Below are 54,730 nucleotides of genomic sequence, written 5' to 3' on the forward strand. Positions count from 1 at the left end.
CTGGCCGCCGCCGGAGAAGCCCTCACGGTTGCTGTTGGAGTAGACCAGCGTGGAGCCGAGCGGCGCCAGGGCGCGGTAGGGCGCGAGGCCGCCCGGGCCGAGGACGACCGGGTTGCCGGCGGTCTGGACGAAGCCCTGCGAGCCGTTGCTGCTGGCGTCGAAGGCGTAGCCGGCGTTGATACCGAAGTAGGCGCCGGTCCAGGTGAACACCGGGACGGGCGTGAACACCGGCGGCGGCGCGCGGCGCGGAAGGTCCGCGGCGAAGGCCGAGCCGGCCAGGGCGACGCCGGCGAGGGCGGTGGTGGCGCGCAGAAGAGCTTTCATGGTCTGGTCCTCACTGGTCGTCCGGCCCGCCTCTGTCGGGCGGTGACGGCACGGTGGATCTGGTTACGTTCCAGCGGTTCCAGGGCTGCTTTGCGCTCCGCGGTCTCGCCCGCCGCTCTCGCGGCCCCTTGGGCGATCCGCCGTTCTTCCCCGGCACCTTGACCCCACAACGCGCTCCAATGGTCAAGGTTCAGTTGCGGCCACGCTTTTTCTGCGCATCACCCTTTGACAAAGTGTCGCACCCCCTGGTCGGTACGGTTAAGGTCCGTGAACCGCCGCGCGCGCCATCCGCCGGGGCGGGTCAGGGCGCCAGCGCGATGGCCGAGATCAGCCGCCCGTAATCGGCTTCCCCGCGGTGGGTCGTGCGCCGGAAGCTGTAGAAGCGGTCCGGGTCCGCGTAGGTGCAGAGGTTGAGGGCGCTCGCCTCGCCGATCCCCGCCTCCGAGAGCCGGGCCAGGATGAAACCCGGCAGGTCGAACTGGGCGTGGTCCGGCCGCGTCCCGGGGCCCAGCAGATGATCCAGTCCCGGCGCCTCCGCCCGGAACCGCGCCACGAAATCGGGCCCGACCTCGTAGCTCGCCTGGGCGATGGTCGGGCCCAGCACCGCGACCGTGGTGGCCCGCGCCGCGCCGAGCCCCTCCATCGCCGCGACCGTCGCCTCGATCACGCCGGTCAGCGCCCCTTTCCAGCCGGCATGGGCGGCGCCGACCACCCCGTTCTCCGGGTCGGCGAACAGGATCGGGCCGCAATCGGCGGTGGCGATGCCGAGGGCGAGGCCGGGGACCCGCGTCACCATCGCGTCGGCCTGGGGGCGCGTGTCGAGGGGAAACGGCGCCTCCACCGTCACCACCGCCGCGGAGTGGACCTGATAGAGGCTCACGAGCCGATCCCGCGGCAGTCCGAGCACCGCGCACATCCGCGCCCTGTTCTCGGTCACCCGCTCCGGCCGGTCGCCGGAGCCGAGGCCGCCGTTGAGGGCCGCGTAGATCCCGTCGGACACGCCGCCGACCCGGGTGAAAAAGGCGTGGCGGATCCCCGCATGCGAGGAGAGTTCCGGCGCCTCGATGAACTGGCCTGCGGTCACGGCTCGAACTCCCCCGGCTGGCTTGTTGCCCCGCGATAGCCGATCGCCGGCGCCCTGACGACGGGCGGAACCGACCGTCTCACGTTGCATTGCAGCATCGACGCGTTACCTTGCGCGCGCCGGACCCGACTCGGGTTCCGGCCAAGATGGGACGATGCGCACCCGGTACGACCGGTGCGCGCCGCGCTCCCACGATCTCGACGCCAGCCCGATGGGAAGGACCGCGATGCTGCGACCGAACGAGACCGAACGCGCGCCCGAGGCCGATGCCGAGGCCGCCCTCCCGCCGGAGGAGACCGGCTACACCGGGGAGCGGCCCGCCGTGCCCGATCCCGCCGACAAGAACCCGCCCGCGCCGCCGCGGCCGCGCCCGGCGACGTCCTCCGACGAGGGATTCTCCTCCTTCGGCTGAACCGGACACGCGGCGACCCCGACCGATGGCCGGGCTCGCCGCCACAGGCCGAACCCGCGTGATCCCGGATCTCGCGTGTTCGCGTCGCGACGCGGATCCGGACGGCGCTCGAGCGCCGCGCGAGCCGACTGAGACGCCCGGCCCTCTCGATCGGCCGGAGGGTGTATCAGTGTCAGTTTCTATTTAGGTGGGCGGCTCCGCGTCCGACGACGACGCCTCCGGCAGGCCGGGCAGCGGCCCGAGGCCGGGGGCGGCCACCGCCATCACCTTGAACAGGCGGCCCATGCCGCGCTCGCCCGGATCGGTCAGCCGCGCGACGGCCGCGTCGATCGCCGCGGCCTGGGCGGCGTCCGCCCGGGCCCTCAGCCGCGCCGCCCGCTCCGCGAGGCCCAGCGCCAGCAGGAAGTCGCCCTGCGCGACGGGGCCGTGGACGGCGGCGCCCTCGGCCCGCGCGGCGCCGGCCAGCGCGGCGAAATCGACGTGGGCGGTGAGGTCCGCCGCCCCCGGCGCCGCCAGCGGGTCGGCGAAGCGGTGGCCGGCCAGCGCCTGCAGGGTGTCGCCGAAGCCCGGCCGGACGTGGCCGTAATCGATCGCCAGCAGGGCGCCGCCCTGCTCATGGAACCGGCGCGCGAGGCCGCGCACGAGGTCGAGCGCCGGCCCCGGCACGCTCATCACCGCCCCCTCCGGCGCGGTCGCGCCGAGGCCGGGCACCGGATCGGGCGAGAGGCCGAAGGCGAGCGCTTCCCCGTCCGGCCCGAGGCCGACGACGCGCTCGTGCCAGCCGCTCGCCGTCCGCGCGAACTGGCGTACCGGCAGGCAGTCGAGGAACTCGTTGGCGAGCACGATCGCGGGCCCGTCCGGCAGGGTGTCGAGGCCGGCGTGCCAGATCGCGCCGACGCCCGCGCCCGCGCCCGCCAGCGCCCGCTCCTGGGCGGCGCGCAGCACCGGGCTCGTCTCGACGAGGTGGACCGCGACGCGGACCCCCGGCGCCGCGGCGGCGAGCGCCCGCAGGGCGTCGGCCATCAGCGTGCCCCGGCCGGGGCCGAGTTCGACCAGCGTCAGGGGGCCGGGCGTGCCGCTCGCCCGGTGGACGTAGGCCGCCCAGGCGCCGAGCAGCTCGCCGAACATCTGGCTGATCTCGGGGGCGGTGGTGAAGTCGCCCCGCGGCCCCAGCGGGTCGCGGGTGCGGTAGTAGCCGTGGACCGGGTGGCCGAGGCAGAGCGCCATGTAGCGGTCGACGCCGATCGGCCCGCTCGCGCGGATCAGCGCGGCGATCTCGCGCCCGAGCGGCGTCACGCCTCCGGGGGGCACGCCTCCGAAGGTCACGCCTCCACCCGGGCGCCGGGCGCCCCCTCGTCCGGAAGGGCGGCCGTGCGGCGCGGCCGGGTCCAGCCGCGGGCGGCGAGCACGATGTAGGTCAGCCCGACCAGCGCCATCGGCAGGCAGAGCAGCATGCCCATCGTCACCCCGCCGCCCAGCGGCCCGAGATGGTCCCCGAACAGGTATCCGAGCTGCGCGTCGGGCTCGCGGAAGAACTCGCAGACCGTCCGGGCGAGCGCGTAGTCGAGGACGAAGATGCCGCCGAGCAGCCCCGGCTTGCGGAAGCCGAAGCGGCGCACCGCCACCGCCATGACGATGAACAGCAGCAGCCCCTCGGTCAGCGCCTCGTAGAGCTGGCTCGGGTGGCGCGGCAGCGGCCCGCCGGTGGGGAAGACGATGGCGTAGGGGAAGTCGGGCGCGATCCGGCCCCACAGCTCGCCGTTCACGAAATTGGCGAGGCGTCCGAAGAACAGGCCGATCGGCACCACCACCGCGCCGATGTCGAGCAGGGTGTAGCCGTTCAAGTTTTTCGCCCGCGCGAACAGCAGGAACGCCAGGATCGCCCCGAGGAAGCCGCCGTGGAACGACATCCCGCCGTTGCGGATCGCGAAGATCTCGATCGGATCGGCGATGTACATCGGCAGGTTGTAGAACAGCACGTAGCCGAGGCGGCCGCCGAGCACGACCCCGAGCGCCACCCAGACCACGAGGTCGTCGATGTCGACGACCTGCGGGCGCTTCACCACGCCCCAGAGGGAGTCCGCCATCACGAGGCGGCGGGCGTAGAACCAGCCGCCGAGCAGCCCGGCGATGTAGGCCAGCGCGTACCACTTGATCGTGATCGGTCCCACGGCGATCGCCACGGGGTCGATCGCCGGGAACGGCAGGGCGAGGAGCGGCATCGATCCACCTCCGACAGGCCGGCGGGCTTGGCGCCGCCGGCCCGGCGCGTCAAGCGGTGCGTCGCCCACGTCTCACGGCTGGCGCCGCGAGAACGAGACCGCGTAGGCCTGGACGCGGGCGTCGATCAGCGGGTCGTCCGAGACCTCGACGCCATCGGCGAGCGCGTTCGGCAGGAACAGCAGCGCCTTCTCGGCCTCGGCGCTGTCGGCCACCGGCTTCGTCAGGGTCAGCGTGCCCATCTCGACGGTTGGGCGGTCGTCGGGCCAGGGCTTGGTGGCGTCGTTCGTGGCGTCGCCGGCTTGCGCGAGCTGCGCCAGGACGCGGTAGGCCACGGGCGTGCGGGCGAGGCGGGCGCGGATCTCGTCCATCAGGAAGCCCGGCGCCTGCTTCTCCGCATCCTCCGGCGTCAGCAGGTCCTCGCCGGCCACCGGCACGAACCGCCAGCGGAAGGCCTGCCGCTTGCCGGCCGTATCGACGAGCACGAAGGCGTTGACGCCGTTGAAGGTCTGCCGGGCGAGACTCGATGGGGTCCCGGCGGTGGATCCGGCGGTGCCGGCGGCGGGGTGAGCCGCGATGAACCGCTCCACCGGCGTCGGCTTCGGGCTGTCCGGCTTGCTCCGCGAGGCGGCGGTGAGGAGGTCACGGAACTCCTCGCCGGTGGCGACGGGGAAATACTTCAGCGCGTTGACCACCACGTCCATCTCGCCGCCCTCGGCGAGCTTGAACTTCACCGCCAGCCCGTGCGGGTTGGCGCTCTTGGCGCCGTCGGCGATCAGCGGCAGGCCGGTGGCGTCCGAGAAGCGCACCGTCACCGGCACGGTCGGGCCGGCGAAGAGCGAAGCCTTGCTGTAGGTCGCCGCCTCGCGGCTCGGGGTGAAGCTGCCCTCGACCACGGTGCCCTTGGCGTGGTTCGCCCGGAAGCCCGGGTGCTTGCCCCAGAGCGTGTTCATCACGTCCACCGTCTGCTCGGCGGTCGAGGCGTCCTGCGCCGCCGCCGGCAGCCCGGCCGCGAGCGCCAGGGCGAGGCCGGCCACGGCCCCAAACGTTGTCCTGCGATGCATCCTGTTCCCCGATCGTGCCGGTCGTTGCCGGCGATTCCCGTGCCGCGTGCGCGGAGGCGCGCGGTGCGACCGCTTTACGCCCGGTCGCGGCGAGAGTTACCGTGCGCGACAACCTTTCTCGGGCGCGTGCCATGCGAGTCGACATCGAGACGGCCGAGGGACGTCTGCCGCAATCGATCGAAGCGGCGGTGCGCGGCGAGGACGTGGTGCTCGCGGCGGGAGAACTGTCCGTCGCCCGGATCGTCCCGATCCCGACAACCGCCTTCGAGATCGGTATCCTCGCGGGTCAGGGTCTCGGCCCGGGGCCGGACTTCTTCGAGCCCGTGCCCGACGCAGAGCTGGAGCTCTGGGAAGGCGGTCGTTGACCGCGATCCTCCTCGATACGCATGCCCGGGCTTGGAGCCTCACCGACGACCCGCGGCTCTCGCGCCGCGGCCGTGCCGCGATCGAGGCGGCGGACGCCGCCTTCGACGGCTTCGTCCGGCGGATCCGGTGAGGCCCTGACGCATCACTCCGGCCGCACGAACAGGAATCCGTGCCCGTCCGGCCCCGCCGCGTAGGCAGCCGCGCCGTCCGCCGAGACGCGTCCGGGGAAACCCGCCGCCGCGAGCGCCCGGGCGAGGCCGGCCGGATCGGCGGCGGCGAGGATGAAGCGCGTCGTGGCCCGGTCGCGCGGGCCGTAGGGTGCGGGCGTCGGCCGCGTCGTCGCCGGCGTGCGGTAGTGCAGCAGCTCGACGTGCGGCGCCGGCTCCGGGGGCTCCAGGGCGAGAACGTCGACCTGCGGATCGTCCACGCCGTCGAGGCGCGCCTGCTCGGCGCCGCGGTTGAGGCCGCTCTGCGCCAGCCGTAGGCCGAGGGGGCCGGTGAGGAAGGCGCGCGCCGCGTCGAGGTCGGTGACGGTGATCGCCGAGTGGTCGATGCCGAGGAACAGGCCCGGCGCGTCCCGCCAGCGCGCGGCCGGGGAGCCGTCGGGGAAGACGATCAGCTCCAGCGGGTGTCCGTCGGGATCGCGGAACTTGTAGGCGGTGACGCCGCCGGAGGTGGGCGGCAGCACCTGCGGGCCGCCCCGGCTGATCGGCGCCGGGTTCACGCCCGCGAGCCGCGCCATCGCCGCGTCCATGTCCCGCACGGGGATGGCGAGGTGCTGGAAGAACGGGTCGGTGGCGAGCGGGTCGGCGGGGTAGGGGGCGCCGGGCGGGTCGGCGGCGAGGAACGTCACCGCCTGGGCGCCGAGCCGCATCCGCAACTGCCGTGCGCCCGGCCCGAGCCCCATCGCCTCGGCGTGGGCCGCCGGCACCGGCTCGGGCGGGGCGATCCGGGTGAAGCCGAGGCCGTCGCGGTAGAAGGCTTCGGTGGCCGCGAGGTCGGCCACCGTCCGGCCGAAGCCGAGGATGCTTTGGACGGGGGCGGTCATCGGCTGCACCCGGACGAGACGCCGACAACCCCACCGCCTCTCCCTCCCCCCTCTGCGGGGGAGGGTGGCCCCCGCGTCAGCGGGGGTCGGGAGAGGGGAGCGCGGTGTCCGGAGAGGTCGCGACGCGCGGTGCATCCTGCACCGTCGCGCCGCCCCTCTCCCCCCCTGCTGCGCAGGGGACCCTCCCCCGCAGAGGGGGGAGGGGGAGTCTGGTGCAGGATGTCGAGACAGCCGCTCACAGCACCACCGCCCCGCGCACGTTCACGTAGATCGCGTAGACGCTGTGCGAGGCGCACAGGAACAGGCGGCTGTTGTTGCGCCCGCCGAACGTCAGGTTGGCCACCGTCGAGGGCACGCGGATCTTGCCGACCAGCTCGCCCCCCGGGTCGATGCAGTGGACGCCGTCGCCCGCGCTCGACCAGAGATTGCCGTGCTCGTCGCAGCGGATGCCGTCGGCGTTGCCGGGATGGATCGTGCAGAAGATTTGTCCGCCCGAGAGCCGGCCGTCCTCCGAGACGTCGAACGCGCGCACGTGCTGCACGGGATCGGTCGCGAACTGGAGCCCGGTCTCGACGATGTAGAGCCGCCGCTCGTCGGGCGAGAAGCACAGGCCGTTCGGGCCCTGGAAGTCGTCGGCCACCACGGTGAGGGTGCCGTCGCGCGGGTCGAAGCGGTAGACCGCCGCCGGCAGCTCCGAGTCCTGCTTGCCGCCCTCGTAGTCGGTCTGGATGCCGTAGGGCGGGTCCGAGAACCAGATCGTCCCGTCCGACTTGCAGACGATGTCGTTGGGGGAGTTGAGCCGCTTGCCCCGATAGCGCTCGACCAGCGCCGTGACCGTCCCGTCGAGCTCGGTCCGGTGGATGCGCCGGCCGCGGTGCGAGCAGGACAGCAGCCGCCCCTGTCGGTCGCGGGCGTGGCCGTTCTCGAAGTCGCCGTCCTGCCGGTAGATGCTGAGCCCGCCGGACTGGCTCCAGCGCATCACGCGGTTGTTCGGCAGGTCGGAGAACAGCAGCTCGTCCCGGTCCGCGAACCAGACCGGCCCCTCGACCCAGCGAAACCCCTCGGCGAGTTTTTCGAGGGGCGCGTTCGGCAGCACGTAGCTCTTGAAGACCGGCTGCGTGAGTTCGAATCCGTCCATGGCTGTCGTTTCGATGCCTCGAAGCGCGTCTGTGACAGAAGGCCGATCCCACGCGCACCCTCATCCTGAGGTGCTGCGTAGCAGCCTCGAAGGAGGGCTCCAGAAGTCGCTGCGATCCCTGGAGCCCTCCTTCGAGGCCCGCTGGCGCGGGCGCCTCAGGATGAGGGCGCGCGCGGGATCGGGCGCATCGGCGTAACCTCGAAAACCTACGTGAACCGGCCGGGCCGGTTCACCGTCGGCTCCACGTCGAGACCGGTGACGATCATCGTGCAGGGCTCATCGCCGACCGTGCCCGAGAGGTGGCCCTTCCGGCCGTCGCGCGCGCGCGTGTTCTGATCCTCGCCCATCATCAGCTCGCCCGGGCCCATCTCCACCCGGGTGCCGTCCATGGTCTCCACGAACCAGCGCCCGGACAGGACCGCGATCCATTGCGGGCGCGGGTTCTCGTGCCACTCGCCCACCCAGCCGACGGGCAGCACCGTGAAGGTGACGACGGCCGGGGTCTTCGCCTGCTTGTCGTTCCACTGCGGCGCGGTCTCGGGATTGATCCCCTCGAACTTGAACTGCGACAGCGCGCAGAGCTTCTGGCGGCTCACCCCGTCCGCGTCGGTGTAGACGTGCCAGTAGGGCATCGTCGGCGGGTCGGGCTCGGCCATCGTCGCTCCTTCCGTGAGGTCGAGGGGGCAACGTGGCGCCGGGCGGCGGGTTTCCTGAGCCCGCCTCACATCTGCTCGGGCAGGCGGTCGGTCTGGGCGAGATTCGAGAAACGCGTGATGTTGGCGTCGAACTGCAACTCCACCGTGCCGGTCGGGCCGTGTCGCTGCTTGCCGATGATCACCTCGGCCTTGCCGTGGACGCGCTGCATCTCCGCCTCCCAGGCGAAGAACTCCTCCGTGCCCTCGCGCGGCTTCTTGTTGCCGACGTAATACTCCTCGCGGAACACGAACATCACCACGTCGGCGTCCTGCTCGATCGAGCCGGATTCGCGCAGGTCGGCGAGCTGCGGGCGCTTGTCGTCGCGGTTCTCGACCTGGCGGGAGAGCTGCGAGAGGGCGATGATCGGCACCGCCAGCTCCTTGGCGAGCGCCTTCATGCCGGTGGTGATCTCGGTCATCTCCTGCACGCGGTTGTCGCTCTTCTTGCCCGAGCCGGACAGGAGCTGGAGATAGTCGACGATCAGCAGGTCGAGGCCCTTCTGGCGCTTGAGCCGCCGGGCCCGGGCCGAGAGCTGCGCGATGGAGATGCCGCCGGTCTGGTCGATGTAGAACGGGATCGTCTGCATGTCCCGGGCCGCGTCGGTGATCTTGTAGAAGTCCTGCGGTTGGATGTCGCCGCGGCGGATCTTGTAGGAGGCCACTCCGGACTGCTCGGCGATGATGCGGGTGGCCAATTGCTCGGCCGACATTTCCAGGGAGAAGAAGCCGACGATGCCGCCGTTGACCGTCTCGGTGGTGCCGTCGGGCCGCTTCTCGCCGCGATACGCCTTGGCGATGTTGAAGGCGATGTTGGTCACGAGCGAGGTCTTGCCCATGGCCGGGCGCCCCGCGAGGATGATCAGGTCGGAGGGCTGGAGACCGCCCATCCGGGCGTCGAGGTCGGTGAGCCCGGTGGCGATGCCGGACAGCTTGCCGTCCCGCTGGTAGGCCTTGGCCGCCATGTCGACCGCGGCGGTCAGCGCGTCGGAGAACTTCTGGAAGCCGCCGTCGTACTTGCCGGCCTCGGCCAGCTCGTAGAGCCGCCGCTCGGTCTCCTCGATCTGCTCGCGCGGGGCGACCTCGACGGGGGCCTCGTAGGCGCCGTTCACCAGATCCTCGCCGATGGTGATCAGCCGGCGGCGGATGGCGAGGTCGTAGATGGTGCGGCCGTACTCGCCGGCGTTGATGACCGTGGTCGCGTCGGCGGCGAGCCGGGCGAGGTACTGCATCACCGTCTGGCCGCCGAAATCGGCGTCGCCAAGATAGGTCTTCATGGTGATCGGGGTGGCGAGCTTGCCCGCCTTGATCAGCGACGCCGCCACGGAGAAGATCTGCTGGTGGGCGTCCTCCATGAAGTGCTCGGCCAGCAGGAAGTCCGAGACGCGGTAGTAGGCGTCGTTGTTCACGAGCAGGGCGCCGAGCAGCGCCTGCTCCGCGTCGATGTTGTGGGGGGCGACCCGGTACTCGGCCTGCACCGCCTCCAGCTTGGCCGTGATCGCGTTGGGCAGGGCCATCGGCGCACACACTCCGGGTTCGGGCGCCGCGCGGGCGCTTCGGCATCACACCGCCCGACCTTGGCCCCGGTACGGTTACCGGAAGCCTAGCCGACGGCCGCGCCCGGGGCATCCCCGGAGACGCGAACGCCCGCCGACTCCTCGGGAGCGGCGGGCGTCCATGCTGGAACAAACCTGGAACGTGTCAAGCCCGGGCGGGGATCGTCCCCGATCTCCACCGGGTCTGCGCGCGGCTCAGGCTCTCCTCCCCCTTGTGGGGAGGAGATGGAGGTGGGGGTGGTGCCGGACGAAGCTCGGCGATCCCTCCTGAACCACCCCTACCCCTCCCCACAGGGGGGAGGGGATGTGCAGCGTGTCCTGCGGCCCCGATCCCGACGAGCCGAACCTTGTCTCCGCGAGGCGAAGCGGCAGTCCGAAAAGAATCAGCCGCGGTCGTCGGCGCCCTCGCCGGCATCGGCCAGCGCCGCGCCGACTTCCAGGCCGAGGTCGTCGAGGTTGAACGCCTCGCGCTCGATGACGGTCTCGCCGCGGGCCTGACGCTCGGCCTCCTCGGGGCTGCGGGCGACGTTGACGGTGATCTCGACCTCGACCTCCGGGTGCAGCACCACCGGGACGGTGTGCAGGCCCAGCGTCTTGATCGGCTGGTTGAGGTGGAACTGGCCGCGCTCGGCCGAGAAGCCCTCCTTGGTCACCACCTCGGCGAGATCGCGGGTCGAGACCGAGCCGTAGAGCACGCCGGTCTCGCCGGACTGGCGGATGAGGGTGAAGCTCTGGCCGTTGAGCTTCTCGGCCACCGCCTCGGCGTCCTTCTTCCGCTCCAGGTTGCGCACTTCGAGCTGGGCGCGCTGCGTCTCGAAGTGCTTCTTGTTGGCCTCCGTCGCGCGCAGCGCCTTGCCGCGGGCGAGGAGGAAGTTGCGGGCGAAGCCCGGGCGGACGTTCACGGTCTCGCCCATCTGGCCGAGCTTGGCCACGCGCTCGAGCAGGATCACTTCCATGGTCTTGTCTCCTTACCGGTCTGGGGGCCCGCATGGGGCCAAGGTCACGGCGCCGCCGGGTCCTTCCGGCGGCGGCGGTCGAGGGCTGTGTCGGCGAGGCCGAACAGGGTGAGGGCGACCAGGGCGATGCCCTGGGTCACGAACAGGATGAGGTACATCCCGAACAGCATCAGGCCGCGCCCCGGACGGCCGCGGGAGCGGTCGTGGAAGGCGGCCAATCCCTGGAGGGCGAAGGCGGCGCAGAGCGAGCCGACCAGGGCCACCCCGAGGACGCCCGCGTAGCCGGGGGCGAAGCTCAGCGCCGCGGCGACGGCCAGAACGCCCAGCGTGGTGCGCGGCATGGCGGTCGACGGGATGTCCGGCCACGGACGCGGCAGGCGCCCCGAGATCTTCACGATGCGGGCGGCGGCCCAGAGATAGAAGGTCAGCAGCAGCGCCAGCCCGTTGGCGGCGAACGCCGGGACGGTACGGGCGAGCGCGTCCGCGACCTCGCCGCGGGTGACCTCGGCCGGGCTCGCGTCCGGGGCTCCCGCGTCGCCCTGCGCCGCTTCGCCATCGGGCCGGTCGGCGGGCCGCGTCGGGGGCGTGGGACGGCCGGCCGGATCGCGGGCCTGGACCAGCGTGTGGGCGAGGCCGCGCAACTGCCGCTCGAACGCGGCGTGATCGGGCGAGGACAGGACGGCGATGGCGATGAAGGCGAGGGCGGCGGTGGCGGCGATCCAGCCGAGCAGCCGGCCCGTGGGATACCATTCGAGGCCCGAAGCGGTCTCGCGGCCGAGCATGGCGAGGTAGGCGAGCCACCACGCGGGCAGGGCGATGTAGGCGCCGAAGGCGAGCCCGAGGAAGGGGGCGACCACCAGCACCAGCGCGAGGCTGCCCGAGACCGCCGCGGCGAGCGACGCCCGGTGGTTCCAGCCGAGCCCGACGATCAGGATCGGCAGCGGCGCTAGGAGGTAGAGCAGGATCGCGAGCGGGGTCGCCTTCAGCAGTACCCCGAACAGGAGTGCCGAGACGAGGCCCGCGCCGATACCGATGCCGATCGTGTGTGCCATGGGTTCCGCTGTCCCGCCGCCCGTCCGGGCGGGGTTAGAGGCGAGGGTGCCCCAACGATACCGGCTCGACGGAGCCGGCAGGAATCGCTCCTCCCCCTTGCGGGGAGGAGCCGGAGGTGGGGGTGGCTCGGGATCGAGCTGCGGTGCCTTCCGCACCACTCCCCGCCCCTGACCCCTCCCCGCAAAGGGGGAGGGGACCAGCCCTACTTGATGACGTAGGGCAGCAGGCCGAGGAAGCGGGCGCGCTTGATCGCCTGGGCGAGTTCGCGCTGCTTCTTGGCCGAGACCGCGGTGATGCGGCTCGGCACGATCTTGCCGCGCTCCGAGACGTAGCGGGACAGGAGCTTCACGTCCTTGAAGTCGATCTTCGGCGCGTTGGCGCCGGAGAACGGGCAGGTCTTGCGACGACGGAAGAACGGACGACGGCCACCGCCGCCACCAGCACCGAAAGCCATGATCAGTTCTCCCCGCCGCCGAAGCTGCGCTCGCCGCGGTCGCCGCGATCACCCCTGTCGCCGCGATCCCCGCGGTCGCCCCGGTCGCCGAAGCCGCCGCCACCGAAGCCGTCGTCGTCGCGGCGCCGGCCGCGCTCGCGGTCCTTGCGGTCGTCGCGGTCGCGCTTCTGCATCATCGCCGACGGCTCGGACTCGAGCTCCTCGACGCGGATGGTCATGAAGCGCAGCACGTCCTCGGAGATCTGCATCTGGCGCTCCATCTCGGCGATGGCCGCCGGAGGCGCGTCGATGTTGAGGAGCGCGAAGTGCGCCTTGCGGTTCTTCTTGATGCGGTAGGCGAGGGACTTGACGCCCCACATCTCGATCTTCTCGAGACGGCCGCCGTTCTGCTCGATCACACCCTTGTAGGTGTCGATCATCGTCTCGACCTGCTGGGACGTCACGTCCTGCCGGGCCAAGAGCACGTGCTCGTAGAGAGGCATTCCGGGCCTTTCGTCGTCAAAGGAGGCCCGGCCGCGGGTGCGGCTGTCTCGGGCCGGTTCATCTCGCGCAGCGCTCGGCGCCAAGCCCTTCGAGCCGTGTTTGCAGGCCCGAGCGGTTGATCGAAGGCGGAGACACGGGACGACGGGTTTTTCGGCAGAGAAACCCTGCGAGAGAAACCCTGCACCGACGCGCGGTGCCGTCCGTTCAGCCCCCGGCCGGAGCGAACGCGAGGGGCGCCCCATAATCGGTTTTCCGTCTTCGGGCAAGCCGGGCTAGAGCGCTCTCCGCCGAAGTGGATGCCGGTTCGGCGAAAGAGAGCGCGTCAAAACAAGGATTTAGAGTCGAGCACGATTGCAACGCGATCGGGAACGGCTCTAAGCCGGCGACCGCGGAGGGGGCCGCGGAGGGGGCCGCGGAGGAGGCCGCGTCCCGCGGCGCCCGTCAGGCCCGCAGGTCCAGCACCTTGCGCGCCTCGTCGAGCAGCACGCGGTGCTGCACGGCGGCCGGGCCGTCGTCGGGGATCGTCCGGGCGGCCTCGGCGAGGAGCGCGCGGAACCGGCGGCGGTCGAGGCCGCGCCACCCGACGCTGGCGATCAGGGCCGCGAGGACGACCTGCACGGCCTCCGTGCGGGCTTCCGCCTCCGCCAGCGCGGCGGCGTGCCCCTCGGCGCCCGCCCCGGCCTCCGCCAGCGCCGCGCGCAGGCCGGCGATCTCGTCCCGCAGCGCGGCCTCCCGCCCCTGGGCGGCTTGGTGCTCTCGCAGGATCTCGTCGCGGGCCCGGGTCATCGCACGCGACACCCCCCGCGCCGCGTCGCGCTCGGCCAGGATCCGGTCCTCGCGGGCGAAGGCGCCGTCGTAGCGCGCCCGCTGCTCCGTGATGACGGTGAGCAGGCTCAGTTCCTGCGCGGTCTTTCCCCCGATCACGGTCGTCTCCAGGCGGTCGGCCGCCTGTTTAGCGGCTTCGGCCCGGCAATCCACCCGCTGCGGCGGATCTTGGGGCCGTGCTCCCGCCTGATCTCTCGTGCCGAACCCGTCTCCAACTCGGCGGCGTGCGCCCTATCCGAGACCCCGCCCGTACCGGAAGCGCTCCTCGAACCAGTCGGTCAGGATCCGGCGCTCGTAGTAGAGCGGCCCGGAGGAGAAGCGCGGGTTGCCGAGAGCGAGGAAGTTCGGGTTGGTCACCGTCTCCGTGCCCCGCGCGACGACCCGGCCGCCGCGGCGCAGCAGGTAGGCGAGGCGGATGCGCGGCGGGGTCGCCGCGGTCACGACGCGGGGTCCGCCGGCGACGCCGTAGCCGAGGGAGCCGATGCCGGCGAGATCGACGTCGAGCACCGTCACGTCGAGGCTGTCGCCGGGCCGGAGATACAGCTTTCCCAGGAACTCGAAGATACGGGTCAGCTCGGTCGTCGTGCCGCGCGGCGACGGGCCGGGCCGGGCGCCGTTGCCCGCGTCCGTGTAGGTCAGGGGCGGCGCGAAGCGCACCTGCACCTGCTGCGCCGCCGCCGGCGCCGCGGCCAGCAGCGCCGCCGCGAGCAGCGCGGACCGAAGCGCGCGCGCCGGGCGCGACGGCCTGCGGGCCTCCCGCGGCGTCGATCCAGGGGCGGTGTGGCGTCGGCCGGACGGGTCGGGCATGCAGGCCCCTCTCGCATTTTCTCGCAACTGGCGGCCCGGATATGGGATGCGGTGGGCCGCCGCGTCAGTGCGCGCCGCCGGCCCTCCGGCGACCGCAAGCGTGGGGGACGGACAAAGGTCCGCTCCGGCCGGAGCAATCACAAAAGACCTATTTCAGCGAGGCGGCGATGGCCTGCTGGATGCCGAGCACGTTGGCGCCGCGGCCGAGCGTGCGCTCGATCGGGTCGGGCCGGCCCGAGACCCAGATCTTCAGCTCGGAATCGAGGTCGAAGGTCCCGGCCGTCTCGACCGAGAAGCTGGTGATCGCCCGGTAGGGCACGGTCAGGTACGACACCTTGCGGCCGGTAAGCCCCTGGCGGTCGACGAGGATCAGCCGCCGGTCGGTGAACACGAACAGGTCGCGGATCACCTTGAAGGCGACGCGCACCGCCTCGCCCTCCACGAGAAAACCGGCGAGCTGCTCGTCCACCTCCCGGGGGCCGAGATCGCTGCCGTGGCCGAGCAGGCCGTCGAGGAATCCCACGCTCCGTTCTCCCTTGCATCCGCCGCGGGGGCGCCCCGTCCGGCGGGACTTGCAGGCAGGGCTTGCGGTCGGGCGCCGCAACCGACAGGAAAGGTGCCGTCCCGCACCCGCCCAGCCACGACGACCCGCCATGACCGTCCCGCCGCTCCGCCTCGGCGTCAACATCGATCACGTCGCCACCGTGCGCAACGCCCGCGGCGGCGCCTATCCCGATCCCGTGCGGGCGGCTTTGCTCGCGGTCGAGGCCGGGGCCGACGGCATCACCGCCCACCTGCGCGAGGACCGGCGCCACATCCGCGATACCGACATCGCCGCCCTGAAGGAGCGATTGGCCGTCCCGCTCAACTTCGAGATGGCGGCGACCGACGAGATGGTGGCGATCGCGCTGGCGACCCGCCCGCACGCCGCCTGCCTCGTTCCCGAGAAGCGGGCCGAGCGCACCACCGAGGGCGGGCTCGACATCGTCGCCGGGCGCGATCACCTCGCCCCCCGCATCCGCTCGCTGGCCGAGGCGGGCATCCGCGTCTCGCTGTTCGTGGAGCCGGAGCCCGCGGTGATGGAGGCCGCCACGGCCCTCGGCGCGCCGGTGGTGGAGCTGCACACCGGCAGCTACTGCGAGGCGGCGATCGAGGGCGACCCGGAGCGGGTCGCGCACGAGCTCGCCCGCATCGCCCGCGCCGCCGCGCACGGTGCCGGCCTCGGGCTGGAGATCCATGCCGGGCACGGCCTGACCCTCGACAGCGTCGGACCGGTGGCGGCGCTGCCGCAGATCCGCGAACTGAACATCGGCCACGCGCTGATCGCCGACGCCATCTTCGTCGGGCTCACCCAAGCGGTCCGCGACATGCGCGCCGCAATGGAGCGAGCGCGGGTCCGCGACATGCGCGCCGCGATGGACCGGGCGCGGCGGCCGTGATCCTCGGCATCGGCTCTGATCTCTGCGACATCCGCCGGGTGGAGAAGACCCTGGAGCGCCACGGCGAGCGCTTCACCCACCGGGTGTTCACCGCGGGCGAGCGCGCGCGCTGCGACGCCCGCGCCGCCCGCGCGCCCGGCTACGCGCGCCGCTTCGCCGCCAAGGAGGCCTGCGCCAAGGCGCTCGGCACCGGACTCAGCTGGGGTGTGTTCTGGCGCGACATGGAGGTGGTCAACCTCCCCTCCGGCCAGCCGACCCTGCGGCTCACCGGCGGCGCCGCGGCGCGCCTCGCGGCCATGATCCCCGCCGGCCACGCGGCGCACCTGCACGTGAGCCTGACCGACGACCCGCCGCTGGCCCAGGCCTTCGTGATCATCGAGGCGTTGCGCGCGGATTAAGCTCCGCCGGCCCGCGTTGCGGGTGCACCCCGCATGGGCTAGACCCCCGCTCGCGGCGGACACGATTGCGGCGCATTCCTGGGGCCAACCGCGCCCGGGCTGCGGACGAGGATGCTTCTCGCGTCGGCAGCATGCGACGGGATCGATTGCAATATGGAACGCGCGCGCTTGGATCACGAGGGCAAGCCGCTCACGAAGCCGGCCGAGACCGGAACCTGGGCCAGCATCCGCGAGACCCTGAAGGTCGGCATCCAGGCGCTGCTGATCGCGCTGGTGGTGCGCACGCTGCTGTTCCAGCCGTTCAACATCCCGTCCGGCTCGCTGGTGCCGACCCTGCTGATCGGCGACTACCTGTTCGTCTCCAAATATTCCTACGGGTACTCGAAATACTCGCTGCCCCTGTCGGAGTACATCCCGATCCAGGCCGACGGCCGGATCTGGGGCGCACCGCCCAAGCAGGGTGACATCGCGGTGTTCAAGCTGCCCAAGGACAACTCCACCGACTACATCAAGCGGGTGATCGGCTTGCCGGGCGACCGGATCCAGATGATCGACGGCGTGCTGAACATCAACGGCAAGGCGGTGAAGCGCGAGCGGATCGCCGATTACGAGACGACCGATCCCTACGGCCAGCCGACCAAGGTGCCGCAATACCTGGAGACCCTGCCCAACGGCGTCGTCCACCACGTGATCGAGCGCGACGGCGACAACGGCTTCTGGGACAAGACCGAATTGTACACGGTGCCCGCCGGCCACTACTTCATGATGGGCGACAACCGCGACAACTCCACCGACTCGCGCGACCTCGCCAACGTCGGTTACGTGCCGTTCGCCAATTTCGTCGGGCGCGCCGAGATGATCTTCTTCTCGATCGACGAGGGCACCCCCGCGTGGCAGGTCTGGAACTGGCCGGCCCACGTGCGCTGGACGCGCCTCTTCACGACCATCCACTGAGCCTGCGGACTTGAGCGCGGACGCGGCCCCCACCCCCCGAGCCTCCGCCCGGGCGCGGCGCATCCCGAAGCCGCGGCCCCCGCTCGACGAGCTGGAGGCACGGATCGGTCACGCCTTCGCGGACCGGGACCTGCTCGTCCGCGCGCTCACCCACACCAGCAAGGCCACCGGCCGCGGCGGCAGCTACCAGCGCCTCGAATTCCTCGGCGACCGGGTGCTCGGGCTCGCCGTGGCCGACTGCCTCTACGCCGCCTTCCCCGAGGCCGACGAGGGCGACCTGTCGCGCCGGCTCGCCGGCCTCGTGCGCCGGGAATCCTGCGCGGGCGTGGCCGCCTCCTGGGAGGTCGGCCCGCACCTGATCCTCGGCCAGGGCGAGGTGATGGGGGGCGGGCGGCGCAATCAGACCATCCTCGCCGACGTGTGCGAGGCGATCCTCGGCGCGATCTACCAGGACGCGGGCTTCGCCGCGGCGCGGGCCGTGGTGGAGGCGCATTTCCGGCCCTCCGCGCTGAGCGCCTCGCCCCGCGGCCGCGACGCCAAGTCGGCGTTGCAGGAATGGGCGATGGGCCGCAGCCTGCCGATCCCGCTCTACGCGGTGGTGGAGCGCACCGGGCCGGACCACGCGCCGCGCTTCCGCATCGCCGTGCAGGTCGAGGGCCTGGAGCCCGGCCTCGGCGAGGGCGCCTCGAAGCGCGTCGCCGAGCAGGAGGCGGCCCGCGCCGTGCTGGAGCGGGAGGGCATCGCCGCGCCGGACGCGGGTGCCGGGGAGACGGCGTGACCGGCAGCGTATAAGACCGGTTTCCAAAGGGCGTGCCCTTTGGTGGGTCGTCAGGGCAGCGCCCTGACCTCTGATCTGCAGGGCTCTGCCCTGCACCCGCGAAAGGGCCTGCCCTTTCGAAACCCGGATTTTTACGATGAGCGACTTCGACGACAGCGACGGTGCGGCGGCGCCCGCGCCCTCGGCGCTGCCCGGCACTCCCGCCGACGCGCGGGCGGGCTTCGTCGCGCTGATCGGCGTGCCGAACGCCGGCAAGTCGACCCTGCTCAACCAGCTCGTGGGCACCAAGGTGTCGATCGTCTCGCGCAAGGTCCAGACCACCCGGGCGCTGGTGCGCGGCATCCTGATCGAGGGCTCGGCGCAGGTCGTGCTGGTCGACACCCCCGGCATCTTCGCGCCGAAGCGCCGCCTCGACCGGGCGATGGTCCACTCGGCCTGGAGCGGGGCGGCGGATGCCGACGCCGTGTGTCTGCTGGTCGACGCGCGCAAGGGCGTGGACGACGAAGTGGAGGCGGTGCTCGCCCGCCTCGGCGAGGTGCGTCGCGAAAAAATCCTGATCCTCAACAAGATCGACCTGATCCCGCGGGAGCGGCTGCTCGACCTCGCCGCGCGGCTCAACGCCGCCTCGCCCTTCGCCGAGACCTTCATGATCTCGGCGCTCCGGGGTGACGGGGTGGCGGACCTGCGCCGGGCGCTCGCCGCCCGGATGCCGCCCGGCCCGTGGCTCTATCCCGAAGACCAGGTCTCCGACGCGCCGCTGCGGATGCTCGCCGCCGAGATCACGCGCGAGAAGATCTACGACCGGCTGCACGAGGAGCTGCCCTACCGCTCCACCGTCGAGACCGACCAGTGGCAGATCCGGCCGGACGGCTCGGTGCGGATCGAGCAGACGATCTTCGTCGAGCGCGAGAGCCAGCGCTCGATCGTGCTGGGCAAGGGCGGCCAGACCATCAAGGCGATCGGGCAGGCGGCCCGCATCGGGATCGCCGAGGCGGCGGACGCCAAGGTCCACCTGTTCCTGCACGTGAAGGTCCGCGAGAACTGGGCGGACGACCCGGCCCGCTACCGGGAGATGGGGCTGGAGTTCCCGCGGGGGTGAGGCCCGCAGGTGCCGTAATGACCATGTCGTTACGGCGTGCTAGGCTGGTGCGACGCGGGCACCAGGGAGGGCGCAGTGACGGCCGATGCCCGGAAGCGGGACACGCTGAACATCCGGATCCGGCCGGAGGAGCGGGACCTGATCGACCGTGCCGCGCGGGCGCGCGGGAAGAACCGGACCGACTTCATCCTCGATGCGGCGCGTGAGGCGGCGGAGGACGCGCTGCTGGACCGCACGCTGGTCTCGGTGGGGCCCGACGCCTACGCCGCGTTCCTGGCCCGGCTCGATGCCCCGGCCGCACCCACTGCCCGGCTGCTGCGCACGATGCGGGCCCTTCCGCCCTGGGACGAGGCGTGAGCCTCGCCCCGCCCGAACCCCTGTCTGACCGGCACAGCACCGAGGCGTTCGCGTGCGGTGTCGCCTCCCTCGACGACTGGCTGAAGCGTCGGGCCCTCAAGAACCAGACCGCCGGGGCGTCCCGGACGTTCGTCGCCTGCGAGAGCCTGGCGGTTGTCGGCTACTACGCGCTGGCCTCGGGCGCGGTCGCGGCCCCGTCGGCGCCGGGGCGCTTCCGCCGGAACATGCCGGAGCCCATCCCGGTCGTCGTGCTCGGCCGTCTCGCCGTCGACGTCCGCCACTGCGGGCAGGGGCTGGGCCGGGCCCTGTTCCGCGACGGTGCGCTGCGCGTCCTGCACGCCGCCGACGCGATCGGCATCCGCGGCCTTCTCGTCCACGCGATCTCCGAGGAGGCGCGTTCCTTCTATCTCGGTCTCGGCTTCGATCCCTCGCCGATCGATCCGATGACGCTGATGGTTACCCTGGCGGATCTGCGCGCGAGCCAACCGCCGTGATAGGGCTCGCGAGCCGCGGCATCCGCGCCGCTGGGTTTTCGAGGGCGCAGCGGTATACCGGGCGCCGGCTTCGCCGAAGCTCTCGATCCTTGCCCGCCAGTCCCGAACGAAATCACGACGCATGCGCCACGCCGTCTACGGCCTGCCGCCGGCCGACCTCGCCGAGGTCCCCGGCGACGCCGTCCAGGTCTCCCCGCTGATCCCCGGCTCCGCCCGCCTGGAGGACGTTTCCGCCGGCAGCCTGGAGGCCGCAACCCTGCTGGCGCCCCCGGGCACGGCCGAGCGGCGCTACGTCCTGGCGCTCGCGCTCGCGGCGCTGGCCCCCGGGGGGCGGCTGACCGCGCTCGCGCCGAAGGACCGGGGCGGGGCGCGGCTGGCGAAGGAACTGGCGGGCTTCGGCTGCGCGGTTCAGGATGCGCCGCGCCGCCACCACCGGATCTGCACCGCCGCGCGCCCGGCCGAGCCGGCGGGCCTCGACGCGGCGCTCGCGGAGGGGCGCCCGCGCCACGTCGACAACCTCGCCCTGTGCACCCAGCCCGGGATCTTCTCCTGGGACCGGCTCGACCCGGGCACGGCCCTGCTGATGGCGGCGCTGCCGCCGCTGAAGGGCCGCGGCGCCGATCTCGGCTGCGGCCTCGGCATCCTGGCCCGGGCGGCGCTCGGCTCCGCGGCGGTGAGCGAGCTGACCCTGATCGACCTCGACCGCCGCGCCGTCGAGATGGCCCGGCGCAACGTCGAGGACGCCCGCGCCCGGATCCTGTGGGCCGACATCCGCGCCGCCGGCACCGTGCCGCCGGGCCTCGATTTCGTGGTGACCAACCCGCCCTTCCACGACGGCGGCGCCGAGGATCAGGCGCTGGGCGGGGTCTTCATCGCCCGCGCCGCCGAGGCGCTGCGGCCGGGGGGCAGCCTGTGGCTCGTGGCCAACGCGCACCTGCCCTACGAGACTCCCCTGCGCGCCCAGTTCCGCGGCGTGAGCGTCGCCGCGCAGGCCGGCGGCTACAAGCTGTTCGAGGCGCGCAAATGAGCCGGGTCCCATGAGCAGGGTCACATGAGCACGGCGCGGCTCGACAAGCTGCTCGCCAATCTCGGCTACGGCTCCCGCCGGGAGATCCAGGGCTTGGCCCGCGCCGGCGCGATCACCCTCGACGGGGCGGACATCACGGACGCCGCGGCCCGCATCGCCCTTACGCCCGACCTGCCCGAGCGGATGCGGATCGACGGCGCCCCCCTCGACCCGCTGCCCGGCCTGTGCCTGATGCTGCACAAGCCGTTGGGCGTCACCTGCTCGCACAAGGAGGCGGGCCCCCTCGTCTACGGCCTCCTGCCCGAGCGCTGGCGCCGCCGCGACCCGGCGCTCTCGACGGTCGGGCGCCTCGACAAGGAGACCTCCGGCCTGCTGCTGCTCACCGACGACGGGGGCCTGCTGCACCGGATCATCGCGCCCAAGGCCGCGGTCGCCAAGCGCTACCGGGTGCGGCTCGCCCGGCCGCTGCGCGCCGACGCGGCGGCCCTGTTCGCCTCGGGCACGCTGATGCTGGAGGGCGAGGAGCGCCCGCTCCTGCCGGTGACCCTGGAGGCCGAGGACGCGACCCGCTGCGCCGTGACGCTCACGGAGGGGCGCTACCATCAGGTCCGGCGGATGTTCGCCGCGGTGGGGAACCACGTGGAAGCCCTGCACCGCGACCGCGTCGGGGGGCTCGACCTGCCGGCCGATCTGGCCGCGGGCGCGTTTCGCGTTTTGGGCGCGGCCGACATCGCGGCGGTGTTCGCGGGGGCCTGAGGGCGGGCCCGGCCGTCCGCGGCGCGCGTCCCGTCAGTGCAGGGTCCGGGCCAGCGCGACCACGGCGCCGATGATCGCGAGCGTCTGGAAGCCGATCAACCCGGCCACCCAGCGTATGATCTCCGCGCGGGTTTCCGCGAGTTCGGCGCGGAGGTCGGCCTTCGTGACGAGATCGCCCTGGAGCGCCTCCGCCATCGCTTCGGCCAGTCCCTCCGCCTGCTCGGGCGAGAGCTTCGCCTTCTCGCGGAGGGTGCGGACGAACCGCAGGGTGTCGAAGGCGACCGTGGACATGCGTGACGTTATCGGCGCTGGACTGCCATCCTTTCAAGATGGAGCCCACCACCAGCCCGGTCGCGATGGGCTGGCACGTCTGCCTTTCTCGCCGCCTTGCCCCCACGCCCCCGTTCTGCTAAGCGCCCGCCCATCCCACACGCGGGGCCGGCCTCATGCGTCAATGAGGCGTCTTCCGGTGGCCGGCTCATCAGCCGGTCGCACTTCCCCGCGGCGGATCCAACCGGAGAAAGCACAGATCATGGCCGTCGACTTCTCTATGCGCCAGCTCCTCGAAGCGGGCGCGCATTTCGGTCACCAGTCGCACCGCTGGAACCCGAAGATGCAGCCCTACATCTTCGGCACGCGCAACAACATCCACATCATCGACCTCGCCCAGACGGTGCCGGCGATGCACCAGGCGCTGCAGGCGGTGAGCGACACCGTGGCCCGCGGCGGCCGCGTGCTGTTCGTCGGCACGAAGCGCCAGGCCGCCGACACGATCGCCGAGGCGGCCAAGCGCTCGGCCCAGTACTACGTCAACTCCCGCTGGCTCGGCGGCATGCTGACCAACTGGAAGACCATCTCGGGCTCGATCTCGCGCCTGCGCAAGGTCTCCGAGACGCTGGAGACCGGCGGCCCGGGCCTGACCAAGAAGGAGCGCCTGATGCTGTCCCGCGAGAAGGACAAGCTCGAGAAGGCGCTCGGTGGCATCAAGGACATGGGCGGCGTGCCCGACCTGCTGTTCGTGATCGACACCAACAAGGAGCAGCTCGCGATCAAGGAGGCGACCCGCCTCGGCATCCCGGTCGCCGCGATCGTCGACACCAACTGCAACCCGGACGGCATCACCTATGTCGTCCCGGCCAACGACGACGCCGGCCGCGCCATCGCCCTCTACTGCGACCTGATCGCTCGGGCCGCCATCGACGGCATCTCGCGGGCGCAGGGCTCGTCGGGCATGGACCTCGGCGCCTCCGAGGAGCCGATGGCCGAGGAGCTGCCGGCCAACGACGACGCCGTCAGCAGCGCTCCCGCTTCGGTGGAGTCGGGCGCCCTCGACCCGGCCGACGTGGCGATGCTCGCCGAGTCGACCGAGCATTTCGAGCTGCTCGCCGCCCCGCGCGGCGCGCCCGACGACCTGACCAAGCTCCACGGCGCCGGCCCGCAGATCGTCCAGAAGCTCAACGACGCCGGCATCTACCACTACTGGCAGATCGCCGCGATGACGCCGGAGGACGTGGCCCGGGTCGACGCCGACCTGAAGCTCAACGGCCGCATCGACCGCGATTCCTGGGTCTCCCAGGCCCGCGGCTTCGTCGAGGCCGCCGCCGCCGCCTGATTTCTTGGGACTGTGCGGTGCGCCTGTCATCGGGCGTCCGCAGATCCAGGCACGATGGGCCCGGCCGCTCCCCCCGAGCGCCGGGCCTCTCTCATCTGACGACATGAAAGGAACGGCCATGGCCAACATCACCGCCGCGATGGTGAAGGAGCTGCGCGAGAAGACCGGCGCGGGCATGATGGATTGCAAGGGCGCGCTGGCCGAGACCGGCGGCGACATCGAGGCCGCCGTCGACTGGCTGCGCAAGAAGGGTCTGGCCAAGGCCGCCAAGAAGGCCGGCCGCGTCGCCGCCGAGGGCCTCGTCGCCGTCGAGTCCGCCGGCCACCACGCCGCGATCGTCGAGGTGAACTCGGAGACCGACTTCGTCGCCCGCAACGACGCCTTCCAGGCGTTCAGCCGCGAGGCCGCCAAGGTCGCGCTGAACACCGACGGCACGCTGGAGGGCCTCCAGGCCGCCCACTTCCCAGGCGCCTCCGAGACCGTCGCCGAGAAGCTCCAGGCCCTGATCGCCACGATCGGCGAGAACATGAACCTGCGCCGGGTCGCCAAGCTCGATGTGACGAAGGGCGTGATCGCCACCTACGTGCACAACCAGATCTCCGAGGGCCTCGGCAAGATCGGCGTGCTGGTGGCGCTCGAGTCCGAGGGCGACGTCGACGCGCTCTCCACGCTCGGCCGCCAGATCGCCATGCACGTGGCCGCCACCAACCCGGTGGCGCTCGACGCCGCGGGCGTCGACCCGGCTGTGCTGGAGCGCGAGTCGAACATCCTGCGCGAGAAGAACGCCGGCAAGCCGGATCACGTCCTCCAGAAGATCGTCGAGAGCGGCCTGAAGACCTACTACAAGGAGGTCACGCTCCTGGAGCAGCCCTTCGTCCACGACGGCTCGAAGACCGTCTCCCAGGTGCTCAAGGAGGCCGCGGGCAAGGTCGGCGCGCCGGTCGCCCTCACGGGCTTCGTCCGCTACGCGCTGGGCGAGGGCATCGAGAAGGAGGACGGCCCGGACTTCGCCACCGAGGTCGCCCAGCAGGCCGGCCGCGCCTGATTTTTTTCGGATCCTCCTCAGTCTTGGAAGAGCCCGCCCGGCGCCGCCGGGCGGGCTTTCTCTTGTCCGGTCGCCGGCCGGTGTGCGCGCTGCGCAGGTCTGGCCGGCATGCCGTCGGGCTGCCGTTCATGTTGCGGCGCGATAGTTGCGGCCCGGGCTGTGCTGCACCGCACAGTGCAGCGCACACCCGTCGGCTACAGGAGATCGCATGATCCTGAAGACCTTCTCCTACCTGATGATCGGCGTCCTGGCCTCCGGCCTCGTGATGACCCTGGTCGGCACGGCCGGCGTCCTCTCCGGCCTCTGACGCGGCCCCCGGCCGGTCCCCGGCACGCCGCGCGCGGCGTCCGCCGGCCGGTCGCAAGAAATCCTCCGCGGCGGGCGGCAGCCCCGCCCGCCGCGGAACCCCCGGTCGCCCCCAGGGCGGCATCCCGACCCCTCGCCGACCCCTCGCCGGCCTCTCTCCAGCCCCTCGACGGCTCCGGGCCCCTCGCGTAGAACCCCGGCCGTCTCAAGCGTAACCGAGGGTCTGGCCGATGCCGCAGCCGTTTCGCCGCGTCCTGGTGAAACTCTCGGGCGAGGCATTGGCCGCCCCGGACGGGTACTGGTTGCATCCGCCGACGCTCGCGGCGCTGGCCGAGGACATCGCCCGGACCATCGGCGCCGGGATGCAGATCGCCGTGGTGGTCGGCGGCGGCAACATGATCCGCGGGGCGCGCATCTCGGCCGCCGGCTGGATCGACCGGGCGACCGGCGACTCGCTCGGCATGATGGCCACCGTCATGAACTCGCTGGCGATCGAGACCGCCCTCAACGCCGCGGGCGTGCAGGCGCGGACCATGTCGGCGGTGTCGATGCCGACGATCTGCGAGACCTACGCCCGCCAGCCCGCCCTGCACCATCTCGACAAGGGGCAGGTGGTGGTGCTGGCCGGCGGCACCGGCAACCCGTACTTCACCACCGACACCGCCGCGGTGCTGCGCGCGGCGGAGTTGCGCTGCGACGCGGTGCTGAAGGCGACGCAGGTCGACGGCGTCTACTCCGCCGACCCCAAGACCGATCCGACCGCCACCCGCTACGACCGCCTGACTCACGACGAGGCGATCGGTCGTGACCTCAAGGTGATGGACACCGCCGCCTTCGCGCTCGCCCGCGAGAGCCGGCTGTCGATCGTCGTCGGCTCGGTCCACGCGCCGAGCTCGATCGCCGCCATCCTGTCCGGGTCCGTCCCCTCGACCCACGTGGTGCCCTGACAGCCGGCGGGAGCGTAAAACGTCCCGCCGCGCAGGCGTTTGCGGCTTCGAGAAAATTCGTCCATTGAGGCCGCCACCGCCGGCCCCTTCCACGTCACTCGCGTCGGGACGACCCCATGCCCACACCGGATTTCGACCTCAGCGACATCAAGCGCCGGATGCAGGGCGCGGTCGGCTCGCTCTCGAAGGATCTCGGCTCGCTGCGCACCGGCCGCGCGACCCCCGGGCTCCTCGACCCGATCCAAGTGGACGCCTACGGCGCGATGATGCCGATGGCCCAGGTCGCCACGGTGAGCGTGCCGGAGCCGCGCCTCCTGTCGATCTCGGTCTGGGATCGCAGCATGGTCTCGGCGGTGGAGAAGGCGATCCGCGAATCCGACCTCGGCCTCAACCCGCAGACGGAAGGTCAGACGATCCGTCTGCGCATCCCCGAGATGAACGAGCAGCGGCGCAAGGAGATGGTCAAGGTCGCCCACAAGTACGCCGAGGAGGCGCGGGTGGCCGTGCGCCACGTCCGCCGCGACGGGCTCGACCATCTCAAGAAGCTCCTGAAGGACAGCGCCATCTCCGAGGACGACGAGAAGCGCCAGGCCGGCGACGTGCAGAAGGCCACCGACGCGCATATCGCCGAGATCGACGGCGTGCTCGCGACGAAGGAGAAGGAGATCATGCACGTCTGAGGCCGCCGTGACGCCCGTCGCCGCCGCCGCGCCCGCCCCCACCGCCTCCCGGCGGCGGGAACTGGCGCTGCGCGTCGTCTCCGGGGTGATCCTCGGCGCCGGGGTGCTCGCCGCCCTGGTCTACGGCGGTTGGGCCTTCGCCGGCATCTGGCTCGCGGCGGGGATCGTCGGCTTCGCGGAATGGGTCGTGATGGCCCGGACCGAGCCGCGCGAGGTGCTGATCGCCCTGGCCGCCGCGACCCTCGGCGCCCTCGTGCTGTGCCTGCGCAACGGCGCTCCGCTCCCCGCCTGCCTCGCCGTGCTGGTGCTGGGCGCCGCCGCCTGCGCCACCGTCGCCCGCACCGGCCGCGGCCGGGTCCGGGCGCTCGCCGGCGTGCTCTGCGCCGGGGCGGTGGCGGCGGTGCCGACGGCGCTGCGCGACGATCCCGGCATCGGCCTCATCGGCCCGGCCTGGATGTTCGCGGTGGTGTGGTCGACCGACATCGCCGCCTACTTCGTCGGGCGCCGGATCGGCGGCCCGAAGCTGATGCCGCGGGTCTCGCCGAACAAGACGTGGTCCGGGGCGCTCGGCGGCCTCGTCGGCGCGGTCGCGGCGGGCACTCTCGTGGCAGTCGCCGCCGATCTGGCCGGCCAGCCCCTGCCGCGGGGCGCGTCCCTGCCCGTCGTGGCAGGCGCGAGCGCGCTCGCCTCGGTGCTGAGCCAGGCGGGCGACCTGTTCGAATCCTGGCTCAAGCGCCGCCACGGCGTGAAGGACTCTGGAAAAATCATCCCCGGCCACGGCGGCGTCATGGATCGCCTCGACGGGTTTTTCACCGTGGCCGTGCTCTGCGGGCTCTATCTCGTCCTGCGCGAGTACGGTTTCGTGGGGTGATCGGCTTCGATTCCGGCCGGTTCACATGAGAGGGGCCGCGGCACGCCCGCGACCCGAGGGAGTGTTTGCCCCGTGACCCAGACCGTGACCGTCCTCGGGGCCACCGGCTCGATCGGCCGCTCCACCGCCGACCTGCTCACTCAGCACGCCGACCGTTTCCGTGTCGGCGCCCTGGTCGGGGGACGGGACGCGGCGGCGCTGGCGGAGGTCGCGCGCGCGCTGAAGGCCGAGTTCGCAGCCCTCGCCGACCCGGCGGGCGGCCCGGCCCTCGCCGAGGCGCTCGCCGGCTCCGGCATCCCGAGCGGGGCCGGGGAGGGGGCGGTGATGGAGGCGGTCGCGCGCGACGCCGACATCGTCGTCGCCGCGGTGAGTGGCGCCGCCGGCCTCAAGCCCACCCACGCGGCCCTGCGGCTCGGGCGGACCGTGGCGCTCGCCAACAAGGAGAGTCTCGTCTGCGCCGGCGACGCCTTCATGCGCGACGCCAAGCGCTACGGGGCCACGATCTGGCCGATGGATTCCGAGCACGACGCGCTCGCCCAGGCGCTGCACGGCCGGCCGCTGGCCGACGTGCGGACCATGATGATTACCGCCTCGGGCGGCCCGTTCCGCACCTGGACCCGGGAGCGGATCGCCGCCGCCTCGCCCACCGAGGCCGCCGCGCACCCGACGTGGTCGATGGGGATGAAGATCAACATCGACTCGGCCTCGCTGATGAACAAGGGGCTGGAGCTGATCGAGGCCCACCACCTGTTCGGCATCGAGCCGGAGCGGCTCGACGTGGTGGTCCACCCGCAATCGGTGATCCACGGCATGGTCTACTGGCGCGACGGCGCCGTCACCGCGGAACTGGCGCTGCCCGACATGCGGGTGCCGATCTCCCACTGCCTCGGCCTCGGCGACCGCCTGGAGATCGCCCGCGGCCGGCCCCTCGACCTCGTCAAGCTCGGCGCGCTGACCTTCGAGGGCGCGGACGAGGACCGCTTCCCGTGTCTGCGCATCGCCCGCGCGGCGCTGGCCGACGGTGGCGCGGCGCCCACGGTCATGAACGCGGCCAACGAGATCGCGGTGGCGGCGTTCATCGCCGGGCGGATCGGCTTCTACGGCATCGCCGACCTCGTGGAGCGCGCCGTCACGCATTTCGCCGGTCTCCACCGCGCCGCGCCCGCCGACGTGGAGGAGGCGCTGGCGATCGACGCCGAGGTGCGCGCCTGGAGCGCGCAGGCGCTGCCGGAGCTGCGCGCGGCGGGGTAGGCGCAGCCGACCGCCGGCGATCGGGGGCCGCCGCGGGTTGGGACCGCCTGTACCGGTTTTGGGACGCAATGGGCGTTCCGGCCTCCGGCCCCGTTGCGTATCGTCCGCCCGGATGCGCCGCCCCGCCGGGAGCGCGAGCAGGACCGACGACATGGTGCCCGGAACCGCCTCCGCGACGTGTCCGATCGCTCGGTCGCGAATTGGACCGAGCGCTGCCTGAAGCGGAAGACCGTCGCTCGCGCATCGCGCTCCGGGCTGGCAGACCAGCTCCGTCGTCCGCGGACCGTGCCGGTCGCGCTCGGCTGAAGATCTTCGAAAGCATCGATATCCTGGAGGCGGTTGATGCCGATCACGATTCTTGATCTCGCGGAAGCGTCCGACACGGTCTACAATTTCTATAAGGACCGCCGGGCGACCGGGAGGGAAGCCCTGAGCTTCTTGAGCCAGAATTTGCCGACTGTTCCGCCAGGCCTCAGTTGCGTGACGCACAGCGAGGACAAGAACTCCGGCTTCCTCGCGGCCGCCTACAGGAAGGCGGGCGCTCCCGAGACCATCATCGCCATCCGCGGGACCGTCGGCTACAACAAGGAGGGCAAGGGACGTGATGTCGGTTTCAAGAACTTCATCACCGACGTCGGTCTGTACACGATCGAGAGCATGCCCTCCTGCCTCAAGCTGAACACGCCGATCATCGCGGACTGGATCAAGCAGGCGGGGGGAAGCGACAAGGCCATCCTGTGCGGCCATTCGCTCGGCGGCGCCATCGCGACGATCCTGGCCTACACGCTCAAGGTTCCCTGCTGCGCCTTCAACGCGCCGACCGTGTCCAAGATGGTCAACGGCGGCACGTTCCGCGGGGCCAAGATCGACGTTTCCTCCGCCGACAAGCTCGAGATCGAGAAGCGGATCGTCAACTTCAACATGCGCTGGGATCCGATCAGCAAGGCTTCGAAGGCCGTCGGCAGGGTCTACAATATCGATTGCAATTTCTCGTTCAAGACACACTCGCAGACCGAGGTCATCGCGGCCCTGAATTCCGGTTATTACTACGACAAGTACGGATCCAAGTCGTTCGCGTCGGCAATCCGTTAGGCTATACCTATTCAGCGTCAGCCCTCGCACGGTAGCGGCTCAGCGCCGGCCCATCCGCCGCAGCCGCCGGTGACATCCCGGATCTACCGGTCGGTGCCGTACCCTGCCAGAAAGACCCGTACCGCCTCCTCGACCCGGCGGCGCAACTCCGCCGGCTCGGGGACGCCGCCGGCCGCGAACAGCAGCCGGGTCAGCAGGCCGGCTTGGCACAGGTGCAGGAAGTGCTTGGCGGCGAGTTCGGTGTCGGCGGCCGTCAGCCGGCCCGCCGCGACCTGCGCGTCGAGGTAGGCGGTAAGCCGGGCCACGCCCTGCGCCGGGCCGGCCTCGAAGAACGCCTGACCCAGATGCGGGAACTTCTCCGAGGCGCCGATCACCATGCGGATGATCGAGACGTGCTCCGGACGGCTCATCTCGGCGAGGTAGGTCAGCCCGAGCCGGGTGAGGACGGCGCGCAGGTCCGGGTCGTCCGCGTCGAGGGCGAACAGCGCCTCGGCGAGCCCCCGCTTCTCGGCCACCGTCAGCGCCTCGAACAGCGCGTCCTTGTTGTCGAAGTAGACGTAGAGCGTACCCTTGGAGACCCCGGCGGCGCGGGCGATCTCGCCCATGCTCGCCCCGTCGAAGCCCGCGGCCATGAACACCGCCCGCGCGCCCTCCAGAATCTGGCGCCGCTTGTCGCCGTCCCCCTCCGGGCGGCCCCCTCCGCGCTCCAGCACCCCGGCCGCCATCGCCGCACTCCACTTGACCGAACCGTTCGGTCAAAATAGGTTGGCGGTCCGGCGCGCCCACGTCAAGGGCCGTCCGAGTCGTTGACCGAACGGTTCGGTCAAAGCCAGAAGAGGATCCGGCGCATGTCCCTGCGCGAGGATGCGGATCGACCGACCGACGACGGCGTCGAGGAGGAGCGCGCGGAGCGCGGCGCCCCGGTCGGGCCGGCGAAGACAGCCGCCCCGACGCCGCCACCGGCAGAGCCAGCCGCGGCCGTCGCGAAGAAGCCGAAGACGCGCAGGAGACTCGTCCTGCTGGGGCTGCTCGCGGCGGCGCTCGGCGGCGGCGCCTACGAAGGCTGGCAGTGGTGGAGCGTCGGCCGGTTCTTCGTGGCGACCGACGACGCCTACGTGCAGGCCGACATCTCGGTCCTGGCAGCGAAGGTCCCCGGCTACCTCGACGCGGTGCCGGTGGTGAACGGGCAGGCGGTGAAGAAGGGCGACGTGATCGCCCGGCTCGACGACGGCGACTACCGCCTCGCCCTCCAGGCGGCGGCGGACAAGCGCGCCACGCAGGAAAGCACGGTGGCCCGGATCGGCCGCCAGATCGAGGCCGCGCAGGCGCAGGTGGCGCAGGCCGCGGCCCAGATCGACGCGACCCGGGCCGACGCGACCCGCGCCCAGGCGGATTACCTGCGCGCCACGCAGATGCAGGAGGCCTACGTCGCCAAGTCCCGGCTCGATCAGGCCCGGGCCGACCGCGACCGCACCGAGGCCTCGGTGAAGGGCATGGAGGCGGGGCTCGCCGCGGCCAAAGCCAATGTCGAGGTGCTCACGGCCCAGAAGCGCGAGGCGGAGAACCTCTCGGCCGAGCTGCGCACCGCGGTCGACCGGGCGCGGCGCGACCTCGACTTCACCGTCGTGCGCGCGCCCTTCGACGGGGTGGTCGGCAACAAGGCGGTGGAGGCCGGCGCCTACGTCGCCCCCGGCACCCGGGTCGCGGCGCTGGTGCCGCTCCAGAGCGTGCGGATCGACGCGAACTTCAAGGAGACGCAGGTCGAGCGCATGCGCCCCGGCCAGCCGGTGACGGTCACCGTCGACGCCTATCCGGGCCGGGAGATCCGCGGCGAGGTGGAATCGTTCTCCCCCGCCTCCGGCTCGGTGTTCAGCCTGCTGCCGCCGGACAACGCCACGGGCAACTTCACCAAGATCGTCCAGCGCCTGCCGGTGCGGGTGCGTGTGCCGGCCGATGTCGCCCGCGAGGGCTTCCTGCGGCCGGGCCTGTCGGCGGTGGTGCGGGTCGATACCCGCGAGGGCACCGGCCGCCCGGTGACGACGCTCGCCGGGAAGCGCTGAGGAAGGCCTGAGCCGTGGCCGCGAGCCCCGCCCTCTCAGCCGCCGGCGCCGTCCCGGCCCGGGCCGCCGAGCCCCCGCTCGACCGCCGCCGGATGGTGGCGTTCCTGTGCATGGTGTTCGGGATGTTCATGGCGATCCTGGACATCCAGATCGTCTCGGCCTCGCTCAACGAGATCCAGGCGGGGCTCTCGGCCTCGGGCGACGAGATCCCCTGGGTCCAGACCAGCTACCTGATCGCCGAGGTCATCTCGATCCCGCTGTCGGGCACCCTGTCGCGGGTGCTCTCGACCCGGTGGATGTTCGCGATCTCGGCCGGCGGCTTCACGCTGATGAGCCTGATGTGCGCCACCTCGTCCTCGATCGGCGAGATGATCCTGTGGCGCGCCGCGCAGGGGTTCATCGGCGGCGGCATGATCCCCACCGTGTTCGCCTCGGCGTTCACGATCTTCCCGCCCTCGAAGCGCGGCATCGTCTCGCCGATGATCGGCCTCGTGGCGACGCTCGCCCCGACCATCGGGCCGACGGTCGGCGGCTACCTCACCGACCTGATGTCCTGGCACTGGCTGTTCCTGATCAACGTCGTGCCCGGCGTGCTCGTCACCGTCTCGACCGCGATCCTCGTCGATTTCGACGAGCCGAACCTCGCCCTCCTGGAGAAATTCGACTGGTTCGGGCTCGTGTTCATGGCCGGCTTCCTCGGCTGCGTGGAGTACGTGCTGGAGGAGGGGCCGAACCATGACTGGTTGCAGGACGAGGCGGTCTTCGCCTGCGCCCTCGTGATGGTCGTCTCAGGGGTGCTGTTCTTCTGGCGGGTCTTCACCGCCCCCCAGCCGATCGTCGACCTGCGCGCCTTCTCGGACCGCAACTTCGCCAGCGGGTGCGTGGCGAGCTTCGTGCTCGGCATCGGCCTCTACGGCCTGACCTACCTCTACCCGGTCTACCTCGCCCGGGTGCGCGGCTACTCGGCGCTGATGATCGGCGAGACGATGTTCGTCTCGGGCCTGTGCATGTTCGCCACCGCGCCGATCGCCGGGCGCCTGTCGGGCCGGGTCGATCCGCGGATCCTGATGGCGGCGGGTTTTTCCGGCTTCGCCGCGGGCACCTGGATCGTCACCGGCCTGACCAAGGACTGGGACTTCTGGGAATTGCTGCTGCCGCAGGTGCTGCGCGGCTGCTCGCTGATGCTGTGCATGATCCCGATCAACAACATCGCGCTCGGCACGCTGCCGCCGGCCCGGATCAAGAACGCGTCCGGCCTGTACAACCTGACGCGCAATCTCGGCGGCGCGGTCGGGCTCGCGCTGATCAACACGCTGCTGAACGATCGCTGGGACCTGCACCTCGCCCGGCTGCACGAGCGCTTCACCTGGGCGAACGGGGCGGCCCTGGAGCGCCTCGACGCGATGCAGCGGAGCTTTTCCGACTTCGGCAGCGCCGCCCCGGGCATGGCGCTGAAGGCGATGACCAACACCGTGCGGATCCAGGGGCTGGTGATGGCCTTCGAGGACGTGTTCCTGGCCCTGACCGCCCTGTTCCTGGCCATGGCCTGCGCCGTGCCGCTGATCCGGCGGCCCCAGGCGGGGGCGGGCGGGGGCGGCGGCCACTGAGGGCCGGTTCGAGCGGCCGTTCCGAGATCCGTCCACCGCGGGACGAGGGGAGCGGGGATAGCGGGGACAGGGCCCGCTCGCGCCCGCCTGCGACGCCGCGCGCCGGCCGGAGCAGGATTGATTGGCCGGCCGGCGTCCCGATCTGCTAGGAACGGGGCCGCGGGACCGCGATCGAGACCAACCCGCGCGGACGGCCGGGACGGGACGCATGGATTTTCTCAACGCGATGGGCGGGACCGCCGGCGGCTTCTTCGGCGCGGTGATCCCGTTCCTGTTCGTGCTCACCGTCGTGGTGTTCGTGCACGAGATGGGGCACTTCCTGGTCGGGCGCTGGTGCGGGGTCGGCGTCCACGCCTTCTCCATCGGCTTCGGTCCCGAGCTGTTCGGGTTCAACGACCGGCGCGGCACCCGCTGGAAGCTCTGCGCGATCCCGCTCGGCGGCTACGTGAAGTTCCACGGCGACGCCAACGGCGCCAGCGTGCCCGACCCCGAGACGCTGGCGCGGATGAGCCCGCAGGAGCGGGCGATCAGCTTCCCGACCCAGCCGGTGGGCAAGCGCGCGGCGATCGTCGCGGCGGGGCCGATCGCCAACTTCCTGCTGGCGATCCTGCTGTTCGCGGGCGCGATCTGGCTCGGCGGCCGCTACGAGTTGCCGGCGCGGGTCTCGTCGGTGGAGCCCAACAGCGTCGCCGCACAGGCCGGGTTCAAGCCCGGCGACCTGATCACCGCCATCGACGGCGACCCGGTCGGCGACTTCAACGCGATGTACCGCACGGTGACCGGCAGCGCCGGCACGCCGCTCGCCTTCACCGTGGACCGCGACGGCAAGGTCATCACCATCGACGCGACGCCCGCGACCTACGAGGAGCGGACGCCCTTCGGCCGTCACCGGATCGGCCGGCTCGGCATCCGCTCGCCCGCGGGCTCGGAGGCGCGCCTCGTCCGCTACGGCCCGGTCGATTCCGTGGTGCTCGGCGTGCGCGAGACCTACTTCGTCGTCGAGCGGACCTTCTCCTACCTGTCGAAACTGGCCACGGGCCGCGAGTCGGCCGACCAGCTCTCGGGACCGATCGGCATCGCCCGGGTCTCCGGCGAGGTCGCCAAGACCGGCGGCGTCGGCGGTCTCGTCGGCCTGATCGCCCTGCTGTCGGTCTCGATCGGCCTGCTGAACCTGTTCCCGGTGCCGCTCCTCGATGGCGGCCACCTGCTGTTCTACGCCTTCGAGGTCGTCCGCGGCCGCCCGCTCAGCGAGCGGGCGCAGGAGATCGGCTTCCGCATCGGCCTCGCGCTGGTGCTGATGCTGATGCTGTTCGCGGCCTGGAACGATATCCTCAATCTCGGGGCGTCCTGGCGGAACACCTGATCCCGGGATCCCCGCCCCAATCCTGCCCAAAACCGGCCCGCGCGGCGGCGTGAACGGGGGTTAACAGCCCGTTCACGGCCCCGTGAGCGGGTCGTAAAAGTCGTACTCCGGCAACGATTTACCCACCGTTCACCATAGTCCGCATTCGGTCGCTAAGGTGAGTCCGGCGTTAAGTGGCGCGAAGGCCACGACCCCCCAAAATCCCCTGACGACGGCCCCGGGCGCGTTTGCTTGGCAGGTGAATCCCGCTAAGAGCTACGCTTGGACCGAAGCCACGCTTGGACCAGGGGTGACGGGACGACCGGTCAACGGTTGCCCGTGACGGGTCAGACCCGCGACCAGTACAGAAACGGGCGATTGCATGATGTCGTTGACGGGGAAGCGCCGGCGTGAGTCGGTGCGGAAGACCATCGTCCTAGTCGCCGCGGGTGCGGGCCTCGTCCTGGGCGGGGCCGCCCAGGCACAGCAGATCGTCGTGCAGGGCAACCAGCGCGTCGATGCCGACACGATCCGGTCCTACGTGACGGGCACCGCGTCCGGCTCGGCCGAGGAGGCCCGGCGCAACCTGCTGGCCAGCGGGATGTTCTCGGACGTCCGGGTCTCGCAGGCGGGCGGGCGCACCGTCGTGACCGTGCGCGAGAACAACCTCGTCAACCGCGTGGTGTTCGAGGGCAACAAGAAGGTCGAGAAGGCCACGCTGGAGGGCATCGTCGAGGCCAAGGCCCGCGGCCCCTACAGCGAGGCGATCATCAACGCCGACCTCGCCCGCATCCGCGACGTCTACCGGCGCTTCGGCCGCGGGCTCGCCAAGGTGACCTACCGCACGGTCGATCTGCCCAACGGCCGGGTCGACGTGGTCTATCAGATCGACGAGGGCGACAAGACCGGCATCCTGTCGATCAACTTCGTCGGCAACAACGCCTACTCGGAGCGGACGCTGAAGGGGCTGATGAGCTCCTCGGAGATGAACTTCCTGTCGTTCATCAAGACCTCCGACGTCTACGATCCCGACCGGATCAGCCAGGACCTCGACCAGGTCCGGCGCTACTACCTGAAGAACGGCTACGCCGACTTCCAGATCGTGAGCGCCGACGCGCGCTACGTCGAGGGCGACCGCTCGGGCTACGTGATCACGATCACCGTCAACGAGGGCGAGCAGTACCGCGTCGGCGCGGTCGCGGTCGACACGCGCCTGCCCGGCCTCGACCCCGCCCGGCTCGAGCGCGGCGTCGCGACCGCGGTCGGCGACGTGTACAGCGCCGACGACGTCGAGAGGACGCTCACCAACGTCACCCGCGAGGTCAACCGTGCCGGCTACCCGTTCGCCCAGGTCCGCCCGACCGGCCAGCGCGATCCCGGCAGCCGCCAGGTCTCCCTCGGCTTCGTCGTCGAGGACGGCCCGCACGTCTACGTCGAGCGCGTCAACATCCGCGGCAACACCCGCACCCGCGACTACGTCATCCGCCGCGAACTCGATTTCTCCGAGGGCGACGCCTACAACCGCGTGCTCACCGACCGGGCCGAGCGGCGGCTCAACGGGCTGGGCTTCTTCAAGAAGGTCCGCTTCTCGAACGAGCCGGGCTCCTCGCCCGACCGCGTGATCGTGAACATCGACGTCGAGGATCAGCCCACGGGCTCGTTCTCGGTGGCGGGCGGCTACTCCACCCAGGACGGCATCATCGGCGAGGTCTCGGTCTCGGAGTCGAACTTCCTCGGCCGCGGCCAGTACGTCCGCCTCGCCGGCACCGGCGGCCAGTACTCGCGCGGCGTCGACTTCTCGTTCACCGAGCCGTACTTCCTCGGCTACCGCCTCGCGGCCGGCTTCGACGCCTTCTACAAGTACTCCGACCTGACCCGGTACTCGCGCTACGAGACGACCGTGTACGGCGGCCAGCTCCGCCTCGGCCTGCCGATCACGGAAGAGTTCGGCGTGACGATGCGCTACTCGCTGTACAACACCGAGCTGAAGGTGCCGAACACCCTGCGGCGCCCCTACAACGACTGCTCGATCCCGATCCCGGGCTACACCGCCACCTACGCGGCGGGCACGGTCCTCAACGGCCAGAACGTCAGCGGCCAGTCGATCTACCCGAACTGCGCCTACGACGGCGAGGCGTCGATCGCCATCAAGGGCTCGCAGGGCAACACCCTGACCTCGCTCGCCGGCCTGACGCTCGCCTACTCGACCCTCGACGTCATCGGCGCGCCGCGCAACGGCCTCTACGCCGAGCTGAAGCCCGACATCGCGGGTCTCGGCGGCGACTCGAAGTTCTTCCGCGTGACCGCGGACGCGCGCTACTACAAGGAGATCTTCGAGGACGTCGTCGGCTTCATCCGCTTCCAGGGCGGCCACATCTCGTCGCTCGACGGCAACCCCCTGCGCGTGACCGACCAGTTCTTCCTCGGCCCGTCGCTGGTGCGAGGCTTCGCGCCGAACGGCATCGGTCCGCGCGACGTCGGCATCGCCGACGCCCGCTCGAACGCGATCGGCGGCTCCACCTACATCGGCGGCACCCTCGAGGTGCAGTTCCCGCTGCCCCTCATCCCGCGCGACCTCGGCCTGAAGGGTGCCCTGTTCGCCGACGCCGGTACGCTGTTCGGCTATCACGGCCGGCGCACCTTCGACGTGAACTTCGACGGGTTCATCAACGGCATCGCCCCCGGAACCGGACGCTGCAACTTCTCGGCGTTCAGCATCGGCGTCGAGCCGGAATGCGTGAACGTCCGCGACACCGCCGCGATCCGATCCTCGATCGGCGCCTCGCTCCTCTGGAACTCGCCGCTCGGCCCGATCCGGTTCGACTACGCCTACGCCCTGACCAAGGACGAGGGGCAGCCGGTCTACGTGCCGCTGCTGGGCAAGATCGGCCATATCGGCAAGGACCAGACGCAGGCGTTCCGCTTCTCCGGCGGGTCGCGCTTCTGAGCCAGAACGCCGCGCGCCGGCCGGGATCCCCGGCCGGCGCGTTGCCGCACATGTCGCACGCCGTCTTCTTCACGCCCGTCGCGGGCCTCCGTCTCGGCGCGGTCGCCGAGGCCGCGGGGGCGAGCCTGCCCGCGGGCGCCGATCCGGACCGGATCCTCTTGGGTGCCGCGCCCCTGGAGAGCGCCGGGCCGGACGATCTCGCCTACATGGACAACGCCCGCTACGGCGCGGCGCTGGCGGGCACCCGGGCCGGGGCCTGCCTCGTGGGCCCGCGCTTCGCCGCCCGGTGCCCGCCGGGCACCGTCGCCCTGGTCTGCCGCGATCCCTACCGCGCCTACGCCACGTTGCTCGGGCACCTCCACCCCGACGCCCTGCGCCCCGGCTCGCAGTTCGGTGCCCGCGGCCTCGCCTCGGGCGCCCACGTCCACCCGGACGCCCGGCTGGAGGAGGGGGTCACCGTCGACCCCGGCGCGGTGATCGGCCCCGGCGTCGAGATCGGCACCGGCACGGTGATCGGCCCGAACGCCGTGCTCGGCCCCGGCGTGCGGGTCGGGCGCCACTGCGCCGTCGGCGCCGGTGCCACGCTCAGCCACGCCCTCGTCGGCAACCGGGTGATCGTGCATCCGGGCGCCCGGCTCGGCCAGGACGGGTTCGGCTTCGCCATGGGCGCGACCCACCTCAAGGTGCCGCAGGTCGGCCGGGTGATCGTGCAGGACGACGTCGAGATCGGAGCCAACACCACGATCGACCGCGGCGCCTCGCGCGACACGGTGATCGGCGAGGGCACCAAGATCGACAACCTCGTGCAGATCGCCCACAACGTCGTGATCGGCCGCCACTGCGTGATCGTCTCCGGGGTCGGCATCTCCGGCTCGACGACGCTGGAGGATTACGTGGTGCTCGGCGGCCAGGTCGGCGTCGTCGGCCACCTGCGCATCGGCCGCGGCGCCCAGATCGCCGGCTCCTCCAACGTCAATTGCGACGTGCCCCCGGGCGCCCGCTGGGGCGGCACCCCGGCCAAGCCGGTCCGCGCGTGGTTCCGCGAGCTGACGACGCTCGCCCGCCTCGCCGAGCGTTCCGGCCGCGACGCGGCGGGGGGGGACGGCCCGCAGGAGTGAGCGCGCGGGGATGGGGCGCGAGCGCGCCGTGAGCGCCGCGGGATGAGCGCGCCCCGGGCGCCGTGAGCGCGGGACGCGCTCTGCCGGCCCCGGCGTTGGAGTGGCGCGCGCATCCGTCTATCCGGGGAGGACCGGGGCGCCGAACCAACCCACCCCCCCGGGGAGAAGCGAGCCCAATGCCCGACGCGATGTGGTCGACCGGCCTCGGACTCACCGCCGTCGTCGTGCTCGTCCTGGCCAACGGGTTCTTCGTGGCCGCCGAGTTCGCGCTGGTGTCCGTGCGCCGCAGCCGCGTCGCCGAGCTCGTCGCCAAGAAGCGCCTCAACGCCCGGGCGCTCCAGCGGGCGACCGACCAGCTCGATTCCTACCTCGCCGCGACCCAGCTCGGCATCACCCTCGCCTCGCTCGCGCTCGGCTGGATCGGCGAGCCCGCCCTCGCGCACCTGATCGCGCCGGCCCTGGCGTGGCTGCCGGGCTCGCTCGGGGCGGCGACCGCCCACACGATCGCGGTCGCCGTCGCCTTCGTGATCATCACGGCCCTGCACATCGTCCTGGGCGAGCTCGCGCCCAAGAGCCTCGCCCTCCAGCGCAGCGAGCGGACCGCGCTCGCGGTGGTGCGGCCGCTCGGCCTGTTCCTGTTCCTGTTCCGGCCGGCGATCCTCGTCCTCAACGGGCTCGGCAACGGCCTGCTGCGCCTGATCGGCCTGCGCCCGGGCCACGGCGAGGGGGCCCAGCACTCCACCGCCGAGCTGAACCTGCTGGTCCAGGCGAGCCAGGAGGCCGGCCTGATCAAGGAGGCGCAGCAGGAGGCGGTCGAGCGGATCTTCGCGATCGGCGAGCGCCGGGTGCGGGACATCATGACGCCGCGCCACAGCGTCGAGTGGATCGATCTGGACGACGAGCCGGCGGCCGCCCGCGCGAAGATCCGCGCCTGCGACCACGCCCGGCTGGTGGTGAGCCGGGGCATGATCGACGAGCTGGTCGGCGTCGTGGCCAAGCAGGACCTGCTCAACCAGATCCTCGACGGCGACGGGCTCGACGTGGCGGCCTCGATGCAGCCGCCCACCGTCGTGCACGAGGGGCTGTCGATCCTCGGGCTGCTGGAGATCTTCCAGCGCGAATCCGTGCGGCTGGCCGCGGTCGTGGACGAGTACGGGAGCCTGGAGGGCATCGTCACGCCCACCGACCTCTTGGAGGCCATCGCCGGCGAGATCCCGGAGGCGGGGGAGAGCCCCTCGGTGATCGCCGGCCCGGACGGGTCGCTCTCGTTCGACGGCATGATGCCGGCCGCCGAAGGCCTCGCCCGCCTGGGGATCGTCCACGAGAGCGACGACTTCGCCACCATGGCCGGCTTCGTGATCTTTCACGTCGGGCGGATCCCGGTGGTGGGGGACGGCTTTGATGCCCAGGGCTGGCACGTCGAGGTGACCGAGATGGCCGGACGCCGCGTCGCCCGGGTGCTGGCCAGCCCCGCCGGGGAGGCCCGCCCGGCGGAACAGGGAAGCCGTTAGGATGGCCGCATGAAGTTCGCCGAACCTCGCCTGTTCGCGCTCGGCCTGTCGCTGCTGGCCGTCGCCGCGGCCAGCCTCCTCGAAGGCGTGCTCGGCCTCGACATCTCCGAGACGGCGGTGTTCGTCGCCGCCCTCGCCGCGTTCCTCGGCGTCTGCGTCCTCGCGCGGATCCTGGACCGGCTCGCGGGGCGCAAGGTCGGAACCGACGTCTAGGGTCGGGCGCGACCGTTCGTGGGCTTCACCGGCGCTCCGCGCGGTCGGATCGCCCGCATCGACAGACATCTCGGCGCGGTGTCGCGGCTGCCGGCCGACGCCGCCTGAGCGGGTTTCGCAAGAGTGGCCGTCGGTTGCGCGACGACGATCTCCGCCCGAACACGAACTCAGAGGCGCTATCGACCGCGCTGCCGCGGTGCAGGACGGTGCGGCGTCCGGATCGACTGATCCCGTCCGCCCCCTCATCCTGAGGCGCCGGAGCGAAGCGGAGGCCTCGAAGGAGCCCTCCAGCCGGCCGCGCGATCCCTGGAGCCCTCCTTCGAGGCCCGCTGCGCGGGCACCTCAGGATGAGGGCGCGCTTGGGAGATGGCGAGAAGGCTTCGACCCTCACGCACTGCCGTGCCGCGCTGCAAGGCGACCGGGCGCGGCGCTCGTGCCGAATCAACCGGCCGGACAGTGTGCGTCCCTCGGATCGCCCCACCCGCCCGATGGCTCAGCCGACGGGCGTGCCCGCGGGGCCGGCTCAGCGCGCCGCCGACGGCGGATAGGTGGCGAGGTGGCGGGCGCGCTCCCAGAGGTCGATCCCGTAGCCGTTCACCAGCCGCGCGGCGATCGCCTTGGCCTCGTCGTCGCTCCGGGCCTCGATGACCTCCGCCCTCTGCACGGTGCCGTCCCGCCCGAGGTGGAACGCCCTGTAGACGCGCGGTCCCGGCTGCGGCGCGTCGATGCTGGTGAGTGGATCGGACATCGCGCCCCTGCTGATCGGGCGTTGCCCCGTGCCGGCGTCACCATGGCCGCTCCGCGGCGGCGCGACGTTGATCTGCATCAGCATGCCGGGCGCCGCGTCCCCCCCGCCGTGCGGGCGGCAGAACCTTACCCCGGCGGCAGGGTTGTCGTGTCACCCGGCCGGCTCGGCGCGGCTCCCTGGAGACGACCCACCCCGATGCGGAGCGCGTCCGACCACCTCGACACCCGGTCCATCCGGACCGTCTCTCACGCGACGTCCGCGATCCCGTGCGAGGCCGACCTGCAACTGCCCTTCGCCGTGGCCGAGGCGCGGGGCGCGACGATGCGAGGCTGAGATGTTTCGATCCCTCTACACCCGGTTCGCCCTGGCGATGATCTGCGACCTGTCGGCCCGGCCGCGGGCCGGGTCCCGGACGGCGCCGTAGGGGCCGCGGGCCGCGCGAGGCGGCGGACGCCGACCGATCAAGACAGTATTTGTCCCGGGAATGCGTTCGCGCTGTCTTGGCGCCAGGGCTCCGAACTCGGGTTAACGCCGGGCCACCTCCGCTGCGATCCACCACCACCGTCATTCCGGGGCCGCGCAGCGGAGCCCGGACCCGAAGGGGCACGCCGGAGGCGGGCAATCCAGAGCCACAGGGCGTGCCGGGCATGGCTGTCGTCGGCGGCTCTGGATCCCGGGCTCGCCTCCGGCGCCCCGGGATGACGGCGTGCGTGTCAGAACCGGCGACAGACACGCTGCGGCTGTGTCGCGATCATCCGAGTTCGGAGCCCTGGATCCGGCGCGACGCGCTTTGACCCGCATCGGCCCCCGGGTATAACGCGCGGCCCGTGTCGGGCTCAGGTTGGGATCGACGGGCCGGCGGGCGGACGGGAGGCGGTCGCGGCGGCGCACGGCCTCGGATCCTCGGATCGCGCTGAGAGTCGGAACGCAGGAAAGTGGATGATGCCGGTCCCGCCACCCTCCCGTCGCCCGGGTGCGCTCACCGCGATGGCCCCGTCCTCCCGTCTCCGCGATCGTAGATCCTAAGCCCGGGCATGCGCTTCTTCATCACGTATGACAACAGTCACGCGATCTGCGGTTGGATCGTCCCGGACAACCCCCTCGCGATCAGCCGCGTGGCCGTGTCCGTCGAGGGGAAACGCATCGCGGAGGTGGAAGCGCAGCACATCGATCCCGTCTTCAAGCAGAGCGGCCTGCACTCGACCGGCCAGTGCACGTTCATCATCACGGCGGCCGACATCCCGCAGATCGCCGACCTCACCCACCTGGAACTCTACGACGCGGACACCAACGTGCTGGTCTATCGCCGGGCGCCGCGGGAGGGCACGGTGGAGCAGCGGGTGATGCTGATCAACACCGGCATCGAGCCCGAGACGACCCTGCAGACGGCGCTGTTCCCGCACTTCCACATGTCCCACTTCGGCATCCACCGGATGTCCGACGAGATCCTGACCAGCATCCTCACGAACCGGACCGAGCCCTCGCTCCTGCTCTCGGGCGCGATCGTCGTACCCCGCTACGAGGATCAGATGACGCCCGACCTGATGCTGACCGGCATCCTGTTGCAGGAGCCGCACGTCGAGCTCGCCACCCGGATGCTGTGGCTGAAGGCCCGGGCGGAGGAGGCCGCCGATCCGGCCCGGCGCTGGCGGCTCGGCCGGCTCGCCGACGCGGCGACCTTCGCGCAGGACTACGACCTCACCGACCTGAAGAGCCTCAGGCGCTATTTCCGGATGCTGCCCGAGCCGGCCTACCACCTGCTGTACAATCCGCTGACCCGTCTGCTCGGCACCCGCATGCCCGACGACCGCCTCCACCCGGGGAATTCCATCGCCGCGATCGAGGTCCTGGCCCGGGTCGGCATCGTCGGCCACAGGACGCGTTTCGACGCCTTCGCCCAGACGCTGTTCGACCGGTTGGAGCTCGATCGGCCGATCCCGGCGATGCCCGAGCCCTCCGCCGAGGCCCGGGCGCTCGCCGAGCGGCTGCGGGCCGTGCGGCCCGTCGACGAGATGCTGGTCTTCGACATCGCCATGTCCGACGCGGTCAAGGACTCGATCGACAAGAGCTGGCACCATTAAGCAGGTTTCGCCGAACTGGTCGCCGGTTCGGCGAACAAAGAGCGCGTCGAGGCAGAGGCATAGAGCCGAGCCCGATTGCTACGCGCACGGTCCACGACAGTTCAGAGTTTGCGTCGGCCGATCCCGCCCGCCCCCTCATCCTGAGGCGCCGGAGCGTAGCGGAGGCCTCGAAGGAGCCCTCCAGCCGGCCGCGCGATCCCTGGAGGTCTCCTTCGAGGCCCGCTCTCGCGGGCACCTCAGGATGAGGTGGAGGATTGGAAACGCCCCGCGGCGCGCCGTCTGGTGTCCCGTGTTCGACTTGATCGGGCGCGGCGCGCCCGCGGGTCACGGCTTGGCGGGGGGACTCTCCGCCGCGCGGACGGCGCCCCCGGCGAGCACCCCCGCCGGGGCGGAGGCCGGCCGCCGCTTCGGCAGGGCGAGGCGGCCGGCGAGGCCCGGGTCTCCGAGGGCGGCGAACGGGCCGTTGCGGTAGCCCTCGGCGAAGCGGCCGTAGCGGATCGGCCCGCCGCCCGGCGCCACCACGCAGCCCCCCGCCGCCGCGACGAGGTGGTCCCCCGCCGCCGTGTCCCACTCCATGGTCGGGCCGCAGCGCACGTAGACGTCCGCCTCGCCCGCGGCGATCAGGCCGAACTTGAGAGCCGAGCCGACCGCCCGCGTCTCGGCCACCGGCAGGGCGGCGAGGCAGGTCGCGGTCTCGGGGTCGCCGTGCCGGCGGCTGCCGAGGGCGACGAGGCCGGCCGTCGGCGCGGCCCGCGCCCGCACCGCCCGGCCCGGGCCCGGCCGCCCACCCGTGACGGCGGCCTCGACGGCCGCGGCGCCGGCCCACCACACCCGCCCGATCCCCGGGGCGGCGAGGGCGGCGGCGACCGGGCGGTCGCCCGCGATCAGCGCGATGTTGACGGAGTAGTCCGGCGTCCCGGCGAGGAAGTCGCGGGTGCCGTCCAGCGGATCGACGAGGAAGAAGCAGGCGCTCGCGGGCGCGTCGTGGCGGGTCTCCTCGGCCACGACCGCGAGGCCGGGGAAGCGCCCGGCGAGCGCCCCCAGGATCAGGTGCTCGGCTTCGAGGTCGGCCGCGCTCGACGGCGAGCCGTCCGGCTTCAGGGCGTGGGGGCAGGGGCCGCGGTGGTAGCGGCGCAGGATCTCCCCGGCGGCGCAGGCGATCTCGGCGAGCGCCGCGGCGACCGCCCCGCGCTCCGCCTCCGAGAATGCCGCCGCGCCCGTCATGATCCCTCCGGCCGCCCTGCATGCCCGAGGCGCGGCCGGTTGTCGATCCGGCGCCGGGCGAAGGATCGGGTTAACGCTTTGCAAAGGCGGCCGTGGCGTCTATCCGTGCGGGCCGGCCGCGCGCCCCGGCCTGCCCCGCCTCTCCCGCCGGCCGGGGCAGCCCCGGGCGTCGCGCCGGACCGTCGGGCGCCGCCGGAGGCGGCCCGCCCCGCCCGAGACCCCCGCTCCGGAGCACGCCATGCCCACCCTGACCCTCGACGGCCTCGACCTCGCGGCCCTGCTCTGCTCCCGCGTCTGCCACGACGTGATCAGCCCGGTCGGCGCGATCGTGAACGGGCTGGAGGTGCTGGAGGACGATCAGGACGAGTCGATGCGGGAATTCGCGCTCGAACTGATCGGCAAGAGCGCCCGGCAGGCCTCGGCCCGGCTGAAATTCGCCCGCATCGCCTACGGCGCGGCGGGTTCGGCCGGCGCCTCGATCGACCTCGCCGACGCCGAGAGCGTCGCCAAGGGCATGTTCGCCGACGAGAAGACCAAGCTGGAGTGGAGCGCCCCCCAGGCTCTGTTCCCGAAGAACAAGGTCAAGCTGCTGCTCAACCTCGTGATGATCGCCACCTCCGCGATCCCGCGCGGCGGCCTGATCACCGTGGCGGTGACCGGCGACGGCGAGGCGCCGACCCTGACCCTGAAGGCCAAGGGCCCGCACGCCCGCATCCCCGCCCATGTCGAGGACCTGATGGCGGGCGCGCCCGAGAGCGGCACCGTCGATGCCCACGGCATCCTGCCCTTCTACGCCGGGCTGGTGGCGCGGGCCGCCGTCATGGCGGTGCGCTTCACGATCGAGGGCGACGAGGTCACGATCCTCGCCGAGCCCGCCAAGTCCGCTGATCCCGAGGCCGCCGATCCCGAGGCCGCGGTCGCCGCCGACGTCGTCGCCGCGGACGAGGCCGGCCCCGCCCTGGCCTGAGGATCGGCCGTCCGCGCTCCCCCCGGCGCGGAAGCCCGCGCGGGGATTGCGGGCGGGCGCGTCGACCGGACGATCGCCGGCGCCGGTCGCGGCGCCCGGATCGCGCGCTCAAACAACTGTGCGGCAGTCTATCGATACAATTGCAACCGCGAGTCGATAGTCTGTGCGCACAACCGTCGAATGGACGCGTGTTCAGAGAAAAACCGTGCCCGGCCAGCCGGCGCGAAACGCTTCCCTAACCGAGACCCGTCATGGTTCGAGCACGAGATCTTTCGTGCGTGACGAGTACCGGCGATGGACGACCTGCTGCGTGAGTTCCTGACCGAGAGCGCGGAGCATCTCGACACGGTCGATGCGGAGCTGGTCAAGTTCGAGCAGGATCCCAACAACGAGACGATCCTGCGCCACATCTTCCGGCTGGTGCACACCATCAAGGGCACCTGCGGGTTCCTCGGCCTGCCGCGCCTGGAGGCGCTCGCCCACGCTGCCGAGACGCTGATGGGCCGGTTCCGCGACGGCATGCCGGTCTCCTCGGCGAGCGTGAGCCTGATCCTGGCGACCCTCGACCGCCTCAAGGCGATCCTGGCCGACCTGGAAGCGGCGGGCACCGAGCCCGCCGGCGGCGACGCCGACCTGATCGACGCCCTGGAGCGGATGTCGCTGGGGGAGGCGGCCCCCGCACCGGAGCCGGTTCTGCCCGAGCCGGTGGTGCGCGAGCTGAAGCCCGGCGAGGTCTCCCTCGAAGACCTGGAGGCGGCCTTCCTCGCCGCCCCCGGTCCCGACGAGGACGCGTTCGCGCCTCCTCCGGCCCCGGTGCCCGCCGCGGCCGCCCCCCGCGCCCCGGCTGCCAAGCCCGTCGCGCCCGAGGCGGCCGCCCCCAAGGCGGACGTGTCGAGATCGGACGTGTCGACACCGCAGGCCGCGCGGCCCGAGAAGGCGGAGGCGGCGCCCGCCGAGGGCGGCGAGGCCGGTCCCGTCAAGGTGCAGACGATCCGCGTCAACGTCGACACCCTCGAGCACCTGATGACGATGGTCTCGGAGCTGGTGCTGACCCGCAACCAGCTCCTGGAGATCGCCCGGCGGCACGAGGACTCCGCCTACAAGGTCCCGCTCCAGCGGCTCTCCCACGTCACCGCCGAGCTGCAGGAAGGCGTCATGAAGACGCGCATGCAGCCGATCGGCAACGCGTGGCAGAAGCTGCCGCGGGTGGTGCGCGACCTCTCGGCCGAACTCGGCAAGCAGATCGACCTCGTGATGCAGGGCGCCGAGACCGAGCTCGACCGGCAGGTGCTGGAGGTCATCAAGGACCCGCTCACCCACATGGTGCGCAACTCGGCCGACCACGGCCTCGAAGCGACCGCGGCCCGGGTCGCCGCCGGCAAGCCGGCGCGCGGCACCATCCGCCTCTCCGCCTACCACGAGGGCGGCACCATCACGATCGAGATCGCCGACGACGGCAAGGGCCTGGATCTGGCCGCCATCCGCCGCAAGGCGGTGGAGCGCAACCTCGCCAGCCAGGCCGAGGTCGAGCGGATGACCGACGCGCAGGTCGCCAAGTTCATCTTCCACGCCGGCTTCTCCACGGCGGCGGCGGTCACCTCGGTCTCGGGCCGCGGCGTCGGCATGGACGTGGTCAAGACCAACATCGAGACCATCGGCGGCATCATCGACATCGCCACCAATCCGGGGCGCGGCACGGTCTTCACGATCAAGATCCCGCTGACGCTGGCGATCGTGGCGGCGCTGATCGTGCGCGCCGGGGCGCACCGCTTCGCCCTGCCGCAGGTCGCGGTGCTGGAGCTGGTGCGGGTCGGCGCGGACGCGCAGGCGGTGGAGCGCATCAACGGCTCGCCGGTCCTGCGCCTGCGCGAGCGGCTCCTGCCGATCGTCTCGCTGACCGGGGTCCTCGGCCAGGGGAGCGGCGAGCCCGAGGCCCAGGCGGCGGGCTTCGTGGTGGTCGCCCAGGTCGGGCGCCAGCGCTTCGGCATCCTCGTCGACGAGGTCTTCCACACGGAGGAGATCGTCGTGAAGCCGATGTCGGCCAAGCTCCGCCACATCCCGCTGTTTGCCGGCAACACCATCCTCGGCGACGGCGCGGTGGTGCTGATCGTCGACCCGAACGGCGTCGCCCGCCAGGTGTCGCAGGGCGTGCAGGGCGCGGCCGCGCAGGCGGAGGCCGAGGCGGCCGAGGCCGAGGCGACGGAGGCGACCACGACGCTGCTGGTGTTCAAGGGCGGGGGCGGCGGCTTCAAGGCGGTGCCGCTGTCGCTGGTGACGCGCCTGGAGGAGATCGACGCCTCGACCGTCGAGTGGCTCGGCGGGCGCCCCCTCGTCCAGTACCGGGGCCGGCTGATGCCGCTGGTGCCCGCCGACGAGGCCATCGCCATCCGCTCCGAGGGCCGGCAGGCGCTGGTGGTGTTCTCGGACGGCGAGCGGGCGATGGGCCTCGTGGTCGACGCCATCGTCGACATCGTCGAGGAGCGGCTCGACATCGAGATCGGCGCCGAGCGCTCGGACCTGATCGGCTCGGCGGTGCTGCGCGGGCGCGCCACCGACATCATCAACATCGCCCACTTCCTGCCCCTGGCCTACGACGACTGGGCGCGCGGCCCGAAGCGCCCGGTGGAAACCGCGACCCTGCTGCTCGTCGACGACTCGGCCTTCTTCCGCGAGATGCTGAGCCCGGTGCTCAAGGCGGCCGGCTACCAGGTCGTCACCGCGGGCGGGGCCGACGAGGCGCTCGCCGCCCTCCAGGCCGACCCGCGCATCGCGGTGGTCGTCACCGACCTGGAGATGCCCGGCCGCAGCGGCTTCGACCTCGTCGCGGCCATGCGCGGCGGCGACCGCCGGCTCGCGGCGCTGCCGGTGATCGGCCTGTCGGGCGCGGTCGGCGCCGAGACGGTGGAGCGGGCCCGGGCGCTGGCGATCACCGACCTCGTGGCCAAGTTCGACCGCAGCGGCCTCGTCGCCGCCCTGGCCGAGATCGGCGCCCCCGCCCTCGCGCGCGCCGCCTGACGCAAGACCCGGAGAGAAGCCATGCAGGCAGCCAACGCCAACGGCGCCGAGACCGGCCCGACCGAGGATTTCGTCACCGTCCATGTCGGGGACACCCTGTTCGGCCTCGCGATCGAGCGGGTCCACGACGTGTTCGTCCCCTCCGGCGTGACGCCGGTGCCGCTGGCGCCGCCGGAGATCGTCGGGCTCCTGAACCTGCGCGGGCGGGTCGTCACCGCCCTGTGCCTGCGCCGCCGGCTCGGACTGCCCGCCGCCGGGGCGGGCGCCGACGGGCCGGGGGCCGGGATGGCCATCGGCCTGGAGCAGGGCGGGGAGACCTTCGCCCTGGTGGTCGACGGGGTCGGCGAGGTGCTGAAGCTCGGCGCCGACAGCCGCGAGGCCGTGCCGATCAACCTCGACCCCCGCTGGCGCGACCTCACGGTCTGCGTCCACCGCCTCGACGGCCGGCTGCTGGTGATCCTCGACGTGGACGCGCTGCTGAACTTCAACGTCACCGGAGCCGAGGCGGCGTGATGACCCCCGCGACCGACGCGACCCATCCGACGACCTGCCTCGTCGTCGACGACTCCGCCGTGATCCGCAAGGTGGCCCGGCGGATCATCGAGGGGCTCGGCCTCGCCGTCGCCGAGGCGGAGGACGGCGAGCAGGCCCTGCGCGCCTGCGACGCCGCCATGCCCGACGTGATCCTGCTCGACTGGAACATGCCGAACGTGGACGGCTACGCCTTCCTCCAGGCGCTCCGGCAGAGCGAGGCCGGCCGCCGGCCCAAGGTCCTGTTCTGCACCACCGAGAACGACGTCGGGGCGATCGCCCGGGCGCTGCGGGCGGGGGCGGACGAGTACATCATGAAGCCGTTCGACCGCGACATCCTGACGGCCAAGCTCGAACAGGTCGGCCTCGCGCGGGTCGACGCGGCCTGAGCCGTCCGGCGCCCGCGCCGGGTGGCGCCCCCCGAACCCCGTGCATCCCCGATCCGATTTCCGAGGCCCTGATCATGGTTTCGAGCCCAGCGGTCGCCCCGCCGCGCAACCCCGCCGCCCCGTCCGCCGCGCCTGCCGTGCGGGTGCTGATCGCCGACGACTCGGCGGTGGTGCGCGGCCTCGTGGCCCGCTGGATCACCGAGGCCGGGTTCGAGCTCGTCGGCACCGCCGCCAACGGCCGCATCGCCCTGGAGATGATGGCCCGCCACGACCCCGACGTGGTGCTGCTCGACATCGACATGCCCGAACTCGACGGCACCGGGGCGCTGCCGCGCATGCTCGCCGCGAGCCCGTCGGTGCAGGTCGTGATGATGTCGACGCTCACCACCCGCAACGCCGACATCTCGCTGAAGTGTCTGGCGCTGGGGGCGGCCGACTACATCGCCAAGCCCGAGAGCAACCGGGGCGTGACCACCTCCGACGCCTTCCGCATCGACCTGATCGAGCGGGTGCGGGTGTTCGGCGCGGCCCGGGCCCGGGGGCGGCGGCCCGCTCCCGCGAGCCTCGCCGCGCCGGCGGGCCTTTCCGCGCCCGCGCCCCCCGTCGCCGCCGCGAAGCCCGCGGCCTCGTTCACGTTGCGGCCCAAGGCGCGGCTGGCCGCCCCGCCCCGCGCCCTGCTGATCGGCTCCTCCACCGGCGGCCCCAAGGCGGTCGGCGAGATGCTGGAGGGGATCGGCGCCGCTGCCCTGCGCCGCCTGCCGGTGCTGGTGGTCCAGCACATGCCGCCGATCTTCACCGCGGTGTTCGCCGAGCATCTGGCCGCGCGCACCGGCCTGCCCGCGGCCGAGGGGAAGGCCGACGAGCGTCCGGAGCCCGGCCGCATCTACGTGGCCCCGGGCGGGCGCCACATGCACCTCGCGGCCGGCCCGAACGGCCCGACGATCCGCCTCGGCGACGGGCCGCCCGTGAACTTCTGCCGGCCGGCGGTGGACGTGCTGTTCAAGGACGCGGCCGCCGTGTTCGGCGGCGCCTGCGTCGCCGTGATCCTCACCGGCATGGGCTCGGACGGCACCAACGGCGCCCGCGCCCTGGTCGAGACGGGCGTGCCCGTGCTCGCGCAGGACGAGGCCACGAGCACGGTCTGGGGCATGCCCGGCAGCGTCGCCCGCGCCGGGCTCGCCCAGGCGGTCCTGCCCCTGCCGGACCTCGGCCCGGCGCTCCGCGCCCTCGTGACCGGACAGCCCGCATGACCGACCTCGATTTCGAGTACCTGCGCGGCTACCTCAAGCAGCGCTCCGGCCTCGCCCTCACCCCCGAGAAGCGCTACCTCGTGGAGAGCCGGCTCACCCCGGTCTGCCGCCGCTTCGGTCTGCCGGCCCTGCGCGACCTCGTCGGCGCCCTGCGGCTCGCCCGCGACGGCGCGATCGAGCGGGCGGTGGTCGAGGCGATGACCACCAACGAGACGTTCTTCTTCCGCGACCGCGTGCCCTTCGACCTGTTCCGCGACGTGATCCTGCCGGAGGCGCTGGCGCGCAACGCCGGGCGGCGGCGGCTGCGGGTCTGGTCGGCGGCCTCCTCCACCGGCCAGGAGCCGTACTCGCTGGCGATGCTGCTCCAGGAGGCGGCCCCGCGGCTGGCCGGCTGGCAGGTCGAGATCGTCGCCACCGACCTCTCCACCGAGGTGATCGAGAAGGCCCGTCTCGGGCTCTACAGCCACTTCGAGGTGCAGCGCGGCCTGCCCGTGCAGTGGCTGCTGAAGTACTTCACGCAGTCCGGCGAGCAGTGGACCATCGCTCCGAGCCTGCGGGCGATGGTCGATTTCCGCCAGATCAACCTGCTGCACGGCTTCGAGACGCTGGGCAGCTTCGACGTGATCTACTGCCGCAACGTGCTGATCTACTTCGACGCGCCGACCAAATCCGACATCCTGGCGCGGCTGGCGGGCAGCCTCGCGCCGGAGGGGGCGCTCCTCCTCGGGGCGGCGGAGACGGTGATCGGCCTGACCGACCGGCTGAGCCCGCACCCGAAGCACCGCGGTCTCTACGGGCACGCCGAGGTGGCCCGGCCGGCCGCCGTGCGGGCGGCGGCCGCGGGCTGAACCCGGCATCCGGCCAGGGAGCGCGCCATCAGCACGCCATGAGCACGATCGCGTCCACATCCGCCGCGCAGGCCTACGCGCAGCGCTCCCCCCAGTCGCCGCACGGCGCGCCGAGCGCGATCGATCCGAGTCTCTCCGCCGACAGCGCCGGATCCGCCGAGAGCGGCGCCTCCGAGGGCACCGGGGCGGCGCGGGCCCGGCTCGACCCGGCGTCGATGAAGGACCGGATCGACGGCCTGATCGCCGATCAGGTCGACGGCGGCAGCCTGACGCGCGATCAGGCCGACGCGCTGGAGACCCTGTTCGCCGGTCACGCCCGCAGCACCGCCGCGTCGGACGCGGCCGGCGGCCCGTCCGGCCCCGGCGCGCCGCCGCCCGACCCGGATACCGCCGACGCGGCGTCGGGCCCGCCGTCCGGCGGCGGGTCGTCGGCCGGCACCGCGGGCGGTTCCTCGGCGAGCGACCTGCTGGCGACGTTCATCCAGCAGCTTCAGGCGGCGCAGGCGGGCGGCGCCGGATACGGGGCGAGCGGCGCCACCGACACCGGCCGCACCTCCGCCCTGCTGTTCGACTTCCGGAGCTGATCGGGCCGGCCCGCGCTTCGCCCGCCGATTCCCGCCCGTCCTGCCCGCAGCCCAGCATCGCCTTCGACCCCCGAAAGCCGCTCCGCGGGGACGGTGCCCGACCGCGCGCGCCGCTGCGCTCGCGCCGCCATGCGGCGACGGGCCTCGACGCGGGCGCCGGCTGTGCGCGGGAACCGTTCCCGATCGCGTTGCGGTACGGTCCACGACAGTTCGAGTTTGCGTCGGCCGATCCCACCAACCCCCCTCATCCTGAGGCGCCGGAGCGTAGCGGAGGCCTCGAAGGAGCCCTCCAGCCAGCCGCGCGATCCCTGGAGCCCTCCTTCGAGGCCCGCTCGCGCGGGCACCTCAGGATGCGGTGGAGGGTTGGGGATGAGGTGGAGGGTCGGAAACACCCCTCGGCTCGCCGCCTCGTGTCCCGTGGCATTGCGATCGGGAACGGCTCCGAGCGTCTGTCGTGACGCGCGCTCTTTCACCGAACCGGCATCCCCTTCGGCGCAGAGCGCTCTATGTCGGGGCGCGGCGCGCGCCGCGACGGTCCTGCCATCCCCCCGGGAGATACCATGACGGCGAAGCCGAAGGTCGCGTTCATCGGCACGGGCGGGACGATCGCGTCGCTCGGCCGCGACACCCTGGACATCCTCGACTACACCGCCACCGACCGGCGCCTGGAGGCCGACGCGATCGTGGCGACGGTGCCGGAGCTGGCGCGCGTGGCCGATGTGGTGCCGGTGCCGTTCCGGGCGGTGCCGAGCCCGGCGATCGGGTTCACCGAATGGCGCGACCTCGTCCGGCTGTGCGAGCGGCTCGCCGCCGAGCACCCGGATCTCGCCGGCATCGTGATCGGCCACGGCACCGCGACCCTGGAGGAGACCGCCTACGCGCTGAGCCTGACGCTCACCGTCGCGATCCCGGTGGTGCTCGTGGGCGCGCAGCGGCCGATGAGCGCCCTGTCGACCGATGCCGGGCTCAACCTCGTGGCCGCGGTTCGGGTCGCGGCGGCGCCGGCGTCCCGCGGGCGCGGGGTGCTCGTGGTGCTCAACGACGAGATCCAGGCGGCGCGGGAGGTGACCAAGACCTCGGTGGCGCGGCTCCAGACCTTCCGCACGCCGGATTTCGGGGTGCTCGGCCAGGTCGACGGCGCCGACGTGCGCTATTACCGGCGCTCCGAGCGGACGCCGCCGCGCATGGCCTTCGACATCCGGACGCTCGACGCCCTGCCGCGGGTCGACGTGTCCTACGCCTGCGCCGATGCCGACGGCACCGCGGTGCGGGCGTTCCGGGCGGCCGGGGCGCGGGGGCTCGTCTCTGCCGGCCTCGCCCCCGGCATGGCGCCGCCGGCCGAGGCCGACGCCCTCGCCGAGGCGGTCCGGGCGGGCGTGGTGGTGGTGATGTCGACCCGGGCGGGCAGCGGCGTGGTGCCGCTCACCACCCGGCTCGCCGATCGCGGGATCCTCAGCGCCGACAACCTCACGCCGCAGAAGGCCCGGATCCTGCTCGCGCTGGCGCTGACCGTCACGGAGGAGCCCGAGGCGGTGGCCCGGCTCTTCGCCAAGTATTGAGGAGGCCCCGCCATGCCGCTGGTCGACCCCGCCCGCTCCCTCCTCCTCGTCGTCGACATGCAGGCCCGGCTGATGGCCGCGATCGACGCGGCGGAGGCGGTGATCGCCAACGCCCGCCGCCTGGTCGAGGCGGCGGGCCTGCTCGGCGTGCCGATCCTGCGCACCGAGCAGAACCCGGCCGGCCTCGGCCCGACGCTGCCGGAGCTGGCGGCCGGGACGGCGGTGGCGAAGATGGCCTTCGACGCCACCCGGGCCGCGGGGGTGCTCGACGCGCTGCCGGAGGGGCACGATGTGATCGCCACGGGCTGCGAGGCGCATATCTGCGTGCTGCAGACGGTGGTCGGGCTGCGGGCGGCCGGCCGCCGGGTGTTCGCGGTGCGCGACGCGGTCGGCTCGCGCCGGCGCGAGAGCGTCGAGGCCGGGCTCGCGCGGATGGCCGCCCACGGGGCCGAGATCGTCACCGCCGAGATGGTCGTGTTCGAGTGGCTCGCCTCCGCCGAGCACCCGCGCTTCCGCGAGGCCGTGAAGCTGATCAAGTAGCGGGCGGCGACACCGCGCGAGGCCCGGATTCCGAACGGGCGCGCCCTCGCGCGGGTGCGGGCGGAGCCCGCGAACCCGTCGGGTTCTCACCCCGACACCCCACCGAAGGGCGGGGCGCTTCGGAAACCCTATCCCCGGCGATCCTCGAGGGCGGCGCGGGTCGCCGCGTCGGTGCCGACGTCGCCGCCGCCCTGCATGCCCAGCGCCTCGATCAGGCGGACGCGGGCGCGGCTGACCCGGCTCTTGATGGTGCCGACCGCGACCCCGCAGATCTCGGCCGCCTCCTCGTAGGTGAAGCTCTGGGCGCCGACGAGGACCAGCGCCTCGCGCTGGGCGTGCGGCAACTGGTTCAGGGCGCCCTGGAACTGCGCCATCTCCACCCGCACCTCCTGCTCGGGCAGGACGGCGAGGCGGCCCGCGAGCGCGCCGTCGGCGTCCTCCACCTCCCGGCGGCGCTTGCGCTGCTCCGAGTAGAACAGGTTGCGCAGGATGGTGAACAGCCACGCGGTCAGGTTGGTGCCGCGGCGGAAGCTGTCGGCCTTCACCCACGCGCGCACCAGGGTGTCCTGGACGAGGTCGTCCGAGCGGTCGAGATCGTAGGTCAGCGA

Annotated in this window: 57 protein-coding genes and 1 pseudogene (1 of these 58 cut by a window edge); 37 read left to right on the forward strand and 21 right to left on the reverse strand. The window is 72.4% G+C overall.

Annotation, left to right across the window (positions count from 1 at the left end; translation table 11 throughout):
* Positions 1-324: pseudogene (locus tag Q8W71_RS15785) on the reverse strand (porin family protein); the annotation flags it as partial.
* Between the two features lie 301 nt (positions 325-625).
* Complete coding sequence (pgeF, locus tag Q8W71_RS15790; protein ID WP_305526341.1) at positions 626-1,408, reverse strand: peptidoglycan editing factor PgeF; 783 nt, start codon at positions 1,406-1,408, stop codon at positions 626-628.
* A gap of 226 nt (positions 1,409-1,634) precedes the next feature.
* On the opposite strand from pgeF, the gene Q8W71_RS15795 reads away from it, so the two are divergent.
* Positions 1,635-1,820 (forward strand): fibronectin-attachment protein (FAP), encoded by a 186-nt coding sequence (locus tag Q8W71_RS15795; protein WP_305526342.1) that lies wholly within the window; start codon positions 1,635-1,637, stop codon positions 1,818-1,820.
* Between the two features lie 183 nt (positions 1,821-2,003).
* Here Q8W71_RS15795 and Q8W71_RS15800 read toward each other — a convergent pair whose 3' ends face one another.
* The 3 genes from Q8W71_RS15800 to Q8W71_RS15810 all read right to left on the reverse strand — a co-directional run bounded on the left by Q8W71_RS15800 (position 2,004) and on the right by Q8W71_RS15810 (position 5,104).
* The gene (locus tag Q8W71_RS15800) at positions 2,004-3,116 is read right to left on the reverse strand and encodes a class I SAM-dependent methyltransferase (RefSeq protein ID WP_305526450.1); all 1,113 of its coding nucleotides are present in this window, start codon (positions 3,114-3,116) and stop codon (positions 2,004-2,006) included.
* 26 nt (positions 3,117-3,142) lie between these two features.
* Complete coding sequence (lgt, locus tag Q8W71_RS15805) at positions 3,143-4,042, reverse strand: prolipoprotein diacylglyceryl transferase (RefSeq protein ID WP_305526343.1); 900 nt, start codon at positions 4,040-4,042, stop codon at positions 3,143-3,145.
* Positions 4,043-4,114: 72 nt separating this feature from the next.
* Positions 4,115-5,104, reverse strand: coding sequence for a catalase family peroxidase (locus Q8W71_RS15810; RefSeq protein ID WP_305526344.1), 990 nt, complete (start codon positions 5,102-5,104; stop codon positions 4,115-4,117).
* Positions 5,105-5,205: 101 nt separating this feature from the next.
* Between Q8W71_RS15810 and Q8W71_RS15815 the strand changes: the two genes are divergently transcribed.
* Together Q8W71_RS15815 and Q8W71_RS15820 are read left to right on the forward strand one after the other, a co-directional pair.
* Positions 5,206-5,469, forward strand: coding sequence for a type II toxin-antitoxin system prevent-host-death family antitoxin (locus tag Q8W71_RS15815; RefSeq protein ID WP_305526345.1), 264 nt, complete (start codon positions 5,206-5,208; stop codon positions 5,467-5,469).
* Entirely contained in the window at positions 5,466-5,600 is a 135-nt protein-coding gene (locus Q8W71_RS15820; protein WP_305526346.1) for a hypothetical protein, read from the forward strand. Before Q8W71_RS15815 ends, Q8W71_RS15820 begins: the two co-directional genes overlap by 4 nt.
* Before the next feature lie 12 nt (positions 5,601-5,612).
* Here Q8W71_RS15820 and Q8W71_RS15825 read toward each other — a convergent pair whose 3' ends face one another.
* The 11 genes from Q8W71_RS15825 to Q8W71_RS15875 all read right to left on the reverse strand — a co-directional run bounded on the left by Q8W71_RS15825 (position 5,613) and on the right by Q8W71_RS15875 (position 15,005).
* Positions 5,613-6,518, reverse strand: coding sequence for a VOC family protein (locus tag Q8W71_RS15825; protein WP_305526347.1), 906 nt, complete (start codon positions 6,516-6,518; stop codon positions 5,613-5,615).
* Positions 6,519-6,753: 235 nt separating this feature from the next.
* Positions 6,754-7,656 carry an SMP-30/gluconolactonase/LRE family protein gene (locus Q8W71_RS15830; protein ID WP_305526348.1) on the reverse strand — a complete coding sequence of 301 codons (903 nt, stop codon included), beginning with the start codon at positions 7,654-7,656 and terminating at the stop codon, positions 6,754-6,756.
* Between the two features lie 206 nt (positions 7,657-7,862).
* Positions 7,863-8,312, reverse strand: a complete 450-nt coding sequence (locus Q8W71_RS15835) for a cupin domain-containing protein (RefSeq protein ID WP_305526349.1) — start codon at positions 8,310-8,312, stop codon at positions 7,863-7,865.
* A gap of 65 nt (positions 8,313-8,377) precedes the next feature.
* Positions 8,378-9,865: a replicative DNA helicase gene (locus Q8W71_RS15840; RefSeq protein ID WP_305526350.1), complete on the reverse strand. Its 1,488-nt coding sequence runs from the start codon at positions 9,863-9,865 to the stop codon at positions 8,378-8,380.
* A 422-nt stretch (positions 9,866-10,287) separates the two neighbouring features.
* A complete protein-coding gene (gene rplI, locus Q8W71_RS15845) occupies positions 10,288-10,860 on the reverse strand; it encodes a 50S ribosomal protein L9 (RefSeq protein ID WP_305526351.1) in 573 nt (190 codons plus the stop codon).
* A 44-nt stretch (positions 10,861-10,904) separates the two neighbouring features.
* Positions 10,905-11,912 (reverse strand): DUF2232 domain-containing protein, encoded by a 1,008-nt coding sequence (locus Q8W71_RS15850; protein ID WP_305526352.1) that lies wholly within the window; start codon positions 11,910-11,912, stop codon positions 10,905-10,907.
* A 203-nt stretch (positions 11,913-12,115) separates the two neighbouring features.
* On the reverse strand, positions 12,116-12,367 hold the full coding sequence (gene rpsR / locus Q8W71_RS15855; protein ID WP_305526353.1) for a 30S ribosomal protein S18: 252 nt from the start codon (positions 12,365-12,367) through the stop codon (positions 12,116-12,118).
* Positions 12,368-12,369: 2 nt separating this feature from the next.
* On the reverse strand, positions 12,370-12,849 hold the full coding sequence (rpsF, locus tag Q8W71_RS15860) for a 30S ribosomal protein S6 (RefSeq protein WP_305526354.1): 480 nt from the start codon (positions 12,847-12,849) through the stop codon (positions 12,370-12,372).
* 442 nt (positions 12,850-13,291) lie between these two features.
* A complete protein-coding gene (locus tag Q8W71_RS15865) occupies positions 13,292-13,774 on the reverse strand; it encodes an atp-dependent helicase (RefSeq protein ID WP_305526355.1) in 483 nt (160 codons plus the stop codon).
* Positions 13,775-13,906: 132 nt separating this feature from the next.
* On the reverse strand, positions 13,907-14,482 hold the full coding sequence (locus Q8W71_RS15870; RefSeq protein WP_305526356.1) for a DUF3016 domain-containing protein: 576 nt from the start codon (positions 14,480-14,482) through the stop codon (positions 13,907-13,909).
* 148 nt (positions 14,483-14,630) lie between these two features.
* Positions 14,631-15,005 (reverse strand): PH domain-containing protein, encoded by a 375-nt coding sequence (locus tag Q8W71_RS15875; protein WP_305526357.1) that lies wholly within the window; start codon positions 15,003-15,005, stop codon positions 14,631-14,633.
* Between the two features lie 130 nt (positions 15,006-15,135).
* Here Q8W71_RS15875 and Q8W71_RS15880 point away from each other — a divergent pair, with 130 nt between their 5' ends.
* The 9 genes from Q8W71_RS15880 to Q8W71_RS15920 all read left to right on the forward strand — a co-directional run bounded on the left by Q8W71_RS15880 (position 15,136) and on the right by Q8W71_RS15920 (position 21,784).
* Positions 15,136-15,921 (forward strand): pyridoxine 5'-phosphate synthase, encoded by a 786-nt coding sequence (locus Q8W71_RS15880; protein ID WP_305526358.1) that lies wholly within the window; start codon positions 15,136-15,138, stop codon positions 15,919-15,921.
* Positions 15,918-16,319, forward strand: a complete 402-nt coding sequence (acpS, locus tag Q8W71_RS15885; RefSeq protein ID WP_305526359.1) for a holo-ACP synthase — start codon at positions 15,918-15,920, stop codon at positions 16,317-16,319. Before Q8W71_RS15880 ends, acpS begins: the two co-directional genes overlap by 4 nt.
* 153 nt (positions 16,320-16,472) lie before the next feature.
* On the forward strand, positions 16,473-17,273 hold the full coding sequence (lepB, locus tag Q8W71_RS15890) for a signal peptidase I (RefSeq protein ID WP_305526360.1): 801 nt from the start codon (positions 16,473-16,475) through the stop codon (positions 17,271-17,273).
* Between the two features lie 10 nt (positions 17,274-17,283).
* Entirely contained in the window at positions 17,284-18,051 is a 768-nt protein-coding gene (rnc, locus tag Q8W71_RS15895) for a ribonuclease III (protein WP_305526361.1), read from the forward strand.
* Between the two features lie 136 nt (positions 18,052-18,187).
* Entirely contained in the window at positions 18,188-19,150 is a 963-nt protein-coding gene (gene era, locus Q8W71_RS15900; protein ID WP_305526362.1) for a GTPase Era, read from the forward strand.
* Between the two features lie 75 nt (positions 19,151-19,225).
* The gene (locus Q8W71_RS15905) at positions 19,226-19,507 is read left to right on the forward strand and encodes a type II toxin-antitoxin system TacA family antitoxin (protein ID WP_305526363.1); all 282 of its coding nucleotides are present in this window, start codon (positions 19,226-19,228) and stop codon (positions 19,505-19,507) included.
* Positions 19,504-20,001 carry a GNAT family N-acetyltransferase gene (locus tag Q8W71_RS15910; RefSeq protein ID WP_305526364.1) on the forward strand — a complete coding sequence of 166 codons (498 nt, stop codon included), beginning with the start codon at positions 19,504-19,506 and terminating at the stop codon, positions 19,999-20,001. The genes Q8W71_RS15905 and Q8W71_RS15910 overlap by 4 nt, the downstream gene beginning before the upstream one ends.
* 121 nt (positions 20,002-20,122) lie before the next feature.
* Positions 20,123-21,028, forward strand: a complete 906-nt coding sequence (locus Q8W71_RS15915) for a class I SAM-dependent methyltransferase (RefSeq protein WP_305526365.1) — start codon at positions 20,123-20,125, stop codon at positions 21,026-21,028.
* 24 nt (positions 21,029-21,052) lie between these two features.
* Positions 21,053-21,784, forward strand: coding sequence for a pseudouridine synthase (locus Q8W71_RS15920; protein ID WP_305526366.1), 732 nt, complete (start codon positions 21,053-21,055; stop codon positions 21,782-21,784).
* A gap of 33 nt (positions 21,785-21,817) precedes the next feature.
* On the opposite strand, the gene Q8W71_RS15925 is transcribed toward Q8W71_RS15920, so the two are convergent.
* Positions 21,818-22,075 carry a CCDC90 family protein gene (locus tag Q8W71_RS15925; protein ID WP_305526367.1) on the reverse strand — a complete coding sequence of 86 codons (258 nt, stop codon included), beginning with the start codon at positions 22,073-22,075 and terminating at the stop codon, positions 21,818-21,820.
* Positions 22,076-22,316: 241 nt separating this feature from the next.
* On the opposite strand from Q8W71_RS15925, the gene Q8W71_RS15930 reads away from it, so the two are divergent.
* The 7 genes from Q8W71_RS15930 to Q8W71_RS15960 all read left to right on the forward strand — a co-directional run bounded on the left by Q8W71_RS15930 (position 22,317) and on the right by Q8W71_RS15960 (position 29,588).
* Positions 22,317-23,396, forward strand: coding sequence for a 30S ribosomal protein S2 (locus Q8W71_RS15930; protein WP_305526368.1), 1,080 nt, complete (start codon positions 22,317-22,319; stop codon positions 23,394-23,396).
* Between the two features lie 118 nt (positions 23,397-23,514).
* Complete coding sequence (gene tsf, locus Q8W71_RS15935; protein WP_305526369.1) at positions 23,515-24,441, forward strand: translation elongation factor Ts; 927 nt, start codon at positions 23,515-23,517, stop codon at positions 24,439-24,441.
* A 536-nt stretch (positions 24,442-24,977) separates the two neighbouring features.
* The gene (pyrH, locus tag Q8W71_RS15940; protein ID WP_305526370.1) at positions 24,978-25,694 is read left to right on the forward strand and encodes a UMP kinase; all 717 of its coding nucleotides are present in this window, start codon (positions 24,978-24,980) and stop codon (positions 25,692-25,694) included.
* Between the two features lie 116 nt (positions 25,695-25,810).
* A complete protein-coding gene (gene frr / locus Q8W71_RS15945; RefSeq protein ID WP_305526371.1) occupies positions 25,811-26,374 on the forward strand; it encodes a ribosome recycling factor in 564 nt (187 codons plus the stop codon).
* 7 nt (positions 26,375-26,381) lie between these two features.
* Positions 26,382-27,245 (forward strand): phosphatidate cytidylyltransferase, encoded by an 864-nt coding sequence (locus tag Q8W71_RS15950; RefSeq protein WP_305526372.1) that lies wholly within the window; start codon positions 26,382-26,384, stop codon positions 27,243-27,245.
* Between the two features lie 72 nt (positions 27,246-27,317).
* On the forward strand, positions 27,318-28,496 hold the full coding sequence (gene dxr, locus Q8W71_RS15955; RefSeq protein WP_305526373.1) for a 1-deoxy-D-xylulose-5-phosphate reductoisomerase: 1,179 nt from the start codon (positions 27,318-27,320) through the stop codon (positions 28,494-28,496).
* Positions 28,497-28,838: 342 nt separating this feature from the next.
* Complete coding sequence (locus Q8W71_RS15960) at positions 28,839-29,588, forward strand: lipase family protein (RefSeq protein WP_305526374.1); 750 nt, start codon at positions 28,839-28,841, stop codon at positions 29,586-29,588.
* 83 nt (positions 29,589-29,671) lie between these two features.
* Here the strand turns inward: Q8W71_RS15960 and Q8W71_RS15965 are convergent, their stop codons facing one another.
* The gene (locus Q8W71_RS15965) at positions 29,672-30,313 is read right to left on the reverse strand and encodes a TetR/AcrR family transcriptional regulator (RefSeq protein ID WP_305526375.1); all 642 of its coding nucleotides are present in this window, start codon (positions 30,311-30,313) and stop codon (positions 29,672-29,674) included.
* Between the two features lie 123 nt (positions 30,314-30,436).
* Between Q8W71_RS15965 and Q8W71_RS15970 the strand changes: the two genes are divergently transcribed.
* The 7 genes from Q8W71_RS15970 to Q8W71_RS16000 all read left to right on the forward strand — a co-directional run bounded on the left by Q8W71_RS15970 (position 30,437) and on the right by Q8W71_RS16000 (position 40,386).
* Positions 30,437-31,648 (forward strand): HlyD family secretion protein, encoded by a 1,212-nt coding sequence (locus Q8W71_RS15970; protein ID WP_305526376.1) that lies wholly within the window; start codon positions 30,437-30,439, stop codon positions 31,646-31,648.
* A 14-nt stretch (positions 31,649-31,662) separates the two neighbouring features.
* A complete protein-coding gene (locus Q8W71_RS15975; protein WP_305526377.1) occupies positions 31,663-33,255 on the forward strand; it encodes a DHA2 family efflux MFS transporter permease subunit in 1,593 nt (530 codons plus the stop codon).
* Between the two features lie 208 nt (positions 33,256-33,463).
* Positions 33,464-34,618: an RIP metalloprotease RseP gene (gene rseP, locus Q8W71_RS15980; protein WP_305526378.1), complete on the forward strand. Its 1,155-nt coding sequence runs from the start codon at positions 33,464-33,466 to the stop codon at positions 34,616-34,618.
* 361 nt (positions 34,619-34,979) lie between these two features.
* Positions 34,980-37,544: an outer membrane protein assembly factor BamA gene (gene bamA, locus Q8W71_RS15985; protein ID WP_305526379.1), complete on the forward strand. Its 2,565-nt coding sequence runs from the start codon at positions 34,980-34,982 to the stop codon at positions 37,542-37,544.
* Positions 37,545-37,594: 50 nt separating this feature from the next.
* Complete coding sequence (lpxD, locus tag Q8W71_RS15990; RefSeq protein WP_305526380.1) at positions 37,595-38,662, forward strand: UDP-3-O-(3-hydroxymyristoyl)glucosamine N-acyltransferase; 1,068 nt, start codon at positions 37,595-37,597, stop codon at positions 38,660-38,662.
* 176 nt (positions 38,663-38,838) lie between these two features.
* On the forward strand, positions 38,839-40,173 hold the full coding sequence (locus Q8W71_RS15995) for a hemolysin family protein (protein ID WP_305526381.1): 1,335 nt from the start codon (positions 38,839-38,841) through the stop codon (positions 40,171-40,173).
* Between the two features lie 9 nt (positions 40,174-40,182).
* The gene (locus tag Q8W71_RS16000) at positions 40,183-40,386 is read left to right on the forward strand and encodes a hypothetical protein (RefSeq protein WP_305526382.1); all 204 of its coding nucleotides are present in this window, start codon (positions 40,183-40,185) and stop codon (positions 40,384-40,386) included.
* A gap of 523 nt (positions 40,387-40,909) precedes the next feature.
* On the opposite strand, the gene Q8W71_RS16005 is transcribed toward Q8W71_RS16000, so the two are convergent.
* Positions 40,910-41,134 (reverse strand): hypothetical protein, encoded by a 225-nt coding sequence (locus Q8W71_RS16005; protein ID WP_305526383.1) that lies wholly within the window; start codon positions 41,132-41,134, stop codon positions 40,910-40,912.
* Between the two features lie 195 nt (positions 41,135-41,329).
* Between Q8W71_RS16005 and Q8W71_RS16010 the strand changes: the two genes are divergently transcribed.
* Both Q8W71_RS16010 and Q8W71_RS16015 read left to right on the forward strand, forming a co-directional pair.
* Positions 41,330-41,467, forward strand: a complete 138-nt coding sequence (locus tag Q8W71_RS16010) for a hypothetical protein (RefSeq protein ID WP_305526384.1) — start codon at positions 41,330-41,332, stop codon at positions 41,465-41,467.
* A 701-nt stretch (positions 41,468-42,168) separates the two neighbouring features.
* Entirely contained in the window at positions 42,169-43,215 is a 1,047-nt protein-coding gene (locus Q8W71_RS16015; protein WP_305526385.1) for a hypothetical protein, read from the forward strand.
* Between the two features lie 324 nt (positions 43,216-43,539).
* On the opposite strand, the gene Q8W71_RS16020 is transcribed toward Q8W71_RS16015, so the two are convergent.
* Positions 43,540-44,439 carry a 3'(2'),5'-bisphosphate nucleotidase CysQ family protein gene (locus tag Q8W71_RS16020; protein ID WP_305526386.1) on the reverse strand — a complete coding sequence of 300 codons (900 nt, stop codon included), beginning with the start codon at positions 44,437-44,439 and terminating at the stop codon, positions 43,540-43,542.
* Between the two features lie 238 nt (positions 44,440-44,677).
* Between Q8W71_RS16020 and chpT the strand changes: the two genes are divergently transcribed.
* From chpT to Q8W71_RS16065, 9 genes are all read left to right on the forward strand, one after another.
* The gene (chpT, locus tag Q8W71_RS16025) at positions 44,678-45,406 is read left to right on the forward strand and encodes a histidine phosphotransferase ChpT (protein WP_305526387.1); all 729 of its coding nucleotides are present in this window, start codon (positions 44,678-44,680) and stop codon (positions 45,404-45,406) included.
* Positions 45,407-45,700: 294 nt separating this feature from the next.
* Positions 45,701-48,421 (forward strand): hybrid sensor histidine kinase/response regulator, encoded by a 2,721-nt coding sequence (locus Q8W71_RS16030; RefSeq protein WP_305526388.1) that lies wholly within the window; start codon positions 45,701-45,703, stop codon positions 48,419-48,421.
* A gap of 21 nt (positions 48,422-48,442) precedes the next feature.
* Positions 48,443-48,934, forward strand: a complete 492-nt coding sequence (locus Q8W71_RS16035; protein ID WP_305526389.1) for a chemotaxis protein CheW — start codon at positions 48,443-48,445, stop codon at positions 48,932-48,934.
* Entirely contained in the window at positions 48,934-49,341 is a 408-nt protein-coding gene (locus Q8W71_RS16040; RefSeq protein WP_305526390.1) for a response regulator, read from the forward strand. The genes Q8W71_RS16035 and Q8W71_RS16040 overlap by 1 nt, the downstream gene beginning before the upstream one ends.
* A gap of 74 nt (positions 49,342-49,415) precedes the next feature.
* Positions 49,416-50,591, forward strand: a complete 1,176-nt coding sequence (cheB, locus tag Q8W71_RS16045; RefSeq protein WP_305526391.1) for a chemotaxis-specific protein-glutamate methyltransferase CheB — start codon at positions 49,416-49,418, stop codon at positions 50,589-50,591.
* Complete coding sequence (locus Q8W71_RS16050) at positions 50,588-51,439, forward strand: CheR family methyltransferase (RefSeq protein ID WP_305526392.1); 852 nt, start codon at positions 50,588-50,590, stop codon at positions 51,437-51,439. Before cheB ends, Q8W71_RS16050 begins: the two co-directional genes overlap by 4 nt.
* A 38-nt stretch (positions 51,440-51,477) precedes the next feature.
* Positions 51,478-52,023, forward strand: a complete 546-nt coding sequence (locus Q8W71_RS16055; protein WP_305526393.1) for a hypothetical protein — start codon at positions 51,478-51,480, stop codon at positions 52,021-52,023.
* 560 nt (positions 52,024-52,583) lie between these two features.
* Complete coding sequence (locus tag Q8W71_RS16060) at positions 52,584-53,582, forward strand: asparaginase (RefSeq protein ID WP_305526394.1); 999 nt, start codon at positions 52,584-52,586, stop codon at positions 53,580-53,582.
* Positions 53,583-53,594: 12 nt separating this feature from the next.
* Positions 53,595-54,122 (forward strand): isochorismatase family protein, encoded by a 528-nt coding sequence (locus tag Q8W71_RS16065; protein ID WP_305526395.1) that lies wholly within the window; start codon positions 53,595-53,597, stop codon positions 54,120-54,122.
* 128 nt (positions 54,123-54,250) lie between these two features.
* Here the strand turns inward: Q8W71_RS16065 and Q8W71_RS16070 are convergent, their stop codons facing one another.
* Positions 54,251-54,730 carry the 3' portion of a sigma-70 family RNA polymerase sigma factor gene (locus Q8W71_RS16070; protein WP_305526396.1) on the reverse strand. It continues 138 nt past the right edge of the window, so the window shows 480 of its 618 coding nt (coding positions 139-618); the start codon falls outside the window, past its right edge; it ends in the stop codon at positions 54,251-54,253.

It is taken from the genome of Methylobacterium amylolyticum, from assembly GCF_030700245.1.
Classification (GTDB): Bacteria; Pseudomonadota; Alphaproteobacteria; order Rhizobiales; family Beijerinckiaceae; genus Methylobacterium.

Excerpts from the sequence above, each read along its gene's own strand:
- Q8W71_RS15795 (WP_305526342.1), top strand. The coding sequence starts at position 1,635 with ATGCTGCGACCGAACGAGACCGAACGCGCGCCCGAGGCCGATGCCGAG.
- lgt (WP_305526343.1), bottom strand. The coding sequence starts at position 4,042 with ATGCCGCTCCTCGCCCTGCCGTTCCCGGCGATCGACCCCGTGGCGATC.
- Q8W71_RS15810 (WP_305526344.1), bottom strand. The coding sequence starts at position 5,104 with ATGCATCGCAGGACAACGTTTGGGGCCGTGGCCGGCCTCGCCCTGGCG.
- Q8W71_RS15825 (WP_305526347.1), bottom strand. The coding sequence starts at position 6,518 with ATGACCGCCCCCGTCCAAAGCATCCTCGGCTTCGGCCGGACGGTGGCC.
- Q8W71_RS15830 (WP_305526348.1), bottom strand. The coding sequence starts at position 7,656 with ATGGACGGATTCGAACTCACGCAGCCGGTCTTCAAGAGCTACGTGCTG.
- Q8W71_RS15835 (WP_305526349.1), bottom strand. The coding sequence starts at position 8,312 with ATGGCCGAGCCCGACCCGCCGACGATGCCCTACTGGCACGTCTACACC.
- Q8W71_RS15840 (WP_305526350.1), bottom strand. The coding sequence starts at position 9,865 with ATGGCCCTGCCCAACGCGATCACGGCCAAGCTGGAGGCGGTGCAGGCC.
- rplI (WP_305526351.1), bottom strand. The coding sequence starts at position 10,860 with ATGGAAGTGATCCTGCTCGAGCGCGTGGCCAAGCTCGGCCAGATGGGC.
- Q8W71_RS15850 (WP_305526352.1), bottom strand. The coding sequence starts at position 11,912 with ATGGCACACACGATCGGCATCGGTATCGGCGCGGGCCTCGTCTCGGCA.
- rpsR (WP_305526353.1), bottom strand. The coding sequence starts at position 12,367 with ATGGCTTTCGGTGCTGGTGGCGGCGGTGGCCGTCGTCCGTTCTTCCGT.
- rpsF (WP_305526354.1), bottom strand. The coding sequence starts at position 12,849 with ATGCCTCTCTACGAGCACGTGCTCTTGGCCCGGCAGGACGTGACGTCC.
- Q8W71_RS15870 (WP_305526356.1), bottom strand. The coding sequence starts at position 14,482 with ATGCCCGACCCGTCCGGCCGACGCCACACCGCCCCTGGATCGACGCCG.
- Q8W71_RS15880 (WP_305526358.1), top strand. The coding sequence starts at position 15,136 with ATGACCGTCCCGCCGCTCCGCCTCGGCGTCAACATCGATCACGTCGCC.
- lepB (WP_305526360.1), top strand. The coding sequence starts at position 16,473 with ATGGAACGCGCGCGCTTGGATCACGAGGGCAAGCCGCTCACGAAGCCG.
- era (WP_305526362.1), top strand. The coding sequence starts at position 18,188 with ATGAGCGACTTCGACGACAGCGACGGTGCGGCGGCGCCCGCGCCCTCG.
- Q8W71_RS15915 (WP_305526365.1), top strand. The coding sequence starts at position 20,123 with ATGCGCCACGCCGTCTACGGCCTGCCGCCGGCCGACCTCGCCGAGGTC.
- Q8W71_RS15920 (WP_305526366.1), top strand. The coding sequence starts at position 21,053 with ATGAGCACGGCGCGGCTCGACAAGCTGCTCGCCAATCTCGGCTACGGC.
- Q8W71_RS15925 (WP_305526367.1), bottom strand. The coding sequence starts at position 22,075 with ATGTCCACGGTCGCCTTCGACACCCTGCGGTTCGTCCGCACCCTCCGC.
- Q8W71_RS15930 (WP_305526368.1), top strand. The coding sequence starts at position 22,317 with ATGGCCGTCGACTTCTCTATGCGCCAGCTCCTCGAAGCGGGCGCGCAT.
- tsf (WP_305526369.1), top strand. The coding sequence starts at position 23,515 with ATGGCCAACATCACCGCCGCGATGGTGAAGGAGCTGCGCGAGAAGACC.
- pyrH (WP_305526370.1), top strand. The coding sequence starts at position 24,978 with ATGCCGCAGCCGTTTCGCCGCGTCCTGGTGAAACTCTCGGGCGAGGCA.
- frr (WP_305526371.1), top strand. The coding sequence starts at position 25,811 with ATGCCCACACCGGATTTCGACCTCAGCGACATCAAGCGCCGGATGCAG.
- Q8W71_RS15960 (WP_305526374.1), top strand. The coding sequence starts at position 28,839 with ATGCCGATCACGATTCTTGATCTCGCGGAAGCGTCCGACACGGTCTAC.
- Q8W71_RS15965 (WP_305526375.1), bottom strand. The coding sequence starts at position 30,313 with ATGGCGGCCGGGGTGCTGGAGCGCGGAGGGGGCCGCCCGGAGGGGGAC.
- Q8W71_RS15970 (WP_305526376.1), top strand. The coding sequence starts at position 30,437 with ATGTCCCTGCGCGAGGATGCGGATCGACCGACCGACGACGGCGTCGAG.
- rseP (WP_305526378.1), top strand. The coding sequence starts at position 33,464 with ATGGATTTTCTCAACGCGATGGGCGGGACCGCCGGCGGCTTCTTCGGC.
- bamA (WP_305526379.1), top strand. The coding sequence starts at position 34,980 with ATGATGTCGTTGACGGGGAAGCGCCGGCGTGAGTCGGTGCGGAAGACC.
- lpxD (WP_305526380.1), top strand. The coding sequence starts at position 37,595 with ATGTCGCACGCCGTCTTCTTCACGCCCGTCGCGGGCCTCCGTCTCGGC.
- Q8W71_RS15995 (WP_305526381.1), top strand. The coding sequence starts at position 38,839 with ATGCCCGACGCGATGTGGTCGACCGGCCTCGGACTCACCGCCGTCGTC.
- Q8W71_RS16000 (WP_305526382.1), top strand. The coding sequence starts at position 40,183 with ATGAAGTTCGCCGAACCTCGCCTGTTCGCGCTCGGCCTGTCGCTGCTG.
- Q8W71_RS16005 (WP_305526383.1), bottom strand. The coding sequence starts at position 41,134 with ATGTCCGATCCACTCACCAGCATCGACGCGCCGCAGCCGGGACCGCGC.
- Q8W71_RS16010 (WP_305526384.1), top strand. The coding sequence starts at position 41,330 with ATGCGGAGCGCGTCCGACCACCTCGACACCCGGTCCATCCGGACCGTC.
- Q8W71_RS16015 (WP_305526385.1), top strand. The coding sequence starts at position 42,169 with ATGCGCTTCTTCATCACGTATGACAACAGTCACGCGATCTGCGGTTGG.
- Q8W71_RS16020 (WP_305526386.1), bottom strand. The coding sequence starts at position 44,439 with ATGACGGGCGCGGCGGCATTCTCGGAGGCGGAGCGCGGGGCGGTCGCC.
- chpT (WP_305526387.1), top strand. The coding sequence starts at position 44,678 with ATGCCCACCCTGACCCTCGACGGCCTCGACCTCGCGGCCCTGCTCTGC.
- Q8W71_RS16030 (WP_305526388.1), top strand. The coding sequence starts at position 45,701 with ATGGACGACCTGCTGCGTGAGTTCCTGACCGAGAGCGCGGAGCATCTC.
- Q8W71_RS16035 (WP_305526389.1), top strand. The coding sequence starts at position 48,443 with ATGCAGGCAGCCAACGCCAACGGCGCCGAGACCGGCCCGACCGAGGAT.
- Q8W71_RS16040 (WP_305526390.1), top strand. The coding sequence starts at position 48,934 with ATGACCCCCGCGACCGACGCGACCCATCCGACGACCTGCCTCGTCGTC.
- cheB (WP_305526391.1), top strand. The coding sequence starts at position 49,416 with ATGGTTTCGAGCCCAGCGGTCGCCCCGCCGCGCAACCCCGCCGCCCCG.
- Q8W71_RS16050 (WP_305526392.1), top strand. The coding sequence starts at position 50,588 with ATGACCGACCTCGATTTCGAGTACCTGCGCGGCTACCTCAAGCAGCGC.
- Q8W71_RS16055 (WP_305526393.1), top strand. The coding sequence starts at position 51,478 with ATGAGCACGATCGCGTCCACATCCGCCGCGCAGGCCTACGCGCAGCGC.
- Q8W71_RS16060 (WP_305526394.1), top strand. The coding sequence starts at position 52,584 with ATGACGGCGAAGCCGAAGGTCGCGTTCATCGGCACGGGCGGGACGATC.
- Q8W71_RS16065 (WP_305526395.1), top strand. The coding sequence starts at position 53,595 with ATGCCGCTGGTCGACCCCGCCCGCTCCCTCCTCCTCGTCGTCGACATG.